Here is a 56,378-nt window from a genome sequence, read left to right as displayed (position 1 = left end):
AGTTGGCCGCCATCGCTCAAAGGCAGGTAAGTCAGCAGCAAAGCCGGCTTGGGTTGGAACTGGCGGCTGATGATATTGGCCTCGGGCGCCGGTAGTTGCAGGCGTTCGGCGTGTTCGATCTGGTAACGGCTGAGGGTCGCCAGTTTGCGGCCGACGCTGCCGAAGATGTGCAGGTTTGGCACGAAGTCGGCTTTCCAGTCGAAGGCCTGGGCGCTGCAGGGGTAGAGGTCGACCAGGCGCTCTTGCAACAGGGCAAGCTGGTCTTGGTAATGGGAGGGCTTGGCGTTTTCGTCGAGTTCCTGCAGCAGCAGGATGTCGGGTTGTTCGTCACGGATCACTCGCGCCACTTCGTCGAGGCTGGCGGCCATGTCTTCCACGGTGGGGCGGTCGTCCGGGCCACTGCCGTCGGCGGTGTCGTACCAGAACACGTAGTTCTTGCCGGCCAGGTATTGCACGTTCCAGGTCATGACCTTGAGCGCCTGCCCCGGCAGCAGCGTGGGCGCACGGGGCGCGACACAACTCACCGGCAGGGTTTCCTTCGCCTCGGGGCGCCAGGTCAGGCTGTAGATCAGGGCGGTCAGCAAGCCTGCGATGATCAGCAGGCTCAGCAAGGTGATGCGCAATAAACGGGTCATCGGCTCGGCTTATAGCGTTTCAGAGGTGGCACGGAGCATATCACCGCGCGTCGGCATCGCCACCGATCAGCATGAATAAACGAAACAGCACCACGCTGGTAAACAGTTGGAGGAAGCTGTGGGCACTGTCCAACAGCAAGCCAATCAGCGGCGCAGGTGTTGGATACGCTGCAACGCTGGCGCCCTTGAGCAACCACAGCGGCGTCATCACGCACAGCAGGCACACCAGGATCAGCCAGAAATGCCCACGGCTCAGACGGAAGCTTTCCTTCATTGCCTCCAACGCCGGCATGCCGCGCAGCACCAGCAGGTACTCGGCAAACGCCAACACCACCATCAGCCACAGCCCCGGCAGGAAATACAGCGACAGGCCCAGCAGAATCAGCAGGGTGCTCATCGCCGTCAGCAGGGCGAAGCGCGGCCACAGGGTAAGGGCCATGGCCCAGACATCTTTAGTGCGCGGCGACTCGCCACGGGTGCGAGCATCCAGAAACAGGATCAGCGCGCCGGTATACAGCGGGTACACCAGCAACCCCACTACCACGCTGTAGCCGGGAAACGCATCCGGGCCGACGACGTGGTTGAGCACCTGTTGCAGCAGGGCTTCGAAAATCACCAACGGCAGACACAGTTGGACGATGGCGCCCAGGTTGCGTTGGGTGAAACGGAAGGAGTCGCGCAGCACGTCTAACGGATTCATCAAGTTCATCGCAGGCCTGAAAGCAAGGGCAACACTTTAACCGATCATCACCGGAGGTAAGCAAACGTAAACCTTGAGTAAAGACCATTGAAACAACTCGTAACACCCCCATAACTAGGACGGCGCCTGATTAAAGGCGAGACCACGATTTCTACCGGCAATCTAACGAGGTCGCCATGAACAGCGAAGAGCAAACCCTGATCGATGGACTGTTTTCACGGTTGCAACAAGCCGAAACGGACTCAGCCCCCCGCGACGCCCAGGCCGAAGCGCGGATCAAGGAGCACATGACGCGCCAACCGGCGGCCGGGTATTACATGACCCAGTCGATCCTGGTGCAGGAACATGCGCTCAAGAGCCTCGACGCGCAGAACAAGCAGCAGGCGCAGCAGATCCAGCAATTGCAGGACGAACTGCAGCGGGCCAAGTCCGCGCAGCCTGCTCCGGCGAGCAGCGGCGGTTTCCTGTCGAGCATCTTTGGCGGCGGTGGTTCCCGTGATCAGCAGCCGGCTCAAAGTGCACCGCCGTCTTCTGGTGGCGGCTGGCGCGAACCGGCGCGGCCTGGGTTCAGCCAACCTGCCCCGCAGCAGAATTATCAACAGCCTGCTCCAGCCGCTCCGGTGGGCAGCGGCTTCCTCGGCGGCGCGATGAAAACCGCAGCCGGCGTGGCCGGTGGTGTATTGCTGGCCGAAGGCATCAGCAGCCTGTTCAACCACAACTCGCAACAGCCGCAAGTCGTGGAAGAAATCATTCGTGAGGAGCCAGCGCCTGCCAGTGACAACGGCAACTGGGGCAATGATGACCAGAAGTACGCCGGCAGCGACAGCTGGGGCAGCAACAATTCGGACAGCTTTGCCGACAGCGATTATTCCGACGATTCTTCCTCCTTCGGCGACGACGATTCCTTCGTCTGACCCACCCAGACCGGGGCGACTCGTTGCCCCGGTCTGATTTTTCCCGGAAACCTTCTCGCGGCTGGCATACTTGCACCCTTTCCGGGCCCTGGCGCCTGGCTGTCATGAGGACGTGCGGTGAAGAAAATTGCAGTGTTCGCCGATGTGCAAAACCTCTATTACACCGTCCGCCAGGCCTATGGTTGCCACTTCAACTACGCTGCGTTGTGGGCTGACATCAGCTCGCGCGGGCAGATAGTCGAGGCGTATGCGTATGCCATCGACCGTGGCGACAGCAAGCAGCAGCAATTCCAGCAGATCCTGCGCAACCTGGGCTTTACGGTAAAACTCAAGCCCTACATCCAGCGCAGCGACGGCTCGGCCAAGGGCGACTGGGACGTGGGCATCACCCTCGACATCATGGACGCTGCCGACCACGTCGACGAAATCGTGCTGGCCTCCGGCGACGGTGATTTCGATATGCTTCTCGACCGGGTTATCCACAAGCATGGCGTCGAGGCCGTGGCCTACGGTGTACCGGGGCTGACGGCCAATTCATTGATACGCGCCGCCAGCCGGTATGTGCCGATCGAAGGCGCGTTGTTGCTCAAATAAATGCTAAGACGGAGTTGGAACAGGTTTGGAACGTATAGCGGTCATCGACTTTGAAACCACCGGCATCACCCCGAGCAGCCGTTGCCGGGCCACGGAAATCGCGGTGGTCATCCTTGAGCGTGGCCAGATCGTGGACCGCTACCAGAGCCTGATGAAAACCGGTGTGCACGTGCCCGCGTTCATCGAACAACTCACCGGCATCAGCAACGCCATGCTGCGCAGCGCGCCGCCGGCGGAGCGGGTGATGAATGAGGTCAATGAATTCGTCGGCGTCACGCCGTTGCTGGCGCACAACGCCGCGTTCGACCAAAAGTTCTGGGACTTTGAGCTGGGTCTGATCCGCCGTACCCGTTTGCAGAAGTTCGCCTGTTCGCTGCTGCTGGCCCGCCGCCTCATGCCATCGGCGCCCAACCACAAGCTCGGCACGCTGAACGCCTACGCCCAACTGCCCCACACCGGCAAGGCTCACCGGGCGATGGCGGATGCGGAGATGGCCGCCAACCTCACGGCCCACCTGGCCCAGGAACTGCGCGGGACCCATGGCTTGCGTGAACTGTCCCATGATCTGCTGTGCACCTTGCAGAAAGTGCCGGCGGCGAAGATCAATGAGCACCTGAAGAAGCATCGCGGGTTCTGACTTCGCCACAAATCCGTGTGGGAGGGTGCTTTTGTGGTGAGCGGGCTTTTTGTGGTGAGCGGGCTTGCCCCGCGCTGGGCTGCGTAGCAGCCCCAAAACCTGACACTCCGTTCTAACTGAAAGAACGCGGCGCCCTTAATTGGGGCTGCTCCGCAGCCCAGCGCGGGACAAGCCCGCTCACCACAACGTATCGGTTGTCAGGCTATTGTGGCTGCACACACTCCAACGCCCGATCCACCACCCCCTTCGCCATCCCCACCAAATGCATCACCGCCCGCTGCTGCGCGCTCAGCAACTCAGCCGAATCCTGCACCGTCTCCACCGCGCAATGCAGCAAATCCGCCGCATGGGCGAGGGCGTCTTCGAAGCTCAGGTTGTCATTCAGAATGAAATGGGGCGCATCCGGGGCGCAGGCTTTGATGCAACTGACGCCATCGCCGGCAAGCCAGCGATGGCGGCGGTTCAGCCACCATTTTTCCCATTGCCCTCCAACTGCCCCAACGGCACCCGCCGCTCTATCGCGCTCGACAAAATAATCGAGGTCTTGCTGAACCCGAACTTCGCCACGCGGTTGATCAAGCTCTCCAGCTCCGGCATCGACCCCACCGCTGCCTGCATGATCACGCACGGATCGCCGGTCACCCGATGGCACTCCGTCAATTCAGGGATTTCCGCCAGCGCGTCATACACCTTCTGGCTGCCGTGATTGGTCAACCGCAGCTCAATCACGCACTGAATCGGCAAGCCCACTTTGGACAAGTCCACCTTGGCCTGATACCCGGTGATCACGCCACTGGTCTCCAGCTTGGCCACGCGCTCGGCCACGGCGGGGGCGGAGAGGTTTACCGTGCGGGCCAGTTGCGCGTAGGACGCGCGGCCGTCTTCGAGCAGAGCGCTGAGGAGCATGCGGTCGTATTTGTCCATGATAAGGCTCCGGTTGCGCGTGACTTTCGAAAGCACGGTTTATAGCCTTCACAACCATACTTTGAAAAGTGTATTGGCGTTTTAAACAGGTTTTGTAACTTATGTTTAACGACCTGTCTTTTTAGAATAAGCCTCCCATCTCCTGCCATAGAGCCGCCCAATGCCTGGCCCACGTCGCTTTCCCTTACCGTTGATCGCCGCCTTTTTTGCGCTGTATGTGATCTGGGGTTCCACCTATCTGGTGATTCGCATCGGCGTGGAGTACTGGCCGCCGTTGTTGCTGGCGGGGATTCGGTTTTGCACGGCCGGGGCGTTGATGTATGGCTTCCTGCGCTGGCGTGGCGTGCCGGCGCCGACGTGGCCGCAGTGGAAAGCAGCCGGGATGATTGGTCTTTTGCTGCTCACCGTGGGCAATGGCGGTGTCAGCGTGGCGGAACACATGGGCGTGTCGTCCGGCGTGGCGGCGCTGGCCGTGGCGACGGTGCCGTTGTTCACCTTGCTGTGTGGGTATTTCTGGGGCGCGCGCAACACTCGCTTGGAGTGGGCGGGGGTGATTCTGGGGATCATCGGCATCGCCATGCTCAATATGGGCAGCACGTTGCAATCGAGCCCGATGGGTGCTGTGTTGCTGTTGGTGGCGGCGGCTTCCTGGGCGTTTGGTTCGGTGTGGAGCCGGCAATTGCCGTTGCCCCAGGGCGCCATGGCCAGTGCTGCGGAGATGCTGGTCGCCGGCGTGGCGCTGTTGTTCGTCAGCGCGCTATCCGGTGAACGCCTGCAGGCCGCGCCGCCGCTGGAAGGCTGGCTGGCCCTGGCCTATCTGACGGTGTTCGGCTCGATCATCGCCTTCAACGCCTATATGTACCTGCTCAAGCATGTGCGCCCGGCGGCGGCCACCAGTTATGCCTATGTGAACCCGGCGGTGGCGGTGTTACTGGGGATTGTGTTCGTTGGCGAGACCATCGGTTTGGAAGAAGCCTTGGCCATGCTGGTGATTATCAGCGCCGTCCTGCTGATCAGCCTGCCCCAGTGGCGCAAGCCGAAGGCGGAAATAAGGTAAACTGCGGCGCATTGCGACCTTGCGCTGAATTTTTCCTACGGTAAACACATGACTTTCGCCACCCTTGGCCTGATCGAACCCTTGCTGCGCGCCCTTGAGACGCTTGGCTACCAGACCCCGACGCCGGTGCAGGCGCAAGCCATTCCGGCGGTGCTGGCCGGTCGCGACCTGATGGCCGCGGCCCAGACCGGCACCGGCAAAACCGCCGGTTTCGCCGTGCCGTTGTTGCAACTGTTGATGATGGAAGGGCCGAAAGTCGCCGCCAACTCGGCACGCGCGCTGATCCTGTGCCCGACCCGCGAGTTGGCCGAGCAGGTGCACGCCAGCGTCGCCGAGTACGCACAAAACCTGCCGCTGACCACTTACGCGGTGTACGGCGGCGTGAGCATCAACCCGCAGATGATGAAGCTGCGCAAGGGCGTCGACATCCTGGTCGCCACCCCTGGCCGCCTGATCGACCTGTTCCGCCAGAACGCGCTGAAACTCAACCAGCTGCAAACCCTGGTGCTGGACGAAGCCGACCGCATGCTCGACCTGGGCTTCTCCGAAGAGCTGGCGAACATCTACCGCATGCTGCCGAAGAAGCGCCAGACCCTGTTGTTCTCCGCGACCTTCTCCGATGAGATCCGCACGCTGGCCGGGCAGATGCTCAACGACCCGCTGAGCATCGAAGTCAGCCCGCGCAACGTCGCCGCCAACACCGTGAAGCAGTGGGTGGTGCCGGTGGACAAGAAGCGCAAGCCGGAGCTGTTTGTGCACCTGATGCGCAAAGGCCGCTGGAAGCAGGTGCTGGTGTTCGCCAAGACCCGTAACGGCGTGGATGCGCTGGTGGATAAGTTGCAGGGCCTGGGCATCAATGCCGACGGCATCCATGGCGACAAGCCGCAAGCCACGCGCCAGCGTGCGCTGGACCGCTTCAAATCCAGCGAAGTGCAGATCCTGGTGGCCACCGACGTGGCGGCCCGTGGCCTGGATATCGAAGACCTGCCGCTGGTGGTCAACTTCGACTTGCCGATCGTGGCCGAAGACTACATCCACCGCATCGGCCGTACCGGGCGTGCGGGTAACACCGGGGAAGCGATTTCCCTGGTGTGTGCCGATGAAGTGAACATGCTGTCGGCCATCGAAATGCTGACGCGTCAGACCTTGACCCGCCACATGGAACAAGACTTCGAACCGGAACACCGCGTGCCGGACACCGATGCCAGCGGGCAGGTGGTGAAGAAACCGAAAAAACCGAAGAAGCCTAAAGCGTCGGGTGGGGGCGGTAAGCGCAACCTGGGCAAGTGGGTGGACAGCGGCGACGTCGCGCCGGCTGAGCCATCGATCAAGCCGGTGCGCAAGGTGCCGGTGTTCAATACCGGGCCGCGTAAGAAGAAGTAAGTTTTTCAGCGCTGCTGATGGCCTCTTCGCAGGCAAGCCAGCTCCCACATTGACTGCATTCCAACTTTGGAACTCGGTTAAATGTGGGAGCGGGCTTGCCCGCGAAGGCGGCTCGGAATTCACCGCAAATCTCAGCGGTGAAGCCACTCCAACATCCCCCGCCCAGCCGCTCTGCCACTGGCAAAACACCCGGTCAACAGATACCCGCCCGTTGGCGCTTCCCAGTCCAGCATCTCCCCCGCACAGAACACCCCCGGCAATGGCTTGAGCATCAATCGCTCATCCAGCGCCTCGAACGGCACGCCGCCCGCGGTGCTGATCGCTTCATCCATCGGCCGGGTCTTCACCAGGGTCAAGGGCAGCGCCTTGATATCCACCGCCAACTGCGCCGGATCATTGAAGTGGTCAGCCGGCGCCAGCTCGCGCAGCAGTGCGGCTTTCACCCCATCCAACCCCAATTGACTGTGCAGATGCTTGCTCATCGAGCGTGAGCCACGCGGTTTCGCCAACGCGGCCTGAACCTTGTCCAGCGGCTTGCTCGGCAGCAGGTCGATATGCACGGTGGCCGAGCCGTCCCTGTTGATCGCTTCGCGAATCGGCGCCGACAGCGCGTAGATCAGGCTGCCTTCGATCCCGCTGGCGGTGATGACGCATTCACCCAGCCGAGGCTTGTCTTCCCCTAAACCAATGGCGACGTTTTTCAACGGCGCGCCAGCGAATTTGCTGACCATCAACTCGCTCCAGGCCGACACCTCGAAACCGCAGTTGCTCGGTTGCAGCGGGGCGTAAGGCACGCCTTTGTCTTCCAGCAACCTGAGCCAGGCGCCGTCAGATCCCAACCGTGACCAACTGCCGCCGCCAAGGGCCAGCAGCACGGCGTCGCTGTGGACAGTTTTTTCGCCTTCGGGGCTGTGGATAAGTAAGTCGCCCTCGGCATTCCAGCCCAGCCAACGATGACGGGTGTGGATAACCACGCCTTGGTCGCGCAGGCGCTTGAGCCAGGCGCGCAACAGGGGCGCGGCTTTCATGTCGGTGGGAAACACACGACCGGAGGTGCCGACAAACGTTTCGATGCCCAAGCCATGAATCCATTCACACAACGCCTCAGCCCCGAAACTACGCAGCAACGGCGCCATGTGCGGCGCACGTTCGGCGTAGCGTGACAGGAATGCCGGGTACGCTTCGGAGTGGGTGATATTCATGCCGCCCACGCCGGCCAGCAAAAACTTGCGCCCCACCGAGGGCATGCCGTCGTACAGGTCCACCCGCACGCCCGCCTGGCTCAGGACTTCGGCGGCCATCAGCCCGGCAGGGCCGCCGCCGATAATGGCAACGTGGGAAGGAGCAGTAGCGGACATCGGCAGGCCTGGTCAAAAACAAAGGGCGCCCATTGTAAGCAATACCGTGCAATTGTGGTGTTGTAGTGAGCGGGCTTGCCCCGCGCTGGGCTGCGCAGCAGCCCCCAAAAAGCCGCCGCGTCTTCTCAGAAAGAACGCAGTAGCAGGTTTTGGGGCCGCTGCGCAGCCCAGCGCGGGACAAGCCCGCTCACCACAGGGAGAGGTGTTGCCAGGCTTGGTCAGGCAAAACCGGTGTTGGCGTACGGTGGGTATTCATCCTTGCGGTCGGCGTCGGTGATCGGGCCGCCGGTGAGGCCATATTTATCCAGGGTCGGTACCAGGTTGCCAAAGAACGCGTCCTGTTGTTTTTCCCGCTTCACCACCTCGATGATCGGAAACACAAAGCTGGTCACGATGCCCAGACCGGCGGTGGCCCAACCCAGTACGCCGGCGAAGGTCCCCGCGATGGCCGCCGCATCGGCAATGCCGAACAGACCCGCGCCGCCTTCGATGATCGAGGCGACTGCCGCGCCGGTGCCCAGGGCGCCGCTGGTGAGGGAGAAACCAGCGTTGAGTTTATCCCCGGCAAACGCGCTGTTGACCCCGCTGATCAGGCCGAACACCCCGCCGATAAAGCTGCCGCTGCCGCCGACGATCTTGCCCAGGTTGCCCAGGCGGTTGAGGCCGTCGGTGTTCTGCACCATTTTGCCGGTGGGGAAGTCGCCGATCCCTTGGGGTTTGTTCGGGTCGATCGGGGTGGGTTTCCAGGTCATGCCGTAGCCGGCTTCCTTGGCGTACTTGGTGCCGCCCTCGGTAATCAGGCCGGCAAACTGCATGCCCGCCGCCACGCGCCCGGCGTTATCCGCCGGGCTGTTGCCGCCCGTGGCCGAGCGCGCCGCCAGTACGCCGCCGGCCAGCAAGGCGCTGCCGATGTGCAGCAGGCCTTGTTTGTACGAATCGCTGGCGTTGAGCTTCAGCCCGTCCACGGCCTTGGGCAGTACGTCGCTGATCTTCTGGCCTTGACGGTTCACGTCCCACATCGAGCGGATCAACGAGATCACGTCCTGTGGCTTGATCTGCGCGCCCGTGGCGTCTTTGAACATCTCCGGGTCGTCGGCCATGGCTTTCTCGATGATGGCCGTGGTCTTGGCTTCGTCGAAGTTGCCATTGGCATCGCCGAACGCCCCCTTGAGCACGTCGTCGTTGGCGCCGTTGACCAAGGAGTCGGACACCGCCTGGTTGACGTACTGCTGCACCGTCGATGAGTCCTGGGCCGAGACCTTGTCACCGAGGAATTCCTTGAGCAGCTCGGCGTGGGCGGCGTACTGGCCGATGGCGGTCATCGGGTCGGCATTCGGCTGGGCGAGGGCGTCTTCCAGGTCCTTGCCGTTGAGGATGTGGTCTTTGAAGAACTGCTCGATGTCCCCGGACTTGCCGGACTTTTGCGCGATGACACTGAGGTCCACATGCCCATCGCCGCCCAATGCCAGGTCGGTGAGGGTGGCGTCGGTGCCGGCCAGGCTCAGGGCGTCCATGAGCGACAGCGGTTTGCCATCAGCCCCTTTGGTGTTCAGGGCGGTGTTGAGCACATTGCCGCTGTTGATCTGGCCGTCCTGGTAGGCCTGCAGTTCATGCTTGATCGCCGGGTCGCTGTTGACGATATCGCGCATGCCGGACGCTTGGTTTTGCGAGAGGAAGGTCTTCACATCCGGGTCACTGGACAACTTGCCGATGGCGGCATCGAGCTGGTCGGTGACCTTGGATTTGGTCGGGTTGAGGTGGTATTCGGTGTCCGCCGTAATCCCCGCATACAGGTCGCCGTCGCCCACTTTGTCGCTGGCGGCCATGCGCGCGCGGGCGTCGCTGATTTCCATCATCACGGCGGCTTTGGTCTTGCCGTCGTAGTTCTCCGGGTGTTCGAGCACGTCCTTGGTCAGTTTGGAGGTGTCGACGTCGGCCACCGAGCTGCGTACCGCGGCGTTGCTGAGCATCATCAACACGCCGTGGTCGTCCTTGGGCGCCTGGTTTTCCAGCCACGCGCCGATGTTTTTCTGTTGGGTGATGCCGTCGGCCTTGGCGGTGGCGGGCAGGTCGCCGGCCATGTCGAGGGTGCGCAGCATGCCGGGGGTGGACCAATAGCCTGCGGCGCCGGTCAGCTCGGGGCTCAGGCCCGAGTCATCCTTGATCGCCTTGAGGTTGGCGGTGTTCAGGCTGCCGTTGTTGGCGCGCTGGTTGGGGCCCTGCATTTCCGGGCCGGCGCTGCTCACCAGGGAAATATTGGCCATGACGATGGCGGCGGACTTGGCGTTTTCCTTGGCCAGACCGGTGGCGTCTGGGTTCTTGCTGAGGAAGGTGCTGTAGGACTTCGAGGCGGCTGACAGATCCTTGTTCGATTGGCTGATGAACTTATCCACATCCGCGTGGGTAATCACCCCATCGCTTTTGCCCAGGCCGCCGCTGTCGAGGGCGTTCATCAGGCTCGGGCTGCCGGCCAGGTACTTGAGGCAGGCCTGGGCTTCGGGCGGCAGGTCGGCGGGCGGGTTGGAGAAGTCGATGGGGCGGTCGTGCAGGCCCCATTTGTCCCAGTTGTCGCTGAGCATTTTCGAGGCGGCGCGCGGACGGTCGAGATCACGCTCTTCCTGGGTTGGCGTGCCGCTGGTGTTGCCGACGATCTTGTCCCAGTCCTTGGCGCTGGCGTACTTGGAGTTGTCGATCCAGTTGGTGTCCACGGCGCCGTCGACGCCAAAGATACCGTTGGATTCTTTCACCACCGAGGCGTACAGGTCGGGGCTGATGGCCTGGGACACGATGACCTTGTCGCCGGAAGCTGTTTCGTAGCGGATCAACCCGTGGCCGAGTTCTTCCGGTGTACCCACCAGGCTCACGCTGCCGGCTTCATCGGCGCCGGCCAGGCGATAGCCTTCATTCTTGCTGTCGTTGATCAGGCCCCAGGTTTCGCCGTCGGACTTAACCTTTTCGTACAGGTCGCTGTTGGTTTCCTTACTAACGACGACCTTGTCGCCTGACAGAGTTTCGTAACGAATCATCCCTGGCCCCACTTCGTCCGCCGGGCCGATGCCTTTGTAGGTGTCCAGGCCCGGCGCGGTGTCGCCGGCCTGGGCGATGCGGTAGCCGTCGGCCTTGCTCTTGTTCAGCGCGTCCACGGCGTCGACTTTGCCGGCCATGCCGTCGAACAGGTAAGGGGTCATCTGCTTGATAATGATGATGTCCTTGCCGTCGCGGGTTTTCAGCTCCAGGACGTTGTCGGAAATCTTGGTGATGCTGGCGATGTTGGCCAGCGGCACGCCGGTGTTGCTGATGTCGGCCAGGTTCGGGTCGTCGAGGCGCTTGATCGCCTCTTGGTCGCCGGTGGCTTTGACGTCAGCGATTTTCTTGTCCTTGGTGTTGTCGGTCACCGCCAGGACTTTGAAATCACCGGGGTGGGCGGCTTCCTTGAAACCGGACACGGCGCGGGACATTGCTGCGTCAAAGGTGGCGGCGACTTTCTTCAGGGCGTCGTCATTACTGGGCGTCGTGCTACTGCCGATCTTGTAAGTTGCCATCGCGGGGTACTCTGAAAGCGGGAGAGGCCTTCAGGTTGACGACGGCGTGCGGCAGTTTTGTTGCAAAACGGCCGCCGACGCTAAGTTCCACAACGTTTCACGGCTGTGGAAAAGTATCTGGTCAAAAAACGTACAGTTTCTTACAGGCCATACGGCTAATGGCTTTCAGGCCCTTACGCTCAAGTTATCCACAGGTGGTTCCACAGGGATTGTGGGTAACGCCCACAGTTTAATGACAACCTGATGACGTCCACACCCGTTGCGCACTGTGGTGCAGGATGCCATGGCGGCGGGCGAGGGCGGGGCGGTCCTTGCTGTAGCCGCCGCCGATCACGCCCATCACCGGGATGTTTCGGCCCAGGCAGTGGCGCATCACGCTTTCATCGCGGGCGGCGACGCCTTGGTCTGTCAGCTTGAGGTAGCCGAGGGCGTCGTCCTTGTGCACATCGACGCCGGCGTCGTACAGCACCAGGTCGGGTTGGTACAGCGGCAGCAGGTAGTTGAGGGCGTCGTCCACCACCTTGAGGTAGTCGGCATCGCCCATGCCCATGGGCAGCGGAATGTCCCAGTCGCTCTGGGCCTTGCGCGCGGGGAAGTTCTTTTCGCAGTGCAGCGACACGGTGATAGCGTCTGGCGTGTCTTGGAGGATGCGCGCGGTGCCATCGCCCTGGTGCACATCGCAATCGAAGATCAGCACGCGATTGACCCGGCCGCTGGCCAGCAGGTAATGGCTGATCACCGCCAGGTCATTGAAGATGCAGAAGCCTGCCGGGTAATCGTAGTGGGCGTGGTGCGTGCCGCCGGCCAGGTGGCAGGCCAGGCCGTGCTCCAGCGCTTGTTCCGCCGCGAGTATCGAACCGCCCACCGCCCGCACGGTGCGCCGGGCCAGGGCTTCGTTCCAAGGCAGGCCGAGGCGGCGCTGGTCTTCGCGGGACAATTCGCCGCCCATGTAGCGCTCGATATACCCAGCGTCATGGGCCAGGGCCAGAATCTCGGGTGGGCAGAGTTGTGGGCGCAGCAACTGGCTGTCCTCGGTCAAGCCACTGTCCACCAGGTGGTCGCGCAACAGGCGGAATTTGTCCATGGGGAAGCGGTGGTCCGCCGGGAACTCGGGGCTGTATTCATCGTGGTAGATCAATGGCAAAGGCATAGGATTTTCTGACGGGAACCTGCGACGGATCTTAACAGCGCTGTACACTCACGCACATGGCAAGGGAGGGGACCCATGGAGCCGATACTGGAATTGGAAAGCGCACGCCTGGTGCTGCGCCAATGGCGCGACAGCGACTTGCCGGAGTTTGCGCGCATGTGCGCCGACCCGCAGGTGATGCGTTATTTCCCGGCCAAGCTGAGTCACCTGGAAAGCGCCGCGTTGATTGGCCGCATTCGCGGGCACTTCGCCGAATATGGCTTTGGCCTGTGGGCGTTGCAGCGCAAGGACACCGGGGAATTCATCGGCCTCACCGGATTGCTGAATGTCAGCTTCGAGGCCGACTTTACCCCGGCGGTTGAAATTGGCTGGCGCCTGGCCCGCGAGCACTGGGGCCTGGGCTATGCCAGCGAGGCCGCGTGGACCGCGTTGCGCTGTGGGTTTGATCGTTTGAATTTGGACGAAATCGTCGCCTTCACCACGGAAGCCAATCTGCCATCACAAAAAGTCATGCAAGCCATCGGTATGCATTACGATCCGCTGGCAGATTTTGAACACCCCAAGGTCGCAGCCTATGACCCGCTACGCCATCATGTTTTGTACCGCATCACCCGCGCCCAATGGTTGGACACGCTGCACGGATAGGCAGCCCGGAATGCCCCGTAGATTTTAGGAGTTGCTCTATGAGCCAAGTATTGGAAGATCTGGTGGACTTGCTGACCCTGGAGCCGATCGAGGAAAACCTCTTTCGCGGCCGCAGCCAGGACCTGGGTTTTCGCCAGCTGTTCGGCGGCCAAGTGCTCGGCCAGTCGTTGTCGGCTGCCAGCCAGACCGTAGAAGAAGCGCGGCACGTGCATTCCCTGCACGGTTACTTCCTGCGCCCCGGCGATGCGAAGTTGCCGGTGGTGTATTCGGTGGACCGTGTGCGTGATGGCGGCAGTTTCAGCACGCGCCGCGTGACCGCGATCCAGAAGGGCCACCCGATCTTCACGTGCACCACCTCGTTCCAGTACGACGAACAAGGCTTCGACCACCAGACCACCATGCCCGTGGTAGTGGGCCCTGAAAACCTGCCGTCGGAGCTGGAGCTGACCCAGCAACGCGCACACCTGATCCCCGAGCACATGCGCGACAAGCTGCTGTGCCCCAAGCCGATCGAAGTGCGCCCGGTCACCGAAAAAGACCCGTTCAACCCGCAGCCGTCCGACCCGGTCAAGTACGTGTGGTTTCGCGCCGACGGCGCACTGGCTGATGCGCCGGCGCTGCATAAATACCTGCTGGCCTACGCCTCGGACTTCGGCCTGCTGACCACCTCCTTGCTGCCCCATGGCAAGACCGTGTGGCAGAAAGATATGCAAGTCGCCAGCCTTGACCATGCGCTGTGGTTCCACGCCGACCTGCGTGCCGACGACTGGTTGCTGTACGCCATGGACAGCCCATGGGCCGGCAATTCCCGTGGTTTCTCCCGTGGCAGCGTGTACAACCGTGCCGGGCAACTGGTGGCGTCGGTGACCCAGGAAGGCCTGATTCGCCATCGCAAGGATTGGGCATGAGTCTGTCGGACATCAAACACTGGGTGTTCGACATGGACGGCACCCTCACGATCGCCGTGCATGACTTCGCGGCCATTCGCGTGGCCCTGGAGATTCCGCCCGAGGACGACATCCTCACTCACTTGGCGGCGTTGCCTGCCGATGTCGCGGCGGCCAAGCATGCCTGGTTGCTGGAGCATGAGCGCGAGTTGGCGCTGGGTTCAGTTGCGGCGCAAGGCGCAGTCGATCTGGTGCGCGAGTTGGCCGGGCGTGGTTACCGCCTGGGCATCCTGACCCGCAATGCACGCGAGCTGGCGCACGTCACTCTGGACGCGATCGGCCTGGCGGACTGCTTTGCCATCAAGGACGTGTTGGGGCGTGATGATGCGCAACCCAAGCCCGACCCGGATGGCTTGCTGAAGCTGGCGGCCGCTTGGGACGTGGCGCCGAGTGAGATGGTGATGGTCGGCGATTACCGCTTCGACTTGGACTGTGGCCGAGCGGCGGGGGCGCGCACGGTGTTGGTGAATTTGCCGGAGAATCCTTGGCCGGAGTTGGCCGATTGGCATGCTGAGGATTGCTCGGTGTTGCGCCGGATGATTTAGATCGGTCTCTGACGATTCAATGTGGGAGCGAGCAAGCCCGCTCCCACCGTTTTATTTCCGTCAGTTATTGGACGAACAACACCCGCTGGCCTTGCGGTGACGTAAACATCCCATCCCCGTTATGCCCCACCCCCGGCACCTCGACCAACGTGTGGCTCAACTGCGGATGACGCTGCTTGAGGTAGTCAAAATAGTTGTGCCCGCGAATCAGGCGATACGCGCCCTGGGTCTCGGCTGCGCAGCTTTTATCCAGCGCCGGGTGGTTCGGATCGGTGTCTTGCTGGCCCAGCAAGTAGGTGATGTTGCGTGATACATATGCCTGTTCCAGCTGCTCGGCGCTCTGCCCCTTGGCGTAGGCCGGCAGGTTTTGCAGGCCGTACTTCCAGTCGTTGAAGCCTGGGCAACTGGCCGTGTCGAATTTCACCGGGCGCTGTGGGGTGAAATAGGCGTAGGAGGATGGATTGGCCACTACGTAGCGCAGGCTGATGCCTTCGGTCTGCAGGGTTGGGTGGTCGTGTCCGGTGAGCGCGAAACGCTGCACCACCTGGCCGCCGCCGGAGTGACCGGCGACCACGATTTCCTTGAGCGCCGGGAACAGCTTGCGGTTGCCTAAGTGCTTGATGATCTGGTCGAGAGCGCCATAGGAGCTGATCTGCCCCGGACCGGTGGAGGGTTCGCCGGCCATCCAGTCGTTGCCATTCCAGTGCAGCAGCTGGTTGTCCAGGTGGTTACGCTTCACGTCGGATTCATTTAGAAACTGCGGCGCAATCACCAGTGTATGGGCGGCCTGGCCCGCATGCTCGGCGGCGTCTTCACCGCTTTGCAGGTAAGTCTGCGCATTGCGCAGGCGACCATGCACGATGATCAAGGCGCGGGTGACCTGGGGCAGCGGTTTATTCCAGTCCTGGCTTAAACCCAGACTGAGGTCGCCGGCCTCCAGGTGGAAACGATCGGGACTGACTTCTTTTACGCCATGCTCTTTTACGACAGGCTCGGCGGCCAAGGCGGAACAGGTGACCAACAAACCCAGCAGCAATCCCAATCGTTTATTCATCTAAAGACTCTTGGCGGTAAAAGTGTCGCATTGAGTGATCTGGCCCTGGGCGAAGCCGGTCTTGAACCAGCGAACCCGCTGTGCCGAGGTGCCGTGGGTAAATGAGTCCGGCACCACGCGCCCCTGACCCTGTTGCTGCAAGCGGTCATCGCCGATGGCATTGGCCGCATTCAGTGCTTCTTCAATGTCGCCGGGTTCGAGCCAGTTCAGGCGCTTTTGCGCACGGTTGGCCCATACCCCGGCAAAACAGTCGGCCTGCAGCTCCTGGCGCACCAGCAGGCCGCCTTCGCCTTGCATCTGCCGGCCTTGCTGGCGCGCCGCCTGAATCTTCGACGAGATACCCAGCAGCGTCTGCACGTGGTGCCCGACTTCGTGGGCGATCACGTAAGCCTGCGCAAAGTCTCCGGCGGCCTGGAAGCGTTGCGACATTTCCCGGAAGAAATCCAGGTCCAGGTACACCTGCTGGTCAGCCGGGCAATAAAACGGGCCGCTGGCCGAGGTGGCCCCACCGCAGGCGGAGTTCACCCGGCCGCGGAACAGAATCAGTTTCGGGTTCTTGTACGCCAACCCGTTTTCCTGGAACACCTGGCCCCAGGTGTCTTCGGTATCGCCCAGCACCGCGCGGACAAAATCCGCTTGCTCATCGTTGGCCGGCGGCGCCTGGCGCGATTGCGTGCTCACCGACGGCGCCTGTTCCATCTGGCCGGTCAACTGACCGAGGATCTGCAAGGGGTCCTGGCCGGTCAGCCAGCCGATGCCGACGATCAGCACAATGGCCGTCAGGCTCAGGCCCTTGCCGCCGCCAAAGCGCATACCGCCACCGCCGCCGCCACTGTCATCGCGGGCATCCACCACGTTGTCGCTGCGTCGGCCTTTTTTCCATAGCATGGGGCAATCCTCTCGGTGAACGGTCCTACATTGATTGGGAAAGAGTATGGCCGTTAATCGCGGCAATAACCTTCGCCGGTATCGACAATCAGGCAATCCTTTTTATCCGCCAACCATTTCAAACCGGTGGCTTCACCGTTGCCGGCACTCAGTTGCTGGGGGCCGTCCGGGCGGGTAAAGGCGATGCCGTCTTCGTTGGCCTCACCCTTGAAGGTGCCGGCGTCGTCATCATCAAGGCCGTATTTCATCGTCAGCAGGTAGTGACCTCGGCCGATGCTGTCGTCCTTGGCGATGGTCAGGTAGAGGCCTTCGACGCCGATCCATTTGCCGACCCATTTGTCGGTGGGCGGGGTTTGCGGCACCAGGGTGGCTTTTACGGAAGCCGGCGCGGGTTTGGGCGCTTCCTTGGTTTCCTGATTGCAGGCGGTGAGCAGGGCAAGGGCAGAAAGAGCAAAGAGGATTTTTTTCATAGCAGCAAGGCCTTGGTTGAAAAGTGTACAACTGGACGGTCAACGTGCAGCGTTGGACTCGAAACCGGTGATTTAGTGCGCTGTTCGCACGGTGTTTGGTTATGCTCTTAGAGCAGGCTCCGACCCGGCTGCTAGATTACCGGGTTGAGCTCGACCGCGCGCCACACACGAGAATCCGATGACCGTCAGTACCCCTTTATCCGGCGTCAACCATCCCTTCAAGGGCATTTTGCTGATTGTTTTGGCGACGTTTCTGTTTTCCAGTCACGACGCCTTGTCCAAATACCTGGCGGGGTTCTACCCGATCGTGATGGTGGTGTGGGCACGTTACTTGGTGCACACCTTGTTGATGGCCGGGATTTTCCTGCCGCAGTCAGGCTTGCGCGTGCTGCGCAGCAAGCGACCCGGGATGCAGGTGGTGCGGGCGCTGTGCCTGTTGGGCACCAGTCTGTTTTTTACGGCGGCGCTGCATTACATCCCGCTGGCGGAAGCCACTGCGGTGAACTTCCTCGCGCCGATCCTGGTGACGGCGCTCTCGGTGCCGCTGCTCGGTGAACACGTGACTCGTGGCCAATGGCTGGCGGTGATCTGCGGGTTTGTCGGCGTGCTGATCATCATCCACCCCGGTGGCGAACTGTTCACTCCGGCGGTGTTGCTGCCGCTGTGTTCGGCGCTGTTCTTCTGCTTCTACCAACTGCTCACGCGCATTCTCAGCCAGTACGATACGCCCACCACCAGCAACTTCTTTGCTGGCCTGTGCAATACCTTGGTAATGAGTGCGATGGTGCCGTTCTTCTGGCAGATCCCCACGCTATGGCATGGCGCATTGATGCTGGCGCTGGGCACCTGTGGCATGACCGCACACTTGATGCTGACCCAGGCGTTCCGCTTCGCGGCGCCGGCCTTGCTGGCGCCGTTCGGCTATTGCCAGATCGTGTTCGCGGGGTTGTTGGGCTGGCTGGTGTTCAACCATACCCCCGATGTGACCACGGTGGTCGGCATCGGGGTGATCTGCATGAGCGGGCTGGCCGCTGCCTGGCAGCAGCGGCGTAGGTAGAGTCAGACGTCTACTTTAGGAATCTTGCGTGGCGCCATGAAGTACATCCAGGTCAGCGCAATGAAGTACATCGCCGGGATCAGGGTGAACAACACGGTGTAGTTGTTGTTGGTCACGGTCAGGATGTGGCCGACGATCTGGGTCATGAACATGCCGCCAATGGCCGCGCACATGCCGCCGAAGCCGAACACCGTGCTCATCATGTGCTTGGGGGTGTAGTCCATCACCAGGCTCCAGATGTTGGCGGTCCAGGCCTGGTGCGCACCGATCGCCAGGGAGATGGCAAACACTGCGACCCACAACTGGCTAGAGCCGGCGGCCATGATCACGCCGACGATGCAGCAGGCAAACAGCAGCATCGACAGCAGGCGCGCCTTGATCGAGTTCATGCCACGACCGATCAGGAACGACGACAGAATCCCGCCCCCCACGCTGCCGAAGTCGGCCGTCAGGTAGATGATGATCAGCGGAATGCCCATTTGGGTCACGTTGATGCCCAGGTTGTATTGTTGGTTCAGGAACGGCGGCAGCCAGTACAGGTAGAACCAGAACACAGGCGCGGTCAGTGCGTAGGCGATGGCGAAGGCCCAGGTGCCGCGCATGCGCAGGATGCGGCTGAACGGTACGCCTGGTTGTTCCGGTTCGACTTGCTGTTGCACGTAGTCCAATTCGGATTGTTTAACTGTCGGATGGTCTTCCGGGTTGTAGTACTTCAAACCCCAGAACACCAGCCAGATCGCGCCAAGCGATGCCATGCACAGGAACGCTGCCTGCCAGCCCCACACGTGGAGGATCAATGGCAGCAGCATCGGCGTCATCATCGCGCCAACGTTGGTGCCGGCGTTGAAGATACCGGTGGCCACCGCACGTTCACCCGCCGGGAACCACAACCGCGTGGTCTTGACGCACGCCGGGTAGTTGGCGGCTTCGGTCAACCCGAGGATAAAGCGACACACCATAAAGCCGACTGCCGAGGTCGCCAGGCCGTGGGCGCCGGTCGCCAGGCTCCACAACAGCACCGCGCAGAAGAACACGCGTTTTACGCCGACCCGGTCGATCAAGCGGCCCTGCAGCACAAAGCCGATGGCGTAGCCGACCTGGAACCAGAAGTTGATGTTGGCGTAGTCCATCGCCGTCCAGCTCATCTCCTTGGCGAGGATCGGCTGCATGACGCCCAGCGCGGCGCGGTCGATGTAGTTGAGGGTGGTGGCGAAAAACACCAGGGCCAACATGCCCCAGCGCGTTTTGCCCACGGCGAGGGCGCCGCGGATCTTGTCGCCGATGCCGGCGTGCGGGGTGCCGTGGCGCGCGGCCAGGGCGGAGTTTTGCAGAGGCATGAGGTCGTACCCGTTTTTTGAAATTTTTATGGTGTGTTCTGGGTCTGTTACGTCATCGATGGTGCGCAGTGGCTAAAAAATCGTCAATTCGCCAAAGGGGCATAGTGTTCGATAATCGCACCAAAAACTAACTGGTTCGTACATTTTAATTGCTGCGGTTAGGCTAGGGGCGAATAATTTGCCATAAACAACAATTGCCGGGAGTCGCCCATGCAACGTTCCATCGCCACTGTTTCCTTGAGCGGAACCCTGCCGGAAAAGCTCGAAGCCATTGCCGCCGCCGGGTTCGATGGCGTCGAGATCTTTGAGAACGACTTGTTGTATTACGACGGCAGCCCCCGCGAAGTTAGGCAAATGTGTGCCGACCTCGGCATTGCCATCACCTTGTTCCAACCGTTCCGCGACTTTGAAGGCTGCCGCCGCGACCGCCTGGCGCGCAACCTGGAACGTGCCGAGCGCAAATTCGATTTGATGCAGGAACTGGGCACCGACCTGGTGCTGGTGTGCAGCAATGCCTCGGCCGACAGTGTGGGTGACGAGCGTATTTTGCTGGATGACCTGAGCCTGCTCGCCGAACACGCCGGCCGCCGTGGCCTGCGTATTGGCTACGAAGCGTTGGCCTGGGGCAAGCACGTGAACACCTGGCAGCAGGTCTGGAACCTGGTGCGTCAGGTCGATCACCCCAGCCTCGGCGTATTGCTCGACAGCTTTCACACCCTGTCGCTCAAAGGCGACCCGAGTGCGATTGCCGAGATCCCCGGCGACAAGATCTTCTTCGTGCAAATGGCCGACGCGCCGATCCTGGCCATGGACGTGCTGGAGTGGAGCCGGCATTTCCGCTGCTTCCCCGGCCAAGGCGAATTCGACCTGGCGGGGTTCCTTGCGCCGATCATCAAGAGTGGTTACACCGGGCCGCTGTCCCTGGAGATTTTCAACGACGGCTTCCGCGCCGCGCCGACCCGCGCGAATGCGGCGGATGGCCTGCGCTCCTTGCTGTACCTGGAAGAGAAAACCCGCGAGCGCCTGAAGCAGGAAGCCCCTGCACAGCCTGTCGAGATTCTGTTCGATACCCCGGCCGCCAGCGAGTACGACGGCATCGAGTTCCTTGAATTTGCCGTGGATGAAAGCCTCGGCGCCAAGCTGACCGTCTGGCTGGAGCGCCTGGGGTTCGTCAAGGCCGGGCAGCATCGCTCCAAGAGCGTGAGCTTGCTGCGCCAAGGTGATATCAACCTGATCCTCAACTGTGAACCCTATTCCTTCGCCCACAACTTCTTCGAGGCTCATGGACCGTCGTTGTGCGCCACGGCGATTCGGGTCAAGGACAGCGCCAAGGCCCTGGAGCGGGCGGTGGCGTACAAAGGCCAGCCGTATCGCGGCCTGGTCGGGCCCAATGAGCTGGAACTGGCGGCGGTACGTGCGCCGGATGGCAGCCTGATTTACCTGGTGGACCAGAGTGAAGGCGGCCTCTACGACACTGACTTCAACCTGCAACCTACCGCCTCATCCAGCGGCGGCTTGCTGCGCATCGACCATATGGCCATGGCGTTGCCGGCCGACAGCCTCGACAGTTGGGTGCTGTTCTACAAGAGCCTGCTGGATTTCGAAGCCGACGACGAAGTGGTGCTGCCCGACCCCTACGGTCTGGTGAAAAGCCGTGCCCTGCGCAGCCGTTGCAGCTCGATCCGCCTGCCGCTGAACATCTCCGAGAACCGCAACACCGCGATTTCCCACGCGCTGTCGAGCTATCGCGGCTCCGGCGTGCACCACATTGCCTTCGACTGCGCGGATATTTTCGCCGAGGTGCGCCGCGCCAAAGAGGCGGGTGTACCGCTGCTGGATATCCCGCTCAACTACTACGACGACCTGGCGGCGCGTTTCGATTTCGATGACGAGTTCCTCAGCGAGTTGGCGTACTACAACGTGCTGTACGACCGCGACGCCCAGGGCGGTGAGTTGTTTCATGTGTACACCGAGCCGTTCGAAGGGCGGTTTTTCTTCGAGATCATCCAGCGCAAGAACGGTTATGCCGGCTACGGCGCGGCCAATGTGGCGGTGCGTCTGGCGGCGATGGCAAAATCGCGCAGCGGTGCGGTGCGTCAGGCGCGTTTATAACGGCGGGTCAGGTGCTTTCTTTCAGGCCGCATCGCGGCCCATAATCACGGCCTGCATAACACTGGCCGTGAGCGCACCATGACCACCGAGGCACCTCGCAAGAGTCGTAAGAACAATCCGGAAAAGACCCGCGAAAACATACTCCAGGAAGCCATCGTCGAGTTTGTCCAGCAAGGTCTTTCCGGCGCTCGCGTGGACGCGATCGCCGAGCGTATCCACACGTCCAAGCGCATGATCTATTACTACTTCGGCAGCAAGGAGCAGTTGTACGTCGAGGTGCTGGAGAAACTCTACGGCGACATTCGCAACACCGAAACACGCATGAACCTCACGGCGCTGGAGCCCCGCGAGGCGATCCGGCGGCTGGTGGAATTCACTTTTGATCACCATGACCAGAACGTGGATTTCGTGCGCATCGTCAGTATCGAAAATATCCACAATGCCGAATATGTGAAGCGCACCGACACCATCAAGGCGATGAACAGCAAGATCCTTGAAGGGCTGGGCGAAACCTTGCGCCGTGGTGCCGAGCTGGGCTTGTTCCGGGAAGGGCTGGAGCCGTTGGACGTGCACCTGCTGATCAACTCGTTCAGCTTTTACCGAGTGTCCAACCGCCATACCTTCAGTGAGATTTTTCAGATCGATCTGTCGGATGAGGCGGTTAAACAGCGGCATCGGGACATGATTTGTGAGTCGGTGATGCGTTACTTGCAGGCTTGAGCAAGCCCGCTCCCACATTTTTTGATCCGGTTTCGGCAGTTAGGTATTCATGGCCTGGAAATGCGCCAACATACGCTGTGCATCCGGCACTTCCCCACTGAACAGCTCAAATGCCTTCACCGCCTGAAACACCGCCATGTTGCCGCCATCCAAGGTGCGGCAACCCAAGGCGCGGGCGTCGCGCAGCAGTTCGGTTTCCAGCGGGAAATACACGATCTCCGCCACCCACAATTCAGCGCGTAGCCAGGTGGCCGGAACGGGTGTGCCCGGCAGCTTGGCCATGCCCATCGGCGTGGTGTTGACCAAGCCATCGGCCTCGGCCAGGGCATTTTCCAGTTGATTGCCAACTTGGGCCCGACCGGCGCCGAAGCGCTGCGCAAGGTTATCCACAAGGTCGCGGGCGCGGCTGATGTCCACGTCAAAAATACTCAACTGCTCCACACCTTCAGCCAGCAGCGCATGCGCCACCGCCGCGCCCGCACCACCTGCGCCCATCTGCACCACGCGTTGGCGTGCCACATCCTTCAGGTTGCGCCGAAAGCCTTCGGCGAACCCCAGGCAATCGGTGTTGTGGCCGATGCGCTTGCCGTCCTTGAACACCACGGTGTTGACCGCGCCAATCCCGCGGGCCTCGTCGGACAGTTCATCGAGCAGCGGTAGGATCGCCTGCTTGCACGGGTAGGTAATGTTCAGGCCGGTGAAGTGCATCAACTCGGCGGCGTCCAGCAAGTCGGGCAGGGCGTTGATGTCCAGGTGCAGCGGCTCAAGGTCGATCAGGCGATACAGGTAGCGCAGGCCTTGGGCGTCGCCTTCTTGCTCATGCAGGGCGGGCGTGCGCGAGGCCTGGATGCCAGCGCCGATCAGCCCGGCGAGGATACGCGGTTTCATCGGGCCGACCCTTTGAGCAATTGGCTGAAATGTTCCAGGGCCAGGTGGTAGCCGTGGCTGCCGAAGCCTGCGAGGACGGCCTTGGCAATGGGCGACACAAACGAGTGATGCCGGAACGCTTCACGGGCATGCACGTTGGAGAGGTGTACCTCGATCACCGGCACTTCACTGGCCACCAGCGCATCGCGAATCGCCACGGAGGTGTGGGTCCAGGCTGCCGGGTTGATCACGATACCGGCGCAACGCGCACGGGCGCCGTGAATCCAGTCGAGCAATTCGCCTTCGTGGTTGGTCTGGCGGAATTCGATTTTCAGCCCGAGCTGTTCGGCGCTGCGACCACACAGGGCGGCGACATCGGCCAGGGTTTCATAGCCGTAGGTGGCGGGTTCGCGGGTGCCGAGCAGGTTGAGATTGGGGCCGTTGAGCACCAGCACGATAGGCGACATGGGATGTATCTCCACAGTTCTTGTTAGTTGTGCAGATAAAATGTACCGGTTAGTTAATTTGGTCAATTGATGGTGACGGATGTGTTCGATTACCGAACTGTTAATCAGACCTTTCACACAAGCGGATCAGATTAGATATCAATTGAAAATCATTCTCGACAACGCTTAATATGCCCGCCTGTTTCCTTTACATTCCAGGGAGTCGGTTTGTCGGACGTGGATCTCAAGGGCCTGTTCCTCAAGCACGCCGATACCCTGCGCGGGTATCTGGCGCGCAAGGTACGGGACCCGCAGTTGGCCGCAGACCTGGTGCAGGAGAGTTTCCTGCGCCTGGCGGAAAAGCCGGCCGGCGAGCGCATCGACAACTCCCAGGGCTATCTCTATCGAACGGCGAGCAATCTGCTGATCGACCATATTCGCCAGGAAGCGCGGCGCAAGACAGACTCCGTGCCCCATGAGGCGCTGGCCGAGATTGAAGATGAAGTGGCCGGGTTGGAGGCTCAGGCAATGGCGCAGCAACAGCGACAGGCATTGAAGCAGGCACTGGCGGAATTGCCGGAACGCACCCAGCAGATTTTCCGTCTCAACCGCATCGAAGGCATGACCCACGCCCAGGTCGCCCGGCACCTGGACATCTCCGACAGCTCCGTACAAAAGCACCTGGCCAAGGCATTGGCCTACGTGATGCAGCGCTTGCAGGACGGCGAAGTCGCGCCATCCGACGAATGAGTTACCGAAATGCGCCACTTCAGACGTCACAGCGTTACATAACGAAAAATTCGAGATTCACACGTGAATAGCCAGGGTCCGCAACAGCACAGCATTACCGAGGCGGCCGCCGAGTGGGCGGTGCGCTTGCACGCCGGTGCCCTGACCGAACAGGAGCAGGCCGAGCTGCAGCATTGGATCGCCTGCGACAGCCGCCACGAAGCGGCGTTGCGTTTTGCCGAACAGACATGGGCAGCGTTGGGCGATGTGTATAAGGAAGATCCCGTGCACCGCCAGCGCCCGTCAGTGGCGCCTGCGGCTGTGCGCCGAACCCAACGGCGCAGGCCATGGCAACGTGCGGCCGCCGTCGCGTTGGTCGTGGTGGTGGCGGGTGTTGGCTGGGTGCGCGGGCCGCAGGTGTTGCTGCGCATGCAAGCGGACTACATCACCGCCAAAGGCGAGGTGCGCACCGTGCACTTGGCCGACGGCAGCAAGGTCGAGCTGGATTCTGCCAGCGCTATCCGCCTGGACTACGACGGCGTGCAACGTCGCATCAGCCTGCTCCAGGGTTCGGCAATCTTTGACGTGGCGCCCATGGTCGGCGAGGAAACCCGGCCGTTCGTGGTGCAGAGTGCCGGTGGGCAAACCCGCGCGCTGGGCACGCGGTTTGTGGTGGAGCGTGAAGACGACAGCCAAGCGTGGGTCGGCGTGCTGGAACACAGTGTTGAGGTGTCCCTGAGCGCAACGCCGAAAAAGGGGCCGTCCGACAGGGTGGTCCAGGAAGGCCTGGCCGTACGCTACAGCCCTCAGCAAGGCATCGTCCCCTTGGACCAACTCGATGTTGCGCGCGCCACCAGTTGGCGGCGCGGTGTGTTGATCTTTGATCGCCAGCCGTTGGTCAACGTCATCGAGCAACTCAACCGCTACCGTCCCGGGCGCGTGGTGTTGGCCGACTCGGCGTTGGGCGAGCGTGAAGTCAGCGGCGTGTTCCGCCTCGATATGCTCGACACCGCCCTTGCCACACTTACCCAGGAACTCCAGGTGCAACGCCTGGACCTGGCTGGCCTCAGCCTGATCTATTGATGACCCGGTGGGGCCTGCTCCCACCGCTTGAAATCCCTCTTCCTGAAAAACTTTCAAAAACCCTTACTGACTTCCCGCGCCTCGTACGTCTTGCTAGGTGAGAAGCATTCGCATAAACAAAAAACGCTTAGCGCAGGGAACAACAGAAATGTCAGCACTCAACAAGGGGCGTATCACCGTTAGCCGGTTAGCCCTGGCCATCCACTTGGGCCTGTTCGCCGCTGCGGCCCCGGTGTACGCCGCGCAACCTCAGGCGAAGGCTGCACAACCGGCCGTGCTGATGATCGATATCCCTGCGCAATCCTTGGGCAGTGCGGTGCTGGCGTTCGCCGACCAGGCCGGCCTGCAAGTGCTGTTCGACAGCCAGCGTCTGGAAGGCTTGCAGAGTACGGCGGTGAAAGGGCAGTACAGCGTGCAGGAAGGCTTGGCGCGTTTGTTGGGCAATGCACCGGTGGAGTACCGCTTCAACGGCGAGCGCCAAGTCACCCTGACCCGCGTTGAGCAGAGCGGCGCCGCCTTGGCGCTGGGAACCACCACGATCACCGGCCTGCACCCCAACGACTGGGTGTATTCATCGCCCCGCTCGGTGAGTGTGGTCGGGCGCGAGCAATTGGATCGAAACCCGCCCCGGCATGCCGCTGAAATGCTGGAGGAGGCACCGGGCGTCTACTCGGCGGTCAGCCAGCAAGACCCTGGCTTGTCGGTGAATATTCGCGGCATTCAGGACTACGGCAGGGTCAACATGTCGGTGGACGGCATGCGCCAGAACTATCAGCAAAGTGGCCACCAGCAACGCAACGGCACGCTGTATGTCGACCCGGAGTTGCTGTCTGAAGTGGTGATCGAGAAGGGCGCCACTTCGACGATGGGCGGGGCGGGAGTGATCGGCGGGGTCGCCAACTTTCGCACCGTGGAAGCGGCGGACCTGCTCAAGGGCGGCAAGGAAATCGGCGGGCGTATCCGCTTGACCACAGGGCTGGGCGGGCGCAGCAACGGCACGCACTTTATCGGCAGCTCGGCGTTTGCCGTGGGCACCGACGTGTGGGACATGTTGGTGGCGGCCAGTGAGCGCCACCTCGGTGACTATAAGCCCGGTACCAAGGGCAGCATTGGCGAGCTGCGCACCGGCAGTTCCTTCCTGCCGGCCAGTGAAGACCGGATCAAGCACTCCACTGTGGAATACACCGGTTCGGTCATGCGTTCGCGACTGCTCAAGCTGGGTCTCAACTTGCCGGTGGATCAGCGTTTGCAACTGAGCTACCTGACCACCGAAGTCGGCTACGACGACGTCAACATGATGACCGCCGAAAAAGCCCAGCTCTGGGAGAAGCTCGGCAGCAGCAATGTCACGGCACAGAACTTCGCGCTGGACTACAGCTACACGCCGGACAACCCGCTGATCGATTTCAAGGCCAAGCTGTATTACGTCGATACCCGCAATGATCAAACCACGCTGACCCGTGGCAGCAGCAAGGGCTACGACGTCACTTACCAGACCAACACCTATGGTTTCCAGGCGCAGAATGTTTCGACCTTTGCCTTGAGCGAACTGTCCGTGATCAAGGCCAACTATGGCCTGGAGTTTTTCTACGACAAGGTCCGCCCGGACTCCAACCAAATGGTGGCCGCCGACTCGGCCGTGACGGCCTCGGCGGCGGAAAGCATCACGCCCAGGGGCGACCGGGCGATGGGCAGCCTGTTCACTCGCCTGGACTACGACTACGACAATTGGCTGAACCTCAACGCCGGGTTGCGCTACGACCGCTATCGTCTGCGGGGCGAAACCGGTTTGAACACCCGTACGTTCATCATTGGCACCACGCGGCAGGTTGGCTTGCCCATGACGTATGACGTGGATCGGGAAGAGGGGCATTTTTCGCCGACCTTTGGCCTGTCGATCAAGCCCGGCGTGGACTGGCTGCAACTCTTTGCCACGTACGGCAAGGGCTGGCGCCCGCCGGCAGTCACCGAATCGTTGGTCAGCGGTCGGCCCCATGGCGGGGGCTCCGAGTCGATCTTCCCCAACCCCTACTTGAAGCCTGAGACGTCCACGTCCTGGGAGGTTGGCTTCAATGTATTGAAGGAGGACCTGCTGTTCTCCGAAGACCGTGTGGGCATGAAAGTGTCCTACTTCAACACCCGCGTGGACGACTTTTCCTATATGGCCCTGGGGGTGCAGCCGCCGGGTTATGGCATCGCCAATATCGGTAATGCGGCGTATGTGAATAACCTGGAGACCACCCGTTTTCGCGGCCTTGAATACCAGTTGGATTACGACGCCGGGTTCGCCTACGGCCAGTTCAACTACACGCGCATGCTCGGCAGCAATAAATTCTGCAGCAAGACCGCGTGGCTGGGCGGTGTGACCAAGATCCAGAAAGGGCCCGGCAGCCGGGCGCCAGTCACTGCGATGGTGCCCGACGATGTGGCCAATGCGGGGCAGAGCTGCAGTGCGATCCTGGGCTCCTCCGAGCACATGCCGATGGACCGCGGCACTGCGACGCTGGGCGCGCGCTTCCTTGAGCGTAAGTTGGATGTGGGCGTTCGCGCTCGCTATAGCGGCGGTTACTACGTCAAAGGCGGCGCGGGTGTGACCACCTCGCAAACCGGCGTTTACCCGGCCGACTGGAAGCCCTACACCGTCTATGACCTCTACAGCAGCTACCGCGCCACCGACCAGTTGACCCTGCGCCTGGCCATGGAAAACGTCACCGACCGCGCCTACCTGGTGCCGTTGGGCGACGTGTTGGCCTTCACCCTGGGGCGTGGGCGCACCTTGCAGGGCACCGTTGAATATCAGTTCTGACCGATTTTGCCCAGTGACGGGCAAAACCACAGCAGGCAGTGGCTTGCTGTGGAGATACCACCCCATGACTTGGAGTTTTGCATGAGCATTTCTATTTCATACAGCACGGCCTACGCCACTAACACCGTTGCCCAGTACCTGAGCGACTGGTCGGCTTACTTTGGTGACCTGAACCACCGTGAGGGTTCGGTCAAAGAAGGTTCGAACACTGGTGGTTTCAATCCTGGCCCGTTCGACGGCACCCAATACGGTGTGTCGAGCACTGTCAGCAACGCGGCAGTGGTTGCTAACGGTGACCTGCATTACACCTTGTTCAATCCGCCGTCGCACACCTTGTGGGGTTCGATCGACTCCCTGGACCTGGGCACTGTCCTGACGGGCGGTGCGGCCGGCGGTACCTACAGCCTCGCCGAGCAGGAAGTCAGCTTCACCAACCTGGGCCTGTCGAGCCTGCAATCCGAAGGCCGTGACGGCCAGGTGCACAAAATCGTGTACGGCCTGATGAGCGGCGACAGCTCGGCACTGGCGTCGGCGATCGACTCCCTGCTCAAGGACATCGACCCAAGCCTGTCGATCAACTCGACGTTCGACCAACTGGCGGCTGCCGGTGTGGCCCATGTGGATTCGGCTGCGGTCGCAGCGTCCGATGTGGCGCTGGTGGGCGTGCAAGATGTGCCTCAGGACTTCGCCCTGGCCGCTTAAGCAAAAAAGCGAATGGCAGATCGCTCTCCCATTCGCCGTTTTACACACCGCTGTCGCCAAGCCTTCTAACTCTTCAGCGACGGCGGTGCCGAATTCTGCGCAGCGTCGCTTTGCCTGTCAACGCAGCGGCGCTGCCCGCTCAACCCCATGAGAATCCCCAGATGCGCCACGCCGGCAACGAAACCCTGGCCGCCCTCACGGCCTATAAAAGTGGCTTCTTCAACATCGGCCTGTTCTCGGCGGTGATCAACCTGCTGATGCTCGCTCCGGCGCTGTACATGTTGCAGGTGTACGACCGGGTGCTGGCCTCGGGCAATGAGATGACCCTGTTGATGCTGACGCTGATGATCCTCGGCCTGTTCGGCCTGATGGGCGCGTTGGAATGGGTGCGCAGCCAGGTGGTGATCCGCCTCGGTACGCAGATGGACATGCGCTTGAACCAGCGGGTGTACGACGCCGCGTTCGAAGCGCAACTCAAGGGCGGCACCCAGGCGGCGGGCCAGGCGTTGCATGACCTGACCACGCTGCGCCAGTTCGCCACCGGCCAGGCGTTGTTCGCGTTCTTCGATGCACCTTGGTTTCCGGTGTACCTGCTGGTGATTTTTCTGTTCCATCCCTGGCTCGGTGTGTTGGCGCTGGTCGGCGCGCTGCTATTGATCGTGCTGGCATGGGTCAACCATCACGTCAGCCAGGCGCCGATGGCCTTGGCCAGCCAACTGTCCATCAGCGCCAGCCAGCAGGCCACGGCCAACCTGCGTAATGCCGACACCATCGAAGCCATGGGCATGCTCGCCACGTTGCGTGCGCGTTGGTTCGGCCAGCATCAGGCGTTTTTGGCGCAGCAGAACCTGGCGAGTGAGAAGACCGCCACCGTTACCGCGTGGTCCAAGGGCGTGCGCCTGGCGTTGCAATCCCTGGTGTTGGGCCTGGGCGCCCTGCTGGCAGTGCAGGGCGAAATCACGCCGGGGATGATGATTGCTGGCTCGATCCTGATGGGCCGCGTGCTGAGCCCTATCGACCAGTTGATCGGCGTGTGGAAACAGTGGGGTTCGGCGCGCCTGGCCTTCGATCGGTTGTCGCAGATGCTGGCGGCGAATCCCGCGCGCCCGCAGCGGATGGCGCTGCCGGTGCCCAAAGGCCAACTGAGCGTCGAACAAATCAGCGCCTGTGCCCCCGGCAGCCGTCGGCCCGCGCTGGCCAATCTGGGCTTTAATCTGGCCGCCGGCGAAGTCCTGGGCGTAATCGGGCCGTCGGGCTGCGGCAAATCAACCCTGGCGCGGATACTGGTAGGCGCTTGGGCGCCCCTGGCCGGCAAGGTGCGGCTGGACGGTGCCGATCTGGCCTTGTGGGATAAGCAGCAATTGGGCCCGCACATCGGCTATCTGCCTCAAGACATCCAGCTATTCGCCGGCAGCATCGCGGAAAACATCGCGCGGTTTGCTGAGGTCGATGCGGATAAAGTCCTCGCGGCTGCACAAATGGCTGGCGTGCATGAGCTGATCCTGCAACTGCCCCAAGGCTATGACACGCAATTGGGAGAGGGCGGCGCCGGGCTGTCCGGTGGCCAGAAGCAACGCGTCGCGCTGGCCCGTGCGCTGTACGGCCTGCCCGCGCTGATCGTGCTGGATGAGCCCAACGCCAACCTTGATGAAGTCGGCGAGCAAGCTCTGCTCCAAGCGATCACCCAGCTCAAGCAGCAGCGCCGAACAGTGATCCTGATCACCCACAAACCCAACGTACTGACACTGACCGACCAGTTGCTGATCCTCAAGGAAGGTCAGCTGCAGGCCTTCGGGCCGACGGCGCGTGTGCTGGAGGCACGGCAGAAACCGGCAGCGCCCAAGCCGGTATCGACCATGAGCATGAGCTACCGCCTCGGTGAAGGAAAACAGGCATGAACCAGAGCAAACCTGTGTTGGTCAGCGACGCACCAAGCAACGTGCTGGCGCTGGATGACAAAAAGTACTCGCGCCTGGGCTGGCTGTTGGTACTCGGCGGTTTTGCCGGCTTCCTCGGCTGGGCCGCGTTGGCACCGTTGGACAAGGGCGTGGCAGTGCCGGGCAAGGTCATGGTGTCGGGGCATCGCAAGACCGTGCAGCACCCGGCCGGGGGCATTGTCGAGCGTATCGACGTGCGCGACGGTGACGTGGTTAGCGCGGGCCAGGTGTTGTTGCGCTTGAAGGAAACCCCGTTGCGCGGGCAGATGCAGTCCCTGCGCAGCCAGTACCTGGCGTCCCTGGCCAGCGAGGCGCGCTTGAGTGCCGAAAGTGAAGGGTGGTCGGCGATCACCTTCGGCCCCGAATTGCTCAACGATCCGGAGGCGGCGGCCACCCTGAGCCTGCAACGGCAGTTGTTCAATAGCCGCGCCCAGGCCTTGGCCACCGAGCAACAAGGCCTGCGTGAAACCATCGCCGGGGCCGAGTCGCAACTGCGGGGCACGCGGGATTCGCAAGCAAGCAAAGTCCAGCAGCGCGCGGCGTTGAATGAGCAACTGCAGGGCCTGCGTGAGTTGGCGCGCGAGGGGTACATTCCACGTAATCGCCTGCTCGACAGTGAGCGACTGTACTCACAGATCGACGGCGCCATCGCCGAGGACTACGGCCGCATCGGCCAACTGCAACGCCAAGTGATGGAACTGCGCCTGCGCATCCGCCAGCTCGGCGAAGACTTTCAGAAAGACCTGCGCGGCCAGTTGGCCGAGACCCGCACCCGCAGCGATGACCTGCGCAATCGCCTGGCGTCGGCCGAGTTCGAATTGGCCAACAGCCTGGTGCGTGCGCCCGCAAGCGGCGTGGTGGTGGGGTTGGACGTTTACACCGAAGGCGGCGTGATCAAGCCCGGCCAGGCGCTGATGGACATCGTGCCCCAGGGCGAGCCCTTGCTGGTGGAGGCGCGGGTGCCGGTGCAGATGGTCGACAAGGTGCACCCCGGCCTGCCGGTGGAACTGATGTTCTCGGCCTTCAACCAGTCCACCACACCTCGGGTGGCCGGCGAGGTGACATTGGTCTCGGCGGACCGCCAGGTCGATGAGCGCACCGACGAGCCCTATTACACGCTGCGCGCCCAAGTCAGCGCGGCCGGCATGCAGCAATTGGACGGCGTGCAGATCCGCCCGGGCATGCCGGTGGAAACCTTCGTCAAGACCGGCGAGCGCTCGATGCTCAACTACCTGTTCAAACCCCTGATGGATCGCACTCATATGGCCCTGGTGGAAGAATGAAGGCGCTGTTGTTGACCTTGTGTTTCGGTTGTTCCTCGGCGGCGCATGCCATGGGTTTGCTGGATGCCTACGACTTGGCCCTACGCAATGATCCGACGTTTCAGGCCGCGATACAGGAGCGTGAAGGCGGTGAAGAAAACCGTGCGATCGGTCGGGCCGCGTTGTTGCCGAACTTGTCGTGGAGCTATAACAACTCGCGCAACGAGTCCGAAGTGACGGCGGGAGATGTCAAAAGCGACCGTGATTACCGCAGTTATGCGTCGACCCTGACCTTGCAGCAACCGCTGCTGGATTACGAAGCCTACGCGCGTTTTCGTCAGGGCACCGCCCAGGCGTTGATGGCCGACGAGCGCTTTCGCGGCAAGAGCCAGGAACTGGCGGTGCGGGTGCTCAATGCTTACAGCCAGGCGTTGCTGGCCCAGGAGCGTATCGAGTTGAGCCGTGCACAGAAACGCGCGTATGCCGAGCGCCTGCAACTCAATGACCGCCTGCTCAAAGGCGGCGAAGGCACGCGCACCGATGTGCTGGAAACTCAGGCGCGGCTGAGCCTGGCCCAGGCCGAAGAAATCGAATCGCAAGACGCCCAGGACAGTGCCCTGCGCGAGCTGGAAGCCATTGTCGGCCAACCGCTGCAAATCGAAGAACTGGCGCCGCTGACGCGCCAATTCGAGATTGCGCCCCTGGAGCCCAACCGTTTCGAGACCTGGCGTGAACTGGCCATGGCCAACAACCCTGAACTCAAATCCCAGCACCACGCCTTGGACGTGGCCTCCTATGAAGTGGAGCGCAAACGCGCTGGTCACCTGCCCAAGGTCAGCCTGTACGCCACCAGCCGCCAGACCAACTCCGACTCGGAAAGCAGCTACAACCAAAAGTACGACACCAACACCGTCGGCATCCAGGTCAGCCTGCCGCTGTTTGCCGGTGGCGGCGTATCGGCCTCCACGCGGCAGGCGGCGAACCAGCTGTCCCAGGCCCAGTACGAGCTGGACGCGCAAACCTCGGCCACGCTGGTGGAGTTGCGCAAACAGTTCAACCTCAACACCAGCGGCGCGGCCAAAGTGCGTGCTTATGAAATGGCCGTCAGCTCTGCCACGGCTTTAGTCGCTGCGACGAAAAAGAGTGTGGCCGGCGGTGAGCGGGTCAACCTCGACGTGCTCGACGCAGAACAACAACTCTTCACCGCCCGCCGCGACCTGGCAAACGCGCGACATGCGTATCTGCTGGCGAGGATCCAGCTGAAGTATTACGCGGGGTTGCTGAGCGAGCAGGACTTGCGGGCCTTGGCGGGGTATTTCCAGCCTTCGGCATGAGTGGTTACAACCCGGCATTCGCCGGGTTTTTTGTGCTTACTAATCTGTGAATCAGCTTCGGGAAATGGAGCCGGTTGTCGGGTGACAGAGGAAAATTGTTACCAGGCGGAAAATAACCTAACGGATGGGTTACGATGAGAGTAGGCACTTACAAAGGATATGTGATTTCGGTGTTTATCAGGGATGAGCACTGCCCGCCCCATGTGCATGTGTGGGGGAACGAATGGGATGCGCGTTTTCGTTTCAGCTTTCTGCATGGGGAAGTGGAGTTGTGGGACGTAGAGCCTGAGCGACGGCAACCACCCATGGCGGTTTTGAAAGAAATACGCGGGGCGATCATGCAGCGGCACTACCTGGCGCGGGCACGCAGGATCTGGTGGGAATACCTGCAGACGGTCTGCCTGGAGAATCACTCCTGGGATTGGGAGGCGCGCGAGGTGTTGCCTGGGCTCATCATTCAGCCGGGTGTTTATGTGATCGCGCGCGCCCGGCACGATGTTGTGGGGCAGAAAACAATTTTGAACCTGGTCAGGGCGCCGGGTTTTGTGGAGATTGAACTATGAAGCAAATCGTAAAAGCCAAAGCCGTACCCTATAAACCACTCACTGAGGCCGACGTCGAAAAGGCGATAGCCCGAGGGCGCAAGACACGGCACCTTTATGCCCGCGCCAGTTCTGTGCGTTATGAAGACAACTGCATTTCCATCGGCTTCAGCGACGGCAGTCGCGTTGTACTGCCGGTGGCTGGCCTGCCCGAGTTCGCGGGGTTTTCCTTGGAGGACTTTGCGCAACTGGAAGTCGGCTTTGGCGGCAAGGCGCTGTGCTGTGAGGCCCAGGACCTGGATGTTTCGGTCACGGGCCTGATCGCCACCAGCAAACCGCTGATGGACCTGGCCACCAGCCTGGTCGCCTCGCGCAATGGCCGCAAAAGCAGCGCTGCCAAAGCCGCCGCCGCCCGCGCCAATGGCAAGAAGGGCGGACGGCCGCGCAAGAAAGAACCAGAGGACGTTGAGTTACCGCCGGGTCAATAACACCCCAGACTCCATATGGTGGGTCCACGGGAACTGGTCAAACAGCGCACACTGGGTAATCTTGTGCGTGTCGTGCAGTTGCGCAATATTCGCCGCCAAGGTCTCCGGGTTGCAGGAGATGTACAGGATGTTGTCGAAGCGTCGGGTCAGTTCGCAGGTGTCCGGATCCATGCCGGCGCGCGGTGGGTCGACGAAGACGCTGCCGAATTCGTAACTCTTCAAATCGATACCGTGCAGGCGACGAAACGGACGCACTTCGTTCAGCGCTTCGGTGAGTTCTTCGGCAGAGAGACGCACCAGCGTGACGTTATCTACCGCGTTTTCATCGAGGTTGCTCAGGGCTGCATTCACTGAGGTCTTGCTGATTTCGGTAGCCAGTACTTTGCGTACACGCGTAGCCAGGGGCAGGGTGAAGTTGCCGTTGCCGCAATACAACTCCAGCAGATCATCCGGGCGATCACCCAGGGCTTCATAAGCCCAGTTGAGCATCTTCTGGTTCACCGTGCCGTTGGGCTGGGTGAAGGCGCCCTCAGGTTGGCGGTAGCTGAAAGTGCGGCCGCCGACGTCGAGTTTTTCCACCACGTAGTCATGGCCAATCACATCGCGCTTGCCCTTGGAGCGGCCGATGATGCTGACATTCAAGTCAGCCGCCAGCTGGTTTGCGGCGGTGTGCCAATGCTCGTCCAGCGGGCGGTGATAGCACAGGGTGATCATCGCGTCGCCGGCCAGGGTGGTGAGGAACTCCACCTGGAACAGCTTGTGGCTCAGGGCTGCACTGGCTTGCCAGGCGGCCTTGAGTTGCGGCATCAACTGGTTGATGCGCAGGCTGGCGATGGGGAATTCTTCGATCAGGATCGGCGTGCGCTTGTCGTCCTGGGAGAACATCGCGTAGTGGCGCTCACCGCCTTCGCGCCACAGGCGGAACTCCGCGCGCAGGCGGAAGTTCTGCAGCGGCGAGTCGAAGACCTGCGGCTCTGGCGCGTCGAACGGGGCCAGAAGGTCACGCAAACGCGTGACCTTGTCTTGCAGTTGAGCGGTGTAGCTTGCGGCGTCAAAAGTCATGCGTTGAACCAGCCCAGCTTGATCACAAACAGAATCGACAGAATCACCAGTGCCGGGTTCAGCTCACGGTAGCGGCCCGAAAGCAGCTTGATGGCGGTCCAGGCGATGAAACCGAAGGCGATGCCGTTGGCAATGGAATAGGTGAAAGGCATTGCCAGGGCGGTGACCACCACTGGCGCTGCAACCGTGATGTCGTCCCAGTCGATTTCCGCCAGGCCCTGGGTCATCAGCACCGCCACGAACAGCAGTGCTGGCGCGGTGGCGTAGGCCGGTACGCTGGCGGCCAGTGGCGAGAAGAACAACGCCAGCAGGAACAGGACCGCGACCACGATGGCGGTCAAGCCGGTACGGCCACCAGCGCTCACGCCCGCAGCCGATTCGATGTAGCTGGTGGTGGTCGAAGTACCCAGCAGTGAGCCGGCCATGGCGGCGGTACTGTCGGCGATCAGTGCACGGCCCATTTTTGGCATATGGCCGTCCTTGCCCATCAGGCCGGCACGCTTGGCCACGCCGATCAGGGTGCCGGAGTTATCGAACAGGTCCACGAACAGGAACGCGAAGATCACACTGACCAAGCCGATATCCAACGCGCCTTTGATATCCAGCTGCAGGAAGGTCGGGGCCAAGGACGGTGGTACCGAGGTCACACCGATGAACGGGGTGAAGCCCAATACGATGGAGGCGATGGTCACCGCCAGGATGCCGATCAGCACCGCACCGCGCACGGCCAGGGCCTCCAGTGCAACGATCAGCACGAAACCGAGGGTAGCCAGGATCGGCGCAGGTTGTTTCAGGTCGCCCAGGCCGACCATGGTGGCTGGGTTGCTGACCACGATCCCGGCGTTATGCAGGGCGATCAATGCCAGGAACAGGCCGATACCGGCGGCAATCGCCGAGCGCAGCGGCAGTGGGATAGCATTGATGATCCATTCACGAATACGGAAAATCGACAGCAGGAAGAACAGCACCGCCGAGATAAACACCGCACCCAGCGCAACCTGCCAGGTATGGCCCATGTGCAGGACTACGGTGTAGGTAAAGAAGGCGTTGAGGCCCATGCCGGGCGCGAGGGCAATCGGGTAGTTGGCGATCAGGCCCATCACGGTCGAACCGATGGCGGCCGCCAGGCAGGTCGCGACGAACACCGCGCCTTTGTCCATGCCGGTCTCGCCGAGGATGCTCGGGTTCACGAATAGAATGTAGGCCATGGCCAGGAATGTCGTGATGCCCGCGAGAATCTCGGTGCGCACGTTGGTGTTGTGTGCCTTGAGTTGAAACAGCTTTTCCAGCATGCCTGCTCCCAGTGACGCGCTGTGGCGTCGTGATTTGTTGACCTCTAAGTCAAAGCACAAACTGCGCCAAGCGCCTGTGGTTTCAGAGAGGATCGGAAAAAGCGGCGCATCATACCAGCAGCCGAGGCCTTGAGGCATACTGCGCCGACGTTTAAACCAAGGTCATTTGCAGCATGAAAAACGCCAGCCCGTGGAGTCTAGCCCTGATCCCCTGTATCAGCCTGTTGCTCGGCGCAGCACCGGCCTGGGGCGCAGCTGCACCGCCGTTGAGCGAAGTGCGTGTGTTCCAGGTCGAGTCGGCAGCGTGTAAGGAAAGCATCCCCGAGCGCGCGCAGAGCACACAGATGTGTACGCACCGTGGGCCTACCAAGGTGTCAGTCATGGAAGTCGGCCTGGGCAACAACCCCATGGGCCGTTTTAATGGCGCAGAGCTCAATGGGCAGCGCACTGCGGTCTGCCAGGTGGGCAACATCAGCGAGGCCTGCAATGGGGCCGGCACGCTGATGGGCTACATCTATGTGTTTGACCTGAACGTGGAGGCCCAGGGCTGGTTCCAATACAGCAATTCCTCGATCAACCCCCCGCAGAACACCCTGACGACGCTGCTCAATATCCGCTGATCAATCACCTTGAACGCTCATTACCCCGGGAAGTCGTACCCCTGAGACGGCGATTTCCCTGAACGCCGCGGATGTCCACCAACCCGTGAGGTGTTTATGAGCGCAACCCCCAATGGCGCGGCGGCCCAACCGTTCGTCAGCCACTCGATACGTCTGAGCCTCAATGGCCAGGATCGCCAACTGGATGTATTGCCCTGGACCACATTGCTCGACCTTCTGCGCGAGCAACTCGACCTTGTCGGCAGCAAAAAAGGCTGCGACCACGGCCAATGCGGGGCCTGCACGGTGTTGCGCGATGGCAAGCGGATCAATGCCTGCCTGACCCTGGCGGTGATGTGCGACGGCGCTGAGCTGACCACTATCGAAGGCCTGGCCGACGGCGACCAACTGCATCCGATGCAGCAGGCGTTTATCAAGCACGACGCCTTCCAGTGCGGCTACTGCACCCCCGGCCAGATCTGTTCCGCCGTGGGCCTGGCCAATGAAGGCCGTGCCCACGACACCGCACAAATCCAGGAACTGATGAGCGGCAACCTGTGCCGCTGTGGCGCCTACAGCAATATCCGCGATGCCATCGAGGAAGTCCTGGAGGGCAAATCATGAACCCCTTCCATTACAGCAGGCCGACCGGCGTGCAGGAGGCCGTGCACCTCAGCAGCGCTGCATCGCGTTTTATTGCCGGGGGTACCAACCTGCTGGACCTGATGAAAGAAAACATCAGTCGCCCCGATCACCTTATCGATATCACCGGCCTGCCGCTGCATGACATTCAGCAAACCGCCGCTGGCGGACTGTTGATCGGTGCCCTGGTCAGCAATGCCGACCTGGCCTGGCACCCGCTGATCGAACAACGTTATCCATTGCTGTCCCAGGCCATCCTCGCTGGTGCCTCGCCGCAGTTGCGCAATATGGCCAGTACCGGCGGCAACCTGTTGCAACGCACCCGTTGCTACTACTTCTATGACGCCACGGTGCCTTGCAACAAACGCGAGCCCGGTAGCGGCTGCCCGGCACGCACTGGTCTGAATCGCATTCATGCCATCCTTGGCGCCAGTGAACAGTGCGTCGCGACGCACCCTTCCGACATGTGCGTGGCGTTGGCGGCGTTGGAAGCGCGGGTGCATGTGGAAGGACGTGCAGGTGCTCGCGTTATCGAGTTTGCCGACTTCCATCGCCTGCCCGGCGATGCGCCGCAGCGTGACAACCAATTGGCTGACGATGAGCTGATTACCGCCATCGAACTGCCCGCCGACAATCTGGCAAACCACAGCAACTACCTGAAAATTCGTGACCGCGCTTCCTATGCGTTCGCCCTGGTGTCCGTCGCTGCAGCTTTGGAGCTGGACGGCGACCGTATCGTCGACGCACGTCTGGCCCTGGGTGGCGTAGCCCATAAACCCTGGCGTGATCGCGCGGTGGAAGCCGCGCTGATCGGCCAGCTCGTCAGCCGCGAAACCTTCAGCCACGCCGCCGACGCGCTGCTGCAAGACGCAGAACCTCTGGAACACAACGGCTACAAGATCAAGTTGGCGCGCCGGGGCATCATTCGTGCCCTGAGTGACGCCGCTGTTGCAGGAGAACGCCCATGACCACCATCGGCAAACCCTTGGACCGGGTCGACGGTCTGCTCAAGGTCACAGGCAAAGCGCGTTACGCTGGTGAGTTTCCCGAGGACGGCCTGCTGCATGGCAGCGTGGTGTCCAGCACCGTCGCCAAGGGCCGCGTGCTGCGTATCGACGCTTCCAGGGCGTTGGCGCTGCCGGGGGTGGTGGCGGTAATTGATCACCTCAACCGGCCAAGAATCGCCAGCTACGACGACGCTTTCCAGGACGCCGACGCCGCCGACGGCTCGCCGTTTCGTCCGCTCTACAACGACCGCGTGCTGTACAGCGGCCAGCCCCTGGCCCTGGTGATCGCCGACAACCTTGAGCTGGCGCGGCATGCCGGCTCTCTGGTGGAGATCGAGTACGAAACCGAAGCCTTCGAAACCGACCTGCTGGCCATGCAGCAACAGGCTCACGCCTCGCCGCAAACCCCGCCCAAACCCCGCGGTGACTTCCAGGCAGTATGGATCGACGCGGCCGTCAGCCTGGACGTGCACTACAGCACGCCCATCGAACACCACAACCCGATGGAACCCCACGCCAGCACGGTGCTGTATCAGCCGGACGGCACCCTGCATATCCATGACAAGACCCAGGGCCCGCAGAACTGTCAGGCCTATGTGCAAAAAGTTTTCGGCCTGGAGAAAAGCCAGGTGCGCATCTTTGCCGCGTTTGTCGGCGGCGCGTTTGGTTCCGGCCTGCGTCCGCAGTACCAATTGCCGCTGGCAGTGATGGCCTCGTTGGCGCTCAAGCGTTCGGTGCGGGTAACGCTGACTCGCCAGCAAATGTTCACGTTCGGCTATCGCCCGCGCACTCTGCAGCGCCTGCAACTCGGCGCTGCCGCTAATGGGCGCCTGCTGGCGTTGGGGCACACCGCCATTGGCCAGACTTCGCGTTTCGAAGACTTCAGTGAACACGTCGTGGAATGGAGCGGCATGCTCTACCACTGCGACAACGTGCAGCTTACTTATAAGTTGGTGCCCCTGGACGTGTTCACGCCTTTGGACATGCGCGCGCCGGGCGCCGCCCTCGGCGTGATCGGCCTGGAGTGCGCCATGGACGAGCTGGCCTGCGCACTGGGGATGGACCCGGTGCAACTGCGGCTGATCAACTACGCCGAGCGCAACCAGAACGAAGACAAGCCCTGGTCGAGCAAAGCCCTGCGCGAGTGTTACCGCGAAGGCGCCGAGCGTTTTGGCTGGGGCCAGCGCAACCCGGAACCGCGCAGCATGCGCGACGGCCGCCAGTTGATCGGTTGGGGCATGGCCGGCGGCGTGTGGGAAGCCATGCAGATGAAGGCCAGCGCCAAGGCGCACATCGATGCGCAGGGCAAACTGACCGTCAGCAGCGCCACCACCGATATCGGCACCGGTACGTACACGGTGATGACCCAGATCGCGGCGCAGGCCAGCGGTGTGGCGGTGGAAGATGTGGCGTTTCTGCTGGGCGACTCATCATTGCCCACCGCGCCGTTGCAGGGCGGTTCATTCACGGTGTCCTCCGTCGGCACTGCCGTGCAGCAAGCCTGCGAGGCCTTGAATGCCAAGCTGCTGAACATCGCACGGCAGACTTACCCGGTGTTCAAGGACGCCGAAGCCGTGCGCTTCGAAGACGGTCTACTGCATACCGGCGACGTGAGTGTGTCGCTGGCGCAGTTGGTCAAGGACAGCGGCGAAGACGCGCTGCAAGTGCAGGTCGACAGTGAGCCCGACAAAAAACGCGAGGGCTACAGCACCGCCACTCACTCAGCCGTCTTCGTCGAGGTGCAAGTGGACGAAGACCTGGGCACCATCAAGGTCCGCAGGGTGGTCAGCGCGATTGCCGCCGGACGTGTGGTCAACCCGAAGATGGCCCGTAGCCAGATCGTCGGCGGTGTCGTATGGGGCATCGGCATGGCATTGCATGAAGAAACCCAGATCGACCATCAGCTGGGGCGCTACATGAACCACAGCCTGGCGGAGTACCACATTCCGGTTAACGCCGATATTGGCGACATTGACGTGGTGTTTGTCGAAGAACACGACGAGATCGTCAACGCCCTGGGGTCCAAGGGTGTTGGGGAGATCGGTATCGTCGGGGTGGCAGCGGCGGTGGCCAATGCGATTTATCACGCCACCGGCAAGCGGGTGCGAGAGTTTCCCATCACCCTCGACAAGGTGCTCTAGACCTTCGCTTGTTCTTCCACGGGCACATGCATGCGGTCACGGTTGGCCAGGGTCGGGAACAGCTTGATCCAGACCCCGGTCACCACCAGCGTACCGATCCCGCCCATGACCACGGCGGGCACGGTGCCGAACCAGTGGGCGGTAATCCCGGATTCGAACTCGCCCAACTGGTTGGACGCGCCGATAAACAGGCCGTTGACCGCACTGACCCGCCCGCGCATCTCATCCGGCGTCTCCAGCTGCACGAACGAGGCGCGGATCACCATGCTGATCATGTCCGCCGCGCCCAGCACCACCAGCACCGCCAGGGAGAACCAGAACGAGGTGGACAGGCCAAAGGCGATGGTCGCCACGCCGAACACGCCGACGGCCGTGAACATCACGCGGCCCACATGGCGGTCCACGGAAAACCGCGCCAGCCACAGCGACATCAATAACGCGCCCACCGCCGGCGCCGAACGCAGCAGGCCCAGGCCCCAGGCGCCGGTCAACAGGATGTCTTTGGCAAACACCGGCAGCAACGCGGTGGCGCCACCCAGCAGCACGGCGAACAGGTCGAGCGAGATGGCACCGAGGATATCCGGGCGGCTGCGGATGAAGCGGATACCAGCCAGCAGAGAATCCAAGGTGGCCTTGCCTTTGTTGAGTGGTGTCTGGCGGGCGGGCAGGTTGAGGGTCAGCATGCAGGCGATGAGGTACAGCACTACCGTGGGGCCATAGACCCAGACGCTGCCAAACGCGTACAGCAAACCGCCGAGGGCGGGTGCGACGATGGTTGCCAGTTGCTGGGCCGACTGCGAGGAGGCCACGGCTCGCGGGAATAAAATGCTGGGGACGATGCTGGGCAGCATCGCCTGGGTGGTGGGCATTTCAAACGAACGCGCGGCACCGAGCAGGAAGGCGAGGATGAAGATCATCTCGCGGGTCACATTGCCGGTCAGCCCGCCGATGGCCAGGCTCAAGGCAATCAGTGCCTGCACGGTCTGGCAGATGGCGGCGACCTTGCGCCGTTCATAGCGGTCTGCCACATGCCCGGTGTGCAACATGAACAGTACGCGAGGCACGAATTCCACCAGGCCGACCAAGCCCAGGTCCAGCACATTGCCGGTCAGTTGATAGAGGTTCCAACCGATAGCCACCGTGAGCATCTGAAAACCGCTGGCGGTAAAGATGCGCGCCAGCCAGAACGCGATGAAAGGGCGGTGGTTACGCAACAACAACGCGGGTTCACTAGGCATCGGGGATTCAGGTCAGGGCCGGAGGGAGCGCCGAGATTATCATCAAGTTGTAACAGATAGTTGCAAGAACTGATCTGAGGCAGTCTGTCACGCGGCAAAAGACCACACAGTTCAATCCCGAAAATGGGACTACTCTTTCAGCAATGCTTGATCCAGATCAATGTCCGCCTGGGCATCGATCTGGCGGCCTTAGGGCCAGATTCCCTACGCGGTGGGTTAAAAAAAGAAACGAATTGAAATTCGCCAGACTCCATATCCGTGGGGGCAGTGGGTGCAGGCTCCCGCCAGCAGCCGGTATTACCTGACAGAGGAAGACTTATGTTCGGTTTGGAGGCGCTAGATCTCGCCCGAATTCAATTCGCGTTCACCATCTCTTTCCACATCCTGTTCCCGGCGATCACCATCGGCCTGGCCAGTTACCTCGCGGTGCTGGAAGGCTTGTGGCTCAAGACGCACAACGACACCTACCGTGACCTCTACCATTTCTGGTCGAAGATCTTTGCCGTCAACTTCGGCATGGGCGTGGTCTCCGGGTTGGTCATGGCCTACCAGTTCGGCACTAACTGGAGCCGTTTCTCAGACTTCGCTGGCGCCGTCACCGGGCCGCTTCTTACATACGAAGTGCTCACGGCCTTCTTCCTCGAGGCCGGTTTCCTGGGCGTAATGCTGTTTGGCTGGAACAAGGTGGGGCGCAATCTGCACTTCTTCTCCACCGTGATGGTGGCCGTCGGTACGCTGATTTCCACGTTCTGGATCCTCTCGTCCAACAGCTGGATGCAGACGCCACAGGGCTTTGAAATCATTGATGGCCGTGTGATCCCGACCGATTGGTTCGCCGTGGTCTTCAACCCCTCGTTCCCTTATCGCCTGGCGCACATGGCCACGGCGGCGTTCGTAGCGACTGCGTTCTTCGTCGGCTCCTCGGCGGCTTGGCACTTGCTGCGCGGCAAGGACAACCCGGCGATCCGCAAAATGCTCTCGATGGCCATGTGGATGGCCCTGATCGTCGCGCCTATCCAGGCGGTGATCGGTGACTTCCACGGGCTGAATACCTTGAAGCACCAGCCGGCGAAAATCGCCGCGATTGAAGGTCACTGGGAAAACATCGGCAACGAACCGACGCCATTGATCTTGTTCGGTTGGCCGGACATGAAGGAGGAAAGGACCAAGTACGCCGTCGAGATCCCGTACTTGGGCAGCCTGATCCTCACCCACTCGTTGGACAAACAAGTGCCGGCGCTCAAGGAATTCCCACCGGAAGACCGCCCTAACTCGACCATCGTGTTCTGGTCGTTCCGGGTCATGGTCGGCCTGGGCTTCCTGATGATTTTCACCGGTCTGTTCAGCCTCTGGCTGCGCCGGGGCGACAAGATGTACACATCCAAACCGTTCCTCTACCTGGCGTTGTGGATGGGGCCGTCGGGCCTGATCGCGATTCTTGCCGGCTGGTTCACCACCGAGATCGGCCGTCAGCCGTGGGTGGTGTATGGCTTGATGCGCACGGCGGATGCTTCATCCGGGCATAGCCTGGCGCAGATGACGATCACCCTGGTGTTGTTCGTGGTGGTGTACTTCGCGCTGTTCGGCGCAGGCCTGGGCTACATGATGCGCCTGGTGCGCAAAGGCCCTGTGACCCACGAAAGCACCGAGCCAACCCACGGTGGCCCTGGCCAGAAACGCACACCGGCCCGTCCGTTGTCCGCCGCCGATGATGATGGCAACGATGACGACCGCACCCACATCCAGCACAAGGGGCATTGAGATGGGTATTGATCTTCCGCTGATCTGGGCCGTGATCATTATCTTCGGCATCATGATGTACGTGGTCATGGACGGCTTCGACCTGGGTATCGGCATCCTGTTTCCGTTTATCCCCGGCAAGACCGACCGTGACGTGATGATGAACACCGTGGCCCCGGTGTGGGACGGCAACGAAACCTGGCTGGTATTGGGCGGCGCGGCGTTGTTTGGCGCATTCCCGCTGGCCTATTCGGTGGTGTTGTCGGCGCTGTACCTGCCGCTGATCCTGATGCTGATCGGGCTGATCTTCCGTGGCGTGGCGTTCGAGTTCCGCTTCAAGGCCAAGGACCATAAGCGTCACCTGTGGGACAAGGCGTTTATCGGCGGTTCGCTGGCGGCGACGTTCTTCCAAGGCGTGGCACTGGGGGCGTTTATCGACGGCATTCCCGTGGTGAATCGCCAGTTTGCCGGTGGTTCACTGGACTGGGCCACGCCGTTCACGATGTTCTGTGGCGTGGCGCTGATCGTGGCCTATGCCTTGCTCGGCTGCACTTGGCTGATCATGAAGACCGAAGGCCCGTTGCAGGAAAAGATGCACGACCTGGCACGGCCACTGGCCTTTGTGGTGTTGGCGGTGATCGGCATCGTGAGCATCTGGACGCCATTGACGCACCCGGAAATCGCCTCGCGCTGGTTCACCCTGCCGAATCTGTTCTGGTTCCTGCCGGTTCCGATCCTGGTGCTTGTGACCATGTACGGGCTGATCCGCGCGGTGGCGCGTAATGCGCACTACACGCCATTCCTGCTGACGCTGGTGCTGATTTTCCTGGGCTACAGTGGCTTGGGCATCAGCCTGTGGCCGAATATCATTCCGCCCTCCGTGTCGATCTGGGACGCCGCCGCACCGCCGCAGAGCCAGGGCTTCATGTTGGTCGGCACCTTGTTCATCATCCCGTTCATCCTGGGCTACACCTTCTGGAGCTACTACGTGTTCCGCGGCAAGGTCACCCACGAAGACGGTTATCACTAGGAGGGGCGTTTCATGTCCGGCAAACCTTCGTTGCACGAGATCGAACAGGCCGAGAAACAGCCGTTGTGGCGGCGCCTGGGGTGGCTGGTGATGATCTGGACCGGCAGCGTGCTGGCCCTGTTTGTCGTGGCCAGCCTGATGCGCATGTTCATGAATGCGGCCGGCTTGACCACCCACTGACATCCCGATCCGGGCCTGACGGCTCGGCTTTCCAACCCTGCTTTTCGCGAGAGAAGCAGGGTTTTTTTATTTACGGGGTTTATTTACGGGCTTTGAGGATCACGAACTTTGGCGTGGTGGCGACTTGCTCGACACCCCGGAATAAGCGCGCCAGTTTGGTGTGATAACCCAGATGGCGGTTGCCGACTATAAAAAGGGCACCGCCCACCACCAGCGCTTCACGCGCCTGCTGGAACATGCGCCAGGCGAGGAAGTCACCGACCACCTGTTGTTGATGGAAGGGTGGGTTGCACAGAACGACGTCCAGTGAACCGGGTTCCTGGCCGGCAAGGCCATCGGCGGCGCGTATGACTACGTCGCGCGCCCCGAGAGCGGCTTGCCAGTTTTCGGCCGCCGATTGCACGGCCATATAGGACTCATCCACCAAAGTGTAATGCGCTTCGGGGTTTTGCAGTGCGCTGGCAATCGCCAGGACACCATTGCCGCAGCCCAGGTCCGCGACACGGGCGTTGCCCAGGTTTTTCGGTAGGTGGGGCAGGAACGCGCGGGTGCCGATGTCCAGGCTTTCGCGGCAGAACACGTTGGCGTGGTTCAGCACTTCGATCGCCGGCGTGTCCAGGGTGTAGCGGGTGGGGTAGGGCGAGCTGGCTGCCGGGCGCTCTTGCGCCGTGGCAATCAGCAGTCGCGCCTTTTTCACCGCAAGCGACGCCTGCATCGTCCCGATGTAACGCTCCAGTAATTCGCCAGCGGCCCTAGGTAAGTGCTTGATCATCGCCCCGGCGATAACTTGAGCTCCGGGCGCGAGTTGTCCCTGCAGGCGGATCAGTTGCTCTTCCAGCAGCGCCAGGGTTTTCGGTACGCGGATCAGCACACAGTCGAAAGGCCCAGCCGGAACCTGGCTGGCGGGGATGAATGCCACTGCATCAAACGCCTTGCCGTTACGTACCAGGTTCTTCTCCAGGCCCTGAGCAGCCAGGAACGAATCACCGCTGGACGTGACCTGAACCTGCCCCTGAAGGCTGGCCGCCAGCGCGCCGAAGCTGTCATTGAGCACCAGCACGCGAGTCGCAGCAGTCGGTTGCTGCTCGGCCAGATGGTTGAGCAGGTATTCGTCGGCGGCATCGAAGGCTTGCAGAGGATCGTTATGTTGCTCTGGCTGACGGATCAGGTCGAGTTGGGCGAAGGGGCTTTCGAGCAGGGGCATGGCGGGGGAGGCTCTGGGTCGTCGATGGGAGTTCTGCAATCGCTGCAGAACCCTCTGAGTGAACTACGGTGCGGGCCGGGGGGCAGCATCAACACTCAGAATTGACTGTAAATGTTACTTTTTTTCCAGAGGGATTACATGCGGTGTTTCCAGGCGATTAAAAACAGCCCATTTGGGATGCCCTGAGGACTGCGGCGATCTTGTTATTGACCCCCAGTTTCTTGAGTGCACCGGCGATGTGAAACCCTATCGTACGCTCTGACAGGCACAGGATTGTGGCGATTTCTGCGGCGGTCTTGCCTAAACCTGACCATCTGAGGATTTCTGTTTCTCACGGGGTCAGCTTGCATGGCTCTTTGAAACTGGGTTCGTCGGCAAATTTCTGTGCCACCACCGCATGCAGGGCATGACACAGCCACAGCACCTGGCCGGCTTTTTCATACAACTCCTCCGGGCTGACTTCACCTTTACTACGGCCCAAGGTCAGCATGCTGAAGACACCCTGGAAATCATGTACTGCTTGAGTCCAGCCTAGGTGTACGCCATGGGATTGGGCCAGTTGCCATAAACTGGGCGCGGCACCAAATGCCTTTTCTTCCCAGAGGATGGGCAATACGCAACGTTTGCAGTGGGCTACAACCGGGTCTACATCGAAAAAGTGTGCTTGTTTGTAGATATCATTCCATTCATTCGGATAGTTATTTATGTGAATTGGTTTCGTTTGGTTATTGGGTAGTTGAGAACTCATCGTAAAGGAACAAAATTGGAAGCCAAGTTCTAACGTGTGATTGAGGGCCATTTCAAAAACACTGGTTATCTGGTTCTCGCCTTCCAGTTTTGGGAGCCTTGTATTGCGCCAGCTAATCATCGGTCACTCTCCATGAGATGCTACTGGCTGCGGGTACGTCCTTACCCCCGCAGCTGCACGAGACTGATTGTAGGATATGGCCTACATATTTAAGTGAAAAAAGTTAAAAATTTTTTGTTTTGAAGAAGTCCCGCGTTGTGCAAAGAGTAAAAGTTTGTATAGGTTGCGCGCGTGTTTAATCTTTTTAATACAAATTAGAGAGTTGTCAGTGCTGTCAAATTGATGGCTATTAAAAACACTGCATCATCTGATAGGTCACTTAGTGTTTGCTAATAGCCAAATGGTTAGTCTCGGTCCATATACCGACGCCTTGACAAGCGCGAATGCCAGTACAAATCAGCGGTGTTTGCGCTCGTCACTTTGAGGGACACTAGGGCACCTGTAGAACGGAGCCCCCCATGACCGCCAGCGCTGAGAAATTTACCCGCCAGACCTTGCTCGACGTGCAATCGCTGACCCCCAGCCTGTTTACCCTGCGCACTACCCGCGATGCGGGCTTTCGTTTCACGGCGGGGCAGTTTGTGCGTTTGGGGGTTACCAAGGCGGACGGCAGCACCGTATGGCGCGCCTATTCGCTGGTGTCCTCACCGTTTGACGAGCATCTGGATTTCTTCTCGATCGTCGTCCCCGGGGGTGAGTTCACCAGCGAACTGAGCCGCCTGAGGGTAGGCGATACCTTGATGGTTGAGCGCCAGGCCACGGGCTTCCTGACCTTGAACCGTTTCGTGGATGGCCGCGACTTGTGGATGCTGGGGACGGGCACCGGGGTGGCGCCGTTCTTGTCGATCCTGCAGGACTTCGAGGTCTGGGAGAAATTCGAGCGCATCATCCTGGTGTACAGCGCACGGGAAGCCAAGGAACTCGCGTATCAGACGCTGATCAAGGAACTGGGTGAGCTTGAATACCTCGCCGAATACGCACACAAACTCACCTACGTTCCCACCGTCACTCGTGAGCAGCATCCTGGCGCGTTGAATGGGCGCATCACCACACTGATCGAAAATGGCGAGCTTGAGCGTGCAGCCGGCGTCGAGTTGACCCCGGAGCATTCGCGCGTGCTGATCTGCGGCAACCCGCAGATGGTCGATGACACACGCCAATTGCTCAAGCAGCGTGACATGAACCTGAGCTTGAGCCGTCGCCCCGGCCAAGTCGCGGTGGAAAACTACTGGTAATAAAAAAGGCGCCTCTAGCAGGCGCCTTTTTTCTCAAGCCGGTCTTTACAGGCGCGGCTTGTCATTCTGTGCCTTGAGCAGATCGCGGATCTCACCCAGCAACACTTCTTCCTTGGTCGGCGTCGGCGGCAGGCTTGGCGCCACGGCCTCTTCACGCTTCAGGCGGTTGATCGCTTTCACACCCATGAAAATCGCGAACGCGACAATCACAAAGTCGATGACGCTCTGAATGAACTTGCCGTAGGCCAGCACCACCGCAGGCACATCGCCCTGTGCTGCCTTGAGCGTTATCGCCAGGTCACCGAAGTCCACGCCACCGATCAACAGACCGATTGGCGGCATCACCACGTCGCCTACAAACGAGGAAACAATTTTGCCGAAGGCTGCGCCGATGATAATACCGACGGCCATGTCGACCACATTACCTTTGACCGCGAAGGCCTTGAACTCACTGATCACGCCCATAGGTTATTCCTTGTTACAGATGAGAAGGGTGGGACTCAGTGTAAGACAGTCGTAGCGGGCTTGCCCGACACAACCGTTAACACTGTTAGTTTTTATCGACACATTAAAACGCAAATAGTTTGCAAAGTGCCACCAGTCGCGCGCGAAATACGCCTGATATCAGTGACTTAACAGATTATTTTGTTAATCGGGTTGTTGTGAGTTTTCTATTTATCTTCTGACTCTCGGGTCACTAGCCTCTGGCAAGCACAACTGAATGTGCACTAAAAAAAACAGAGGAAACCTCGATGAAGAATCCAATGAGCCGCGCGCCTGTTTCAGCGCGATACGCGCTGGTACTGGCGACCGCCAGCCTGCTTTCCCTGTCCGTACACGCCGCCAACCTGACCCGCGACAACGGTGCTGCGGTGGGTGACAACCAGAACTCGCAGACCGCCGGCGCCAATGGCCCGGTGTTGCTGCAAGACGTGCAGTTGATCCAGAAGCTGCAGCGCTTCGACCGCGAGCGCATCCCTGAGCGCGTGGTCCACGCCCGTGGTACCGGCGCCCACGGTACTTTCACCGTCACCGACACCCTCAGCGACCTGACCAAGGCCAAGGTGTTCGCGGCCGGCGAAGCCACCCCGGTGTTCGTGCGCTTCTCCGCCGTGGTCCACGGTAACCACTCCCCGGAAACCCTGCGCGACCCGCGTGGTTTCGCCACCAAGTTCTACACCGCCGATGGCAACTGGGACCTGGTGGGCAACAACTTCCCGACGTTCTTTATCCGCGATGCCATCAAGTTCCCGGACATGGTCCACGCTTTCAAACCGGACCCGCGTACCAACCTGGATGACGATTCCCGTCGCTTCGACTTCTTCTCCCATGTGCCAGAGTCCACGCGCACGCTGACCGAGCTGTACTCCGACTCCGGCACCCCGGCCAGCTATCGGGAAATGGACGGCAACGGCGTGCATGCCTACAAGCTGATCAACGCCAAGGGTGAGGTGCACTACGTCAAGTTCCACTGGAAGAGCCTGCAAGGCATCAAGAACCTTGATCCCAAGCAAGTCACCGAAGTGCAGGGCCGTAATTACAGCCACATGACCAACGATCTGGTCACGCATATCAACAAGGGCGACTTCCCCAAGTGGGACCTGTACGTGCAGGTGCTCAAGCCTGAGGACTTGGCCAAGTTCGACTTCGATCCACTGGACGCCACCAAGATCTGGCCGAATGTGCCTGAGCGCAAAGTCGGGCAGATGGTGCTGAACCGCAACCCCGCCAACGTGTTCCAGGAAACCGAGCAAGTGGCCATGGCCCCGGCCAACCTGGTGCCGGGCATCGAGCCGTCTGAGGACCGCCTGCTGCAAGGCCGCGTATTCTCCTACGCCGACACCCAGATGTATCGCCTGGGCGCCAACGCCCTGCAACTGCCGATCAACGCCCCACGGGTGACCGTCAACAACGGTAACCAGGACGGCGCGATGAACTTCGGCAAGACCACCACTGGCGTGAACTACCAGCCAAGCCGTCTGCTGCCACGGGACGAGCCGCAAACCGCGCGCTACAGCCAGTCGACCCTGTCGGGCAGCACCCAGCAGGCGAAGATCCAGCGCGAGCAGAACTTCAAGCAGGCCGGTGATCTGTACCGCTCCTTCACGAAGAAGGAGCGTCAGGACTTGATCGAGAACTTTGGTGGCTCGCTGGCGACCACCGATGACGAGAGCAAGCACATCATCCTGTCGTTCCTGTACAAGGCCGACCCGGAATATGGCACCGGCGTGGCCAAGGTTGCCAAGGGTGACCTGGCGCGCGTGAAGGCGCTGGCGGACAAACTCACCGACTGACCATGCAACCCCCCTGTAGGCGCCGGCTTGCCGGCGATGACGTCCTCGAATACGCCATCGCCGGCAAGCCGGCTCCTACAAAGGGGGGTAATACGGAGGATTGGCTATGCGAATTTTCATAGGCGCTGTGTTGGCATGCCTGGCGTTCGGCGCGTGGGCCGAACCGGCCGACCCTGCGAAGCTCAAGGCACAACTACAGGACTACTATTTCGACGCCGCCCGACGAGGCGACCTCGACATGCTCAACACCTTTATCGACTCTGGCTACAGCCTCAACACCCAGGATGACAAGGGCTACACCGCGCTGATCCTCGCCGCTTACCACGGCCAGGGCCCGTTCGTGGAGCGCTTGCTCAATGCTGGAGCCGACGCCTGCGTGCAGGACAAGCGCGGCAACACGGCGCTGATGGGCGCGATCTTCAAGGGCGAGTTGAAAATCGCCAAACGCCTGCTAGCGACCGACTGCAACCCCGACCAACGCAACGGCGCCGGGCAGACGGCGGCCATGTATGCCGGGCTGTTCAAGCGGCTCGAGTTGCTGGATGAATTGAAGGCCAAGGGCGCCGACCTCAACGCCGAAGACCCGATCGGCAACAGCGCTTCACGATTGGCCAGCGGTGAAATCCGGACCCCGGCGCCGCGCTGAGCTATCATCGCGGTTTTTCGGTTGGAGGTTCTCAAATGGCAAAGGCCAAGCGCATGTACGGCTGCACGGAGTGCGGCGCGACCTTTCCCAAGTGGGCCGGCCAGTGCACCGAGTGCGGTGCATGGAACACCCTGACTGAAACCATGATCGAAAGCGGCGGCGCTGCGGCCCCCACCGGCCGCGCCGGCTGGACCGGGCAACAGGCGCAGATCAAGACGCTGGCCGAAGTCAGCGTCGAAGAGATCCCGCGTTTCTCCACGGCCTCCGGTGAATTGGACCGGGTGCTGGGCGGCGGCCTGGTGGACGGCTCGGTGGTACTGATCGGCGGCGATCCGGGCATCGGCAAATCGACGATCCTGCTGCAAACCCTGTGCAGCATCGCCAGCCGCATGCCAGCGCTGTATGTCACCGGCGAGGAATCCCAACAACAGGTGGCTATGCGCGCCCGTCGCCTGGGGCTGCCCCAGGATCAACTGCGGGTGATGACCGAGACCTGCATCGAAAGCATCATTGCCACGGCGCGTATTGAAAAGCCCAAGGTCATGGTGATCGACTCGATCCAGACGATTTTCACTGAGCAATTGCAGTCGGCACCGGGCGGCGTATCCCAGGTGCGTGAAAGTGCGGCGCTGCTGGTGCGCTATGCCAAGCAGAGCGGCACCGCTATCTTCCTGGTCGGTCATGTGACCAAAGAGGGCGCACTGGCCGGGCCGCGGGTGTTGGAGCATATGGTCGACACCGTGCTGTACTTCGAAGGTGAATCCGATGGCCGTCTGCGTTTGCTGCGGGCGGTGAAGAACCGGTTCGGCGCGGTCAACGAATTGGGCGTGTTCGCCATGACTGACCGGGGGCTTAAAGAAGTCTCCAACCCTTCGGCGATTTTTCTCACGCGTGCCCAGGAAGAAGTCCCAGGCAGTGTGGTGATGGCAACGTGGGAAGGCACCCGCCCGATGCTGGTGGAAGTGCAGGCGCTGGTGGATGACAGCCATCTCGCCAACCCTCGCCGCGTAACCTTGGGCCTGGATCAGAATCGACTGGCGATGTTGCTTGCGGTATTGCACCGTCACGGCGGTATTCCGACCCACGACCAGGACGTGTTCCTCAACGTGGTCGGCGGGGTCAAGGTGCTGGAAACCGCGTCCGACCTGGCGCTAATGGCGGCAGTCATGTCCAGCCTGCGTAACCGGCCGTTGCCCCATGATTTGCTGGTGTTTGGTGAAGTGGGCCTGTCGGGCGAGGTGCGTCCGGTGCCAAGTGGCCAGGAACGCTTGAAGGAAGCCGCCAAGCACGGCTTCAAACGGGCAATCGTACCTAAAGGCAATGCGCCCAAGGAGTCGCCGCCTGGGATAAAGATCATTGGCGTGACGCGACTGGAACAGGCGTTGGATGCACTTTTCGAGTAAACGCATACCCTTGTAGGAGCCGGCAAGCCGGCTCCTACAAGGGTTGGGCGAACATTCAGGTCTCCAGCAAGGCCGCCAATTCTCGGTGCAGTTCCTCCTCGTCACCCAGGTTCAACTCGATCAATCGTCGCAAATGGCTGATCGAGTCCAGGTCGATGTGCTGGCACACAAAACCCAATTGCCCGTGATCCTCATGGGTCAGTCGCACTTGCATCTTTATATGCGCCTTGGGGTCTAGGCGGATATCGACGTCGAACGGCAGCGCCTTGTTGCCCTTCCAGTCGTCGGGCCGTCGTATCAACAAGCCTTTTAACGACAAATCCACCAATCGCACCGTCCAGTCGCGGCCGTTTTGCCGCAGTTCTGTCTTGGCGTCAAAGGCGATGCGGCGAAAACGGCGGCGGTCAGACGGTTGCTCGGTCATGGTGAAACCCTCTGGAGATACGGGAATTGTAGCCCTGCGCCATCATCGGCCCGGTATTTCTGCTTTTTTTGTGCGCAGGAGGCTCTAGACCAACGTAGGGGGGTGGCCTTTGAGGCCAACAGCGCTAAACTCGGGATGGCTGTCCTTTCTGTCCACCCTGGCTGGAATATAAAAATGAAAAATAATAATAGCCTGCTACGCCACCTACCCTGGCTGGTGCTGGCAATCGTAGGAGCGTGCGCCCTAGGCGTAGTGGCCTTGCGCCGCGGCGAGGCGATCAATGCCTTGTGGATTGTGGTCGCTGCTGTGGCCATCTACCTGGTTGCGTACCGTTACTACAGTCTGTTCATCGCTAACAACGTGATGCAACTCGATCCACGGCGGGCCACCCCCGCAGTGCTCAACAATGACGGTCTGGACTATGTGCCGACCAACAAACACATCCTTTTCGGTCACCACTTTGCGGCGATTGCCGGTGCAGGTCCGCTGGTCGGCCCGGTGCTGGCGGCGCAAATGGGCTACCTGCCCGGCACGCTCTGGCTGATTGCCGGCGTGGTGCTGGCCGGTGCGGTGCAGGACTTCATGGTCTTGTTCCTGTCCACTCGTCGCAACGGCCGTTCCCTGGGGGACATGGTTCGCGAAGAGATGGGCCGCATTCCGGGGACCATCGCGCTGTTCGGCTGCTTCCTGATCATGATCATCATCCTCGCGGTGTTGGCGCTGATCGTGGTCAAGGCCCTGGCCGAGAGCCCATGGGGGATCTTCACGGTGATGGCGACCATCCCGATCGCGATGTTCATGGGCATTTACATGCGCTACATCCGCCCGGGTCGCATTGGTGAAATCTCGATCATCGGCGTGCTGTTGCTGCTCGGTTCGATCTGGCTGGGCGGGCAGATTGCTGCTGACCCGGTCTGGGCCAAGGCCTTCACCTTCACCGGCATTCAAATTACCTGGATGCTGATCGGCTACGGTTTCGTCGCCGCAGTGCTGCCGGTATGGCTGATCCTGGCGCCGCGTGATTACCTCTCCACCTTCCTCAAAATCGGCACCATCATCGCCCTGGCGATTGGCATCCTGGTCACCATGCCAGAGCTGAAAATGCCGGCCCTGACCCAGTTCATCGACGGCACCGGCCCGGTGTGGAAGGGCGGCCTGTTCCCGTTCCTGTTCATCACCATTGCCTGTGGTGCGGTCTCGGGTTTCCATGCGCTGATCTCCTCGGGCACTACGCCGAAACTGTTGGATAACGAAACCAACGCGCGCTACATCGGTTACGGCGGCATGTTGATGGAGTCGTTCGTGGCCATCATGGCCATGGTTGCCGCTTCGGTGATCGAGCCTGGCGTGTACTTCGCCATGAACAGCCCGGCTGCAGTGGTGGGCAGTGATGTGGTGACGGTGGCGCAAACTGTCAGCAGCTGGGGCTTTGCCATTACTCCGGAAGCACTGACGGCGGTCGCCCACGACATCGGTGAAACCACCATCCTGGCGCGTGCCGGCGGTGCACCGACCCTGGCGGTTGGTATCGCGCAGATCCTGCACAGTGTGCTGCCGGGTGAAAACACCATGGCGTTCTGGTACCACTTTGCGATCCTGTTCGAAGCGCTGTTCATCCTCACAGCCGTGGACGCGGGCACCCGTGCCGGTCGCTTCATGCTGCAAGACCTGCTGGGTTCCTTCGTGCCGGCGCTGAAACGCACCGAGTCGTGGACCGCCAACCTGATCGCGACCGCGGGTTGCGTGGCGATGTGGGGTTACCTGCTGTACCAGGGCGTGATCGACCCACTGGGCGGCATCAACACCTTGTGGCCGCTGTTCGGTATCTCCAACCAAATGCTGGCAGGTATCGCGCTGATGCTGGCCACCGTTGTGCTGATCAAAATGAAACGCCAACGCTACATCTGGGTGACCATGCTGCCGGCTGTCTGGCTGCTGATCTGCACCACCACTGCAGGCTTCATCAAGCTGTTCGACGCCAACCCGGCGATCGGCTTCCTGTCGCTGGCGAAGAAATACAGCGATGCATTGGCCAACGGCCAGATTCTTGCCCCGGCGAAGAGCATCGACCAGATGCAGCACGTGATCTGGAACGCCTACACCAACGCAACGCTGACGGCGCTGTTCCTGTTCGTGGTCTTCAGCATCCTATTCTATGCGCTCAAGGTCGGCGTCGCCGCCTGGGGCAACAAAGAACGCACGGATAAAGAAGCCCCGTTCCAGGCTGTTCCGGACGCGTGATCGAGGATTGCAACCATGTTCAATGACATCAATCGCCTCGGTAAATACCTCGGTCAGGCCGCGCGCCTGATGGTCGGCATGCCCGACTACGATACGTACGTCGAGCATATGCAAACCAAACACCCGGACAAGCCGGTGATGGACTACAAGGCGTTCTTCCGGGAACGCCAGGAAGCCCGTTACGGCGGCAAGGGTGGGCCCAAGTGCTGTTGACCCGGTAGTTCGGGTGGCGGCGATCCCTTGTGGGAGCGGGCTTGCTCGCGAAGGCGGTTTGTCAGTTGATGTATGTGCTGACTGATACACCGTATTCGCGAGCAAGCCCGCTCC

51 protein-coding genes and 2 pseudogenes (1 of these 53 only partly in view) are annotated in these 56,378 nt (G+C 61.2%); 33 read left to right on the top strand and 20 right to left on the bottom strand.

Annotated elements, in window-relative coordinates; translation table 11 throughout:
• Together U367_RS0117915 and U367_RS0117910 are read right to left on the bottom strand one after the other, a co-directional pair.
• Window positions 1-635, bottom strand: the 5' portion of a protein-coding gene (locus U367_RS0117915; RefSeq protein WP_028618049.1) for an endonuclease/exonuclease/phosphatase family protein. Its footprint begins 454 nt before the window's first position; only the first 635 of its 1,089 coding nucleotides appear in the window; the start codon lies at window positions 633-635; its stop codon lies off the left edge, out of view.
• Between the two features lie 40 nt (window positions 636-675).
• A complete protein-coding gene (locus U367_RS0117910) occupies window positions 676-1,335 on the bottom strand; it encodes a YciC family protein (protein ID WP_025999910.1) in 660 nt (219 codons plus the stop codon).
• A gap of 176 nt (window positions 1,336-1,511) precedes the next feature.
• Here U367_RS0117910 and U367_RS0117905 point away from each other — a divergent pair, with 176 nt between their 5' ends.
• From U367_RS0117905 to U367_RS0117895, 3 genes are all read left to right on the top strand, one after another.
• Entirely contained in the window at window positions 1,512-2,249 is a 738-nt protein-coding gene (locus U367_RS0117905) for a DUF2076 domain-containing protein (protein WP_028618048.1), read from the top strand.
• Between the two features lie 117 nt (window positions 2,250-2,366).
• Window positions 2,367-2,843: a LabA-like NYN domain-containing protein gene (locus U367_RS0117900; protein ID WP_010206743.1), complete on the top strand. Its 477-nt coding sequence runs from the start codon at window positions 2,367-2,369 to the stop codon at window positions 2,841-2,843.
• Window positions 2,844-2,868: 25 nt separating this feature from the next.
• A complete protein-coding gene (locus U367_RS0117895; protein WP_028618047.1) occupies window positions 2,869-3,480 on the top strand; it encodes a 3'-5' exonuclease in 612 nt (203 codons plus the stop codon).
• Between the two features lie 202 nt (window positions 3,481-3,682).
• Here U367_RS0117895 and U367_RS01000000130200 read toward each other — a convergent pair.
• A pseudogene (locus U367_RS01000000130200) lies at window positions 3,683-3,901 on the bottom strand (DUF6124 family protein); the annotation flags it as partial.
• A 41-nt stretch (window positions 3,902-3,942) separates the two neighbouring features.
• Entirely contained in the window at window positions 3,943-4,404 is a 462-nt protein-coding gene (locus U367_RS0117885) for an Lrp/AsnC family transcriptional regulator (RefSeq protein ID WP_028618046.1), read from the bottom strand.
• Window positions 4,405-4,564: 160 nt separating this feature from the next.
• On the opposite strand from U367_RS0117885, the gene yedA reads away from it, so the two are divergent.
• Complete coding sequence (gene yedA, locus U367_RS0117880; protein ID WP_016976726.1) at window positions 4,565-5,461, top strand: drug/metabolite exporter YedA; 897 nt, start codon at window positions 4,565-4,567, stop codon at window positions 5,459-5,461.
• A gap of 48 nt (window positions 5,462-5,509) precedes the next feature.
• Complete coding sequence (locus U367_RS0117875; protein ID WP_028618045.1) at window positions 5,510-6,844, top strand: DEAD/DEAH box helicase; 1,335 nt, start codon at window positions 5,510-5,512, stop codon at window positions 6,842-6,844.
• A gap of 131 nt (window positions 6,845-6,975) precedes the next feature.
• Here U367_RS0117875 and U367_RS0117870 read toward each other — a convergent pair whose 3' ends face one another.
• The 3 genes from U367_RS0117870 to U367_RS0117860 form a co-directional block, all read right to left on the bottom strand.
• A complete protein-coding gene (locus U367_RS0117870) occupies window positions 6,976-8,202 on the bottom strand; it encodes a TIGR03862 family flavoprotein (RefSeq protein ID WP_028618044.1) in 1,227 nt (408 codons plus the stop codon).
• A 218-nt stretch (window positions 8,203-8,420) separates the two neighbouring features.
• Window positions 8,421-11,744, bottom strand: coding sequence for a type III effector HrpK domain-containing protein (locus U367_RS0117865; protein ID WP_028618043.1), 3,324 nt, complete (start codon window positions 11,742-11,744; stop codon window positions 8,421-8,423).
• Window positions 11,745-11,973: 229 nt separating this feature from the next.
• Window positions 11,974-12,894, bottom strand: coding sequence for a histone deacetylase family protein (locus U367_RS0117860; RefSeq protein ID WP_028618042.1), 921 nt, complete (start codon window positions 12,892-12,894; stop codon window positions 11,974-11,976).
• Between the two features lie 75 nt (window positions 12,895-12,969).
• Between U367_RS0117860 and U367_RS0117855 the strand changes: the two genes are divergently transcribed.
• From U367_RS0117855 to U367_RS0117845, 3 genes are read left to right on the top strand one after another with little or no spacing between them, the layout of a single operon-like run.
• On the top strand, window positions 12,970-13,539 hold the full coding sequence (locus U367_RS0117855) for a GNAT family N-acetyltransferase (RefSeq protein ID WP_028618041.1): 570 nt from the start codon (window positions 12,970-12,972) through the stop codon (window positions 13,537-13,539).
• Between the two features lie 38 nt (window positions 13,540-13,577).
• Window positions 13,578-14,447, top strand: coding sequence for an acyl-CoA thioesterase II (gene tesB, locus U367_RS0117850; RefSeq protein WP_025858197.1), 870 nt, complete (start codon window positions 13,578-13,580; stop codon window positions 14,445-14,447).
• A complete protein-coding gene (locus tag U367_RS0117845) occupies window positions 14,444-15,031 on the top strand; it encodes an HAD family hydrolase (RefSeq protein WP_028618040.1) in 588 nt (195 codons plus the stop codon). Before tesB ends, U367_RS0117845 begins: the two co-directional genes overlap by 4 nt.
• A 64-nt stretch (window positions 15,032-15,095) precedes the next feature.
• Here U367_RS0117845 and U367_RS0117840 read toward each other — a convergent pair whose 3' ends face one another.
• The 3 genes from U367_RS0117840 to U367_RS0117830 are packed head-to-tail and all read right to left on the bottom strand — an operon-like array spanning window position 15,096 to window position 17,443.
• On the bottom strand, window positions 15,096-16,085 hold the full coding sequence (locus U367_RS0117840) for a hypothetical protein (protein ID WP_028618039.1): 990 nt from the start codon (window positions 16,083-16,085) through the stop codon (window positions 15,096-15,098).
• Window positions 16,086-16,973, bottom strand: coding sequence for a KPN_02809 family neutral zinc metallopeptidase (gene ypfJ / locus U367_RS0117835; RefSeq protein WP_028618038.1), 888 nt, complete (start codon window positions 16,971-16,973; stop codon window positions 16,086-16,088).
• A 53-nt stretch (window positions 16,974-17,026) separates the two neighbouring features.
• Window positions 17,027-17,443 (bottom strand): lipoprotein, encoded by a 417-nt coding sequence (locus tag U367_RS0117830; RefSeq protein ID WP_028618037.1) that lies wholly within the window; start codon window positions 17,441-17,443, stop codon window positions 17,027-17,029.
• 178 nt (window positions 17,444-17,621) lie between these two features.
• Here U367_RS0117830 and U367_RS0117825 point away from each other — a divergent pair, with 178 nt between their 5' ends.
• The gene (locus U367_RS0117825; RefSeq protein WP_016976739.1) at window positions 17,622-18,500 is read left to right on the top strand and encodes a DMT family transporter; all 879 of its coding nucleotides are present in this window, start codon (window positions 17,622-17,624) and stop codon (window positions 18,498-18,500) included.
• Between the two features lie 2 nt (window positions 18,501-18,502).
• Here U367_RS0117825 and U367_RS0117820 read toward each other — a convergent pair whose 3' ends face one another.
• The gene (locus tag U367_RS0117820) at window positions 18,503-19,837 is read right to left on the bottom strand and encodes an MFS transporter (RefSeq protein WP_028618036.1); all 1,335 of its coding nucleotides are present in this window, start codon (window positions 19,835-19,837) and stop codon (window positions 18,503-18,505) included.
• 210 nt (window positions 19,838-20,047) lie between these two features.
• Between U367_RS0117820 and quiC the strand changes: the two genes are divergently transcribed.
• Both quiC and U367_RS0117810 read left to right on the top strand, forming a co-directional pair.
• The gene (quiC, locus tag U367_RS0117815; RefSeq protein ID WP_028618035.1) at window positions 20,048-21,949 is read left to right on the top strand and encodes a 3-dehydroshikimate dehydratase QuiC; all 1,902 of its coding nucleotides are present in this window, start codon (window positions 20,048-20,050) and stop codon (window positions 21,947-21,949) included.
• Between the two features lie 78 nt (window positions 21,950-22,027).
• Window positions 22,028-22,669: a TetR/AcrR family transcriptional regulator gene (locus U367_RS0117810; RefSeq protein ID WP_028618034.1), complete on the top strand. Its 642-nt coding sequence runs from the start codon at window positions 22,028-22,030 to the stop codon at window positions 22,667-22,669.
• A 39-nt stretch (window positions 22,670-22,708) separates the two neighbouring features.
• Here the strand turns inward: U367_RS0117810 and U367_RS0117805 are convergent, their stop codons facing one another.
• Together U367_RS0117805 and aroQ are read right to left on the bottom strand one after the other, a co-directional pair.
• Window positions 22,709-23,557, bottom strand: coding sequence for a shikimate dehydrogenase (locus U367_RS0117805; RefSeq protein WP_028618033.1), 849 nt, complete (start codon window positions 23,555-23,557; stop codon window positions 22,709-22,711).
• Window positions 23,554-24,003, bottom strand: a complete 450-nt coding sequence (gene aroQ, locus U367_RS0117800; protein WP_028618032.1) for a type II 3-dehydroquinate dehydratase — start codon at window positions 24,001-24,003, stop codon at window positions 23,554-23,556. The genes U367_RS0117805 and aroQ overlap by 4 nt, the downstream gene beginning before the upstream one ends.
• Window positions 24,004-24,210: 207 nt before the next feature.
• Here aroQ and U367_RS0117795 point away from each other — a divergent pair, with 207 nt between their 5' ends.
• The 9 genes from U367_RS0117795 (at window position 24,211) to U367_RS0117755 (ending at window position 34,865) form a co-directional block, all read left to right on the top strand.
• Window positions 24,211-24,732: an RNA polymerase sigma factor gene (locus U367_RS0117795; RefSeq protein ID WP_028618031.1), complete on the top strand. Its 522-nt coding sequence runs from the start codon at window positions 24,211-24,213 to the stop codon at window positions 24,730-24,732.
• Between the two features lie 63 nt (window positions 24,733-24,795).
• Complete coding sequence (locus U367_RS0117790; RefSeq protein WP_028618030.1) at window positions 24,796-25,794, top strand: FecR family protein; 999 nt, start codon at window positions 24,796-24,798, stop codon at window positions 25,792-25,794.
• Window positions 25,795-25,942: 148 nt separating this feature from the next.
• On the top strand, window positions 25,943-28,600 hold the full coding sequence (locus U367_RS0117785) for a TonB-dependent receptor (protein ID WP_028618029.1): 2,658 nt from the start codon (window positions 25,943-25,945) through the stop codon (window positions 28,598-28,600).
• Between the two features lie 81 nt (window positions 28,601-28,681).
• Window positions 28,682-29,302, top strand: a complete 621-nt coding sequence (locus tag U367_RS0117780) for a heme acquisition protein HasA (RefSeq protein ID WP_028618028.1) — start codon at window positions 28,682-28,684, stop codon at window positions 29,300-29,302.
• 161 nt (window positions 29,303-29,463) lie between these two features.
• Window positions 29,464-31,200: a type I secretion system permease/ATPase gene (locus tag U367_RS0117775; RefSeq protein WP_028618027.1), complete on the top strand. Its 1,737-nt coding sequence runs from the start codon at window positions 29,464-29,466 to the stop codon at window positions 31,198-31,200.
• Window positions 31,197-32,522 (top strand): HlyD family type I secretion periplasmic adaptor subunit, encoded by a 1,326-nt coding sequence (locus U367_RS0117770; RefSeq protein ID WP_028618026.1) that lies wholly within the window; start codon window positions 31,197-31,199, stop codon window positions 32,520-32,522. Before U367_RS0117775 ends, U367_RS0117770 begins: the two co-directional genes overlap by 4 nt.
• On the top strand, window positions 32,519-33,835 hold the full coding sequence (locus U367_RS0117765; protein ID WP_028618025.1) for a TolC family outer membrane protein: 1,317 nt from the start codon (window positions 32,519-32,521) through the stop codon (window positions 33,833-33,835). Before U367_RS0117770 ends, U367_RS0117765 begins: the two co-directional genes overlap by 4 nt.
• A 134-nt stretch (window positions 33,836-33,969) precedes the next feature.
• The gene (locus U367_RS0117760; RefSeq protein ID WP_025858936.1) at window positions 33,970-34,398 is read left to right on the top strand and encodes a DUF4160 domain-containing protein; all 429 of its coding nucleotides are present in this window, start codon (window positions 33,970-33,972) and stop codon (window positions 34,396-34,398) included.
• Window positions 34,395-34,865 carry a DUF2442 domain-containing protein gene (locus U367_RS0117755; protein ID WP_028618024.1) on the top strand — a complete coding sequence of 157 codons (471 nt, stop codon included), beginning with the start codon at window positions 34,395-34,397 and terminating at the stop codon, window positions 34,863-34,865. Before U367_RS0117760 ends, U367_RS0117755 begins: the two co-directional genes overlap by 4 nt.
• On the opposite strand, the gene trmA is transcribed toward U367_RS0117755, so the two are convergent.
• Together trmA and U367_RS0117745 are read right to left on the bottom strand one after the other, a co-directional pair.
• Window positions 34,848-35,927 (bottom strand): tRNA (uridine(54)-C5)-methyltransferase TrmA, encoded by a 1,080-nt coding sequence (gene trmA, locus U367_RS0117750; protein WP_028618023.1) that lies wholly within the window; start codon window positions 35,925-35,927, stop codon window positions 34,848-34,850. The two genes, U367_RS0117755 and trmA, sit on opposite strands and share 18 nt — an antisense overlap.
• Complete coding sequence (locus U367_RS0117745) at window positions 35,924-37,219, bottom strand: NCS2 family permease (RefSeq protein ID WP_028618022.1); 1,296 nt, start codon at window positions 37,217-37,219, stop codon at window positions 35,924-35,926. The genes trmA and U367_RS0117745 overlap by 4 nt, the downstream gene beginning before the upstream one ends.
• Before the next feature lie 173 nt (window positions 37,220-37,392).
• On the opposite strand from U367_RS0117745, the gene U367_RS0117740 reads away from it, so the two are divergent.
• The 4 genes from U367_RS0117740 (at window position 37,393) to U367_RS0117725 (ending at window position 41,608) form a co-directional block, all read left to right on the top strand.
• Complete coding sequence (locus tag U367_RS0117740) at window positions 37,393-37,839, top strand: DUF4879 domain-containing protein (RefSeq protein ID WP_028618021.1); 447 nt, start codon at window positions 37,393-37,395, stop codon at window positions 37,837-37,839.
• Window positions 37,840-37,935: 96 nt separating this feature from the next.
• On the top strand, window positions 37,936-38,442 hold the full coding sequence (locus tag U367_RS0117735; protein ID WP_028618020.1) for a (2Fe-2S)-binding protein: 507 nt from the start codon (window positions 37,936-37,938) through the stop codon (window positions 38,440-38,442).
• Window positions 38,439-39,428: an FAD binding domain-containing protein gene (locus tag U367_RS0117730; protein ID WP_028618019.1), complete on the top strand. Its 990-nt coding sequence runs from the start codon at window positions 38,439-38,441 to the stop codon at window positions 39,426-39,428. Before U367_RS0117735 ends, U367_RS0117730 begins: the two co-directional genes overlap by 4 nt.
• Window positions 39,425-41,608 carry a xanthine dehydrogenase family protein molybdopterin-binding subunit gene (locus tag U367_RS0117725; protein WP_028618018.1) on the top strand — a complete coding sequence of 728 codons (2,184 nt, stop codon included), beginning with the start codon at window positions 39,425-39,427 and terminating at the stop codon, window positions 41,606-41,608. The genes U367_RS0117730 and U367_RS0117725 overlap by 4 nt, the downstream gene beginning before the upstream one ends.
• Here the strand turns inward: U367_RS0117725 and U367_RS0117720 are convergent.
• A complete protein-coding gene (locus tag U367_RS0117720; RefSeq protein ID WP_028618017.1) occupies window positions 41,605-42,846 on the bottom strand; it encodes an MFS transporter in 1,242 nt (413 codons plus the stop codon). The genes U367_RS0117725 and U367_RS0117720 overlap by 4 nt on opposite strands.
• A gap of 318 nt (window positions 42,847-43,164) precedes the next feature.
• Here U367_RS0117720 and U367_RS0117715 point away from each other — a divergent pair, with 318 nt between their 5' ends.
• From U367_RS0117715 to U367_RS1000000131020, 3 genes are read left to right on the top strand one after another with little or no spacing between them, the layout of a single operon-like run.
• On the top strand, window positions 43,165-44,607 hold the full coding sequence (locus U367_RS0117715) for a cytochrome ubiquinol oxidase subunit I (RefSeq protein ID WP_028618016.1): 1,443 nt from the start codon (window positions 43,165-43,167) through the stop codon (window positions 44,605-44,607).
• 1 nt (window position 44,608) lies between these two features.
• Entirely contained in the window at window positions 44,609-45,616 is a 1,008-nt protein-coding gene (cydB, locus tag U367_RS0117710) for a cytochrome d ubiquinol oxidase subunit II (RefSeq protein WP_028618015.1), read from the top strand.
• A gap of 12 nt (window positions 45,617-45,628) precedes the next feature.
• The gene (locus U367_RS1000000131020; RefSeq protein ID WP_068931979.1) at window positions 45,629-45,796 is read left to right on the top strand and encodes a DUF2474 domain-containing protein; all 168 of its coding nucleotides are present in this window, start codon (window positions 45,629-45,631) and stop codon (window positions 45,794-45,796) included.
• Between the two features lie 79 nt (window positions 45,797-45,875).
• Here U367_RS1000000131020 and U367_RS0117700 read toward each other — a convergent pair whose 3' ends face one another.
• Entirely contained in the window at window positions 45,876-47,000 is a 1,125-nt protein-coding gene (locus tag U367_RS0117700; RefSeq protein WP_028618014.1) for a methyltransferase, read from the bottom strand.
• 157 nt (window positions 47,001-47,157) lie between these two features.
• Window positions 47,158-47,868, bottom strand: a pseudogene (locus tag U367_RS01000000130195) (helix-turn-helix transcriptional regulator).
• Between the two features lie 398 nt (window positions 47,869-48,266).
• Here U367_RS01000000130195 and U367_RS0117690 point away from each other — a divergent pair.
• Window positions 48,267-49,043 carry a ferredoxin--NADP reductase gene (locus U367_RS0117690; RefSeq protein WP_028618013.1) on the top strand — a complete coding sequence of 259 codons (777 nt, stop codon included), beginning with the start codon at window positions 48,267-48,269 and terminating at the stop codon, window positions 49,041-49,043.
• A gap of 45 nt (window positions 49,044-49,088) precedes the next feature.
• On the opposite strand, the gene mscL is transcribed toward U367_RS0117690, so the two are convergent.
• Window positions 49,089-49,508 (bottom strand): large-conductance mechanosensitive channel protein MscL, encoded by a 420-nt coding sequence (gene mscL / locus U367_RS0117685; RefSeq protein ID WP_010206685.1) that lies wholly within the window; start codon window positions 49,506-49,508, stop codon window positions 49,089-49,091.
• 287 nt (window positions 49,509-49,795) lie between these two features.
• Between mscL and katB the strand changes: the two genes are divergently transcribed.
• From katB to radA, 3 genes are all read left to right on the top strand, one after another.
• Window positions 49,796-51,337: a catalase KatB gene (gene katB / locus U367_RS0117680; RefSeq protein WP_028618012.1), complete on the top strand. Its 1,542-nt coding sequence runs from the start codon at window positions 49,796-49,798 to the stop codon at window positions 51,335-51,337.
• 106 nt (window positions 51,338-51,443) lie between these two features.
• Entirely contained in the window at window positions 51,444-51,983 is a 540-nt protein-coding gene (locus tag U367_RS0117675) for an ankyrin repeat domain-containing protein (RefSeq protein WP_028618011.1), read from the top strand.
• Between the two features lie 35 nt (window positions 51,984-52,018).
• Complete coding sequence (gene radA, locus U367_RS0117670) at window positions 52,019-53,386, top strand: DNA repair protein RadA (protein WP_016976768.1); 1,368 nt, start codon at window positions 52,019-52,021, stop codon at window positions 53,384-53,386.
• Between the two features lie 55 nt (window positions 53,387-53,441).
• Here the strand turns inward: radA and U367_RS0117665 are convergent, their stop codons facing one another.
• Window positions 53,442-53,810 (bottom strand): PilZ domain-containing protein, encoded by a 369-nt coding sequence (locus U367_RS0117665; RefSeq protein WP_028618010.1) that lies wholly within the window; start codon window positions 53,808-53,810, stop codon window positions 53,442-53,444.
• Window positions 53,811-53,984: 174 nt separating this feature from the next.
• Between U367_RS0117665 and U367_RS0117660 the strand changes: the two genes are divergently transcribed.
• Together U367_RS0117660 and U367_RS0117655 are read left to right on the top strand one after the other, a co-directional pair.
• Window positions 53,985-56,051 (top strand): carbon starvation CstA family protein, encoded by a 2,067-nt coding sequence (locus U367_RS0117660; RefSeq protein WP_028618009.1) that lies wholly within the window; start codon window positions 53,985-53,987, stop codon window positions 56,049-56,051.
• Window positions 56,052-56,066: 15 nt separating this feature from the next.
• Complete coding sequence (locus U367_RS0117655) at window positions 56,067-56,264, top strand: YbdD/YjiX family protein (protein WP_016976771.1); 198 nt, start codon at window positions 56,067-56,069, stop codon at window positions 56,262-56,264.
• Window positions 56,265-56,378 lie beyond the last annotated feature (114 nt).

The sequence above is a fragment of the Pseudomonas canadensis genome (assembly GCF_000503215.1).
Taxonomy (GTDB): domain Bacteria; phylum Pseudomonadota; class Gammaproteobacteria; order Pseudomonadales; family Pseudomonadaceae; genus Aquipseudomonas; species Aquipseudomonas canadensis.
The sequence above is the reverse complement of the archived record's forward strand: the minus strand, read 5'-3'. Positions and strand labels throughout refer to the sequence as shown.

Excerpts from the sequence above, each read along its gene's own strand:
- U367_RS0117780 (WP_028618028.1), top strand. The coding sequence starts at position 28,682 with ATGAGCATTTCTATTTCATACAGCACGGCCTACGCCACTAACACCGTT.
- U367_RS0117730 (WP_028618019.1), top strand. The coding sequence starts at position 38,439 with ATGAACCCCTTCCATTACAGCAGGCCGACCGGCGTGCAGGAGGCCGTG.
- U367_RS0117910 (WP_025999910.1), bottom strand. The coding sequence starts at position 1,335 with ATGAATCCGTTAGACGTGCTGCGCGACTCCTTCCGTTTCACCCAACGC.
- U367_RS0117805 (WP_028618033.1), bottom strand. The coding sequence starts at position 23,557 with ATGAAACCGCGTATCCTCGCCGGGCTGATCGGCGCTGGCATCCAGGCC.
- ypfJ (WP_028618038.1), bottom strand. The coding sequence starts at position 16,973 with ATGCTATGGAAAAAAGGCCGACGCAGCGACAACGTGGTGGATGCCCGC.
- U367_RS0117725 (WP_028618018.1), top strand. The coding sequence starts at position 39,425 with ATGACCACCATCGGCAAACCCTTGGACCGGGTCGACGGTCTGCTCAAG.
- U367_RS0117810 (WP_028618034.1), top strand. The coding sequence starts at position 22,028 with ATGACCACCGAGGCACCTCGCAAGAGTCGTAAGAACAATCCGGAAAAG.
- U367_RS0117675 (WP_028618011.1), top strand. The coding sequence starts at position 51,444 with ATGCGAATTTTCATAGGCGCTGTGTTGGCATGCCTGGCGTTCGGCGCG.
- mscL (WP_010206685.1), bottom strand. The coding sequence starts at position 49,508 with ATGGGCGTGATCAGTGAGTTCAAGGCCTTCGCGGTCAAAGGTAATGTG.
- U367_RS0117715 (WP_028618016.1), top strand. The coding sequence starts at position 43,165 with ATGTTCGGTTTGGAGGCGCTAGATCTCGCCCGAATTCAATTCGCGTTC.
- U367_RS0117775 (WP_028618027.1), top strand. The coding sequence starts at position 29,464 with ATGCGCCACGCCGGCAACGAAACCCTGGCCGCCCTCACGGCCTATAAA.
- U367_RS0117770 (WP_028618026.1), top strand. The coding sequence starts at position 31,197 with ATGAACCAGAGCAAACCTGTGTTGGTCAGCGACGCACCAAGCAACGTG.
- U367_RS0117765 (WP_028618025.1), top strand. The coding sequence starts at position 32,519 with ATGAAGGCGCTGTTGTTGACCTTGTGTTTCGGTTGTTCCTCGGCGGCG.
- U367_RS0117825 (WP_016976739.1), top strand. The coding sequence starts at position 17,622 with ATGACCGTCAGTACCCCTTTATCCGGCGTCAACCATCCCTTCAAGGGC.
- cydB (WP_028618015.1), top strand. The coding sequence starts at position 44,609 with ATGGGTATTGATCTTCCGCTGATCTGGGCCGTGATCATTATCTTCGGC.
- U367_RS0117860 (WP_028618042.1), bottom strand. The coding sequence starts at position 12,894 with ATGCCTTTGCCATTGATCTACCACGATGAATACAGCCCCGAGTTCCCG.
- U367_RS0117745 (WP_028618022.1), bottom strand. The coding sequence starts at position 37,219 with ATGCTGGAAAAGCTGTTTCAACTCAAGGCACACAACACCAACGTGCGC.
- U367_RS0117690 (WP_028618013.1), top strand. The coding sequence starts at position 48,267 with ATGACCGCCAGCGCTGAGAAATTTACCCGCCAGACCTTGCTCGACGTG.
- U367_RS0117855 (WP_028618041.1), top strand. The coding sequence starts at position 12,970 with ATGGAGCCGATACTGGAATTGGAAAGCGCACGCCTGGTGCTGCGCCAA.
- U367_RS0117905 (WP_028618048.1), top strand. The coding sequence starts at position 1,512 with ATGAACAGCGAAGAGCAAACCCTGATCGATGGACTGTTTTCACGGTTG.
- U367_RS0117840 (WP_028618039.1), bottom strand. The coding sequence starts at position 16,085 with ATGAATAAACGATTGGGATTGCTGCTGGGTTTGTTGGTCACCTGTTCC.
- trmA (WP_028618023.1), bottom strand. The coding sequence starts at position 35,927 with ATGACTTTTGACGCCGCAAGCTACACCGCTCAACTGCAAGACAAGGTC.
- U367_RS0117700 (WP_028618014.1), bottom strand. The coding sequence starts at position 47,000 with ATGCCCCTGCTCGAAAGCCCCTTCGCCCAACTCGACCTGATCCGTCAG.
- quiC (WP_028618035.1), top strand. The coding sequence starts at position 20,048 with ATGCAACGTTCCATCGCCACTGTTTCCTTGAGCGGAACCCTGCCGGAA.
- U367_RS0117830 (WP_028618037.1), bottom strand. The coding sequence starts at position 17,443 with ATGAAAAAAATCCTCTTTGCTCTTTCTGCCCTTGCCCTGCTCACCGCC.
- U367_RS0117760 (WP_025858936.1), top strand. The coding sequence starts at position 33,970 with ATGAGAGTAGGCACTTACAAAGGATATGTGATTTCGGTGTTTATCAGG.
- U367_RS0117865 (WP_028618043.1), bottom strand. The coding sequence starts at position 11,744 with ATGGCAACTTACAAGATCGGCAGTAGCACGACGCCCAGTAATGACGAC.
- U367_RS0117665 (WP_028618010.1), bottom strand. The coding sequence starts at position 53,810 with ATGACCGAGCAACCGTCTGACCGCCGCCGTTTTCGCCGCATCGCCTTT.
- radA (WP_016976768.1), top strand. The coding sequence starts at position 52,019 with ATGGCAAAGGCCAAGCGCATGTACGGCTGCACGGAGTGCGGCGCGACC.
- tesB (WP_025858197.1), top strand. The coding sequence starts at position 13,578 with ATGAGCCAAGTATTGGAAGATCTGGTGGACTTGCTGACCCTGGAGCCG.
- U367_RS0117870 (WP_028618044.1), bottom strand. The coding sequence starts at position 8,202 with ATGTCCGCTACTGCTCCTTCCCACGTTGCCATTATCGGCGGCGGCCCT.
- U367_RS0117720 (WP_028618017.1), bottom strand. The coding sequence starts at position 42,846 with ATGCCTAGTGAACCCGCGTTGTTGTTGCGTAACCACCGCCCTTTCATC.
- U367_RS1000000131020 (WP_068931979.1), top strand. The coding sequence starts at position 45,629 with ATGTCCGGCAAACCTTCGTTGCACGAGATCGAACAGGCCGAGAAACAG.
- U367_RS0117875 (WP_028618045.1), top strand. The coding sequence starts at position 5,510 with ATGACTTTCGCCACCCTTGGCCTGATCGAACCCTTGCTGCGCGCCCTT.
- U367_RS0117820 (WP_028618036.1), bottom strand. The coding sequence starts at position 19,837 with ATGCCTCTGCAAAACTCCGCCCTGGCCGCGCGCCACGGCACCCCGCAC.
- U367_RS0117735 (WP_028618020.1), top strand. The coding sequence starts at position 37,936 with ATGAGCGCAACCCCCAATGGCGCGGCGGCCCAACCGTTCGTCAGCCAC.
- U367_RS0117785 (WP_028618029.1), top strand. The coding sequence starts at position 25,943 with ATGTCAGCACTCAACAAGGGGCGTATCACCGTTAGCCGGTTAGCCCTG.
- aroQ (WP_028618032.1), bottom strand. The coding sequence starts at position 24,003 with ATGTCGCCTATCGTGCTGGTGCTCAACGGCCCCAATCTCAACCTGCTC.
- U367_RS0117655 (WP_016976771.1), top strand. The coding sequence starts at position 56,067 with ATGTTCAATGACATCAATCGCCTCGGTAAATACCTCGGTCAGGCCGCG.
- U367_RS0117755 (WP_028618024.1), top strand. The coding sequence starts at position 34,395 with ATGAAGCAAATCGTAAAAGCCAAAGCCGTACCCTATAAACCACTCACT.
- U367_RS0117885 (WP_028618046.1), bottom strand. The coding sequence starts at position 4,404 with ATGGACAAATACGACCGCATGCTCCTCAGCGCTCTGCTCGAAGACGGC.
- U367_RS0117660 (WP_028618009.1), top strand. The coding sequence starts at position 53,985 with ATGAAAAATAATAATAGCCTGCTACGCCACCTACCCTGGCTGGTGCTG.
- U367_RS0117845 (WP_028618040.1), top strand. The coding sequence starts at position 14,444 with ATGAGTCTGTCGGACATCAAACACTGGGTGTTCGACATGGACGGCACC.
- katB (WP_028618012.1), top strand. The coding sequence starts at position 49,796 with ATGAAGAATCCAATGAGCCGCGCGCCTGTTTCAGCGCGATACGCGCTG.
- yedA (WP_016976726.1), top strand. The coding sequence starts at position 4,565 with ATGCCTGGCCCACGTCGCTTTCCCTTACCGTTGATCGCCGCCTTTTTT.
- U367_RS0117740 (WP_028618021.1), top strand. The coding sequence starts at position 37,393 with ATGAAAAACGCCAGCCCGTGGAGTCTAGCCCTGATCCCCTGTATCAGC.